This window comes from Rhodococcus sp. MT28 (assembly GCF_058792695.1).
In genome coordinates this window covers 1-55142 of record NZ_JBXAFD010000016.1, presented here as the reverse complement: position 1 = coordinate 55142, position 55142 = coordinate 1, and the positions used below count along the sequence as shown (strand labels likewise).

The following is a 55142-nucleotide window of genomic DNA, read 5'->3' as shown; positions in this document are numbered from 1 at the left end:
CGTGAAGGCCACCCACGCCAACACCAAACCGCGGCGCGATTCGTCAACCTGATTCCATCTGCGAGGGAATCTGAATCGCTCGGCAGATTTCTCTTCGTCATGGTCTCGAGAAAGCATCCTTCATGTTTACCCGATGCCGCTCAGATCGATAATTTGGGGTAGAGAGACCGAAAACCAGTTGGAGCACAAAAGCGGTACCCAATCTCCGAAGAGATCGGGTACCGCCTTCTCAACTACTCGCGCAGTATTGATCAATACCAGACTTTTCGTCCGCCCACTGCGCGCCCGGTAGCACCGAGGATGGACAAAACTGCACCTACGACGACCAAGATGATGCCGACGGTGGTCAGAATGCTCAACCCCGTGAAAAAGCCGATCAACGCCAGAATAATGCCGAGAACAATCATGTGAGAACCTCATCCGGTATGCGTATCAAAATGATCTACTCAACTGACGCTACTACAGAAACTTCACAATCGATAAATCCGATAAATACATTCATAAATGCGAAACTCGTATTACTACCCAATAGCGCCTCCGTTAAAACATCAGCCTTTCTCTTATCTCTACCTCACAGTTCCACGTCCTCGATCTTCGCCTCGACCGCCGGCGTGATGTGGCTCAACACGCAGCGCCAACGACCGTCTCGCCGCGCGAACACGTCGGTGGTCCACTCGTCGGCGTCGTATTGCCTGCCGCCGTAGTGCGCGGTATTGACGATCAGCGTGGTGAACAGTGCGACGTCACCGAAGAAACGCACGCGAGCGCTCCCGACGCGGTCCATCGCCGAATGAGTCAGGTCGCCCGAGGCCACGAAGCCCAGGAACTCCGCTTTGGTCGACACTCCGGATTCCGAGACGATCACCCAGTCGTCTGCCATGAAATCGCCGATCCGTTCGGCGTCGTTCGAGCACATCGCGACGTTCCACTCGTCTGCGACAGCGACCAATGCCGCACTCTCCTGATCCGACATGTCTTCTCCCTCTACCGTCGTCACCCTCGGCGGGTGATGCCCCGACGGCAGGGTTCCCGCAGGGTGGACTTCGAACCGACGTGCACGACGAGAGGGCAGAGATGACAGACACCAGTCGCACCGAGCTTGCAGCTCAGGCGTATATCTACGGATTTCCCCTCGTTTTCAATCTCGACCAGGTCCATCGGTATGTTCACAACGGTGTCGGAGCGAACCCCGCCGCACCTTTCAACACCTTCAGCCACGCCCGCACACTGGCCGGGCCGGCAGACACTTTCGTCACGATCAACAACGACACCGTGTATTCCATGGCGCAGATCGATCTCTCTGTCGGCCCCGTTGCGCTGCACGTCCCCGATACCGATGGCCGTTACTACGTCCTCCAGTTCGTGGACGCCTGGACAAACAATTTCGCTTACGTCGGGCATCGGGCCACCGGCACGAAGAGCGGAGACTTCCTTCTCGTCCCACCCACCTGGACGGGAACCCCGGCGGACCAGACCACGGTGATCAGATTTCCCACGAACATTGCGTCGATCGTGGGCCGGTGGGCATGCGGTGGCGACGACGACCTCCCTGCGGTGCACGCCTTGCAGGACGCCACCACGCTGACCGTCGTCGACTCCACCGGAAACTCCGCGGGTCTCCCAGTGCCCGAACCCGGGGTAAGCCAGGACCTCCTGTTCCTCGAGAAACTCCGCATCTGGTCACAGGCGTTTCCGCCGGCCCCACGCGATCGAGAACTCCAGGATTCCTTCTCCCCGATCGGAATCGACGAGCCCGGGGCCTCTCCCTATAGCTCACACTCTGCCGCTTCACTCTCTGCCGACGAGGCAGCCGCGTTGGCTGACGGATTGACGATCGGTGAGAAGAACCTGCTCGAGGCCCTCACGAAAGGCTCCAGCCCCGAAGTCAACGGATGGAAGCTCACATTCCACGCCTTCGACTACAACCTCGACTACTTCGAGGTCGGCACAATCGACGATCCACAATTCAAGATCGCCGATCCCAAGTTGCGCATCGTCGAACGCGCCGCGGCTGCCAAGGGCGGGCTGTGGGGCAACCACCCTTACGAAGCGGCGTACATCATGACCTACGTCGACGATCAGGGCGAGCAGTTGAACGGAACCCACACCTACACAATAAGACTCGACCCCACTCCGCCGGTGAGCGCCTTCTGGTCGCTGACGATGTACTCGGTGCCGGACTTCTTCCTCGTGGCGAATCCCGTCGACCGATACTCGATCGGCGACCGCACTCCAGGAATCGTCCACGACGCCGACGGTGCGTTGACGATCACGATCAGCCACGAGGAGCCGAAAGATCCCACGGCGAAGGCAAACTGGCTGCCCGCACCGCGCGGGGATTTCCGACCGGTACTGAGAATGTACGAACCTTGGCCCGCCGTGCTCGATCACTCCTACGTCGTCCCCGCCATCACTCGCTCGCGAGAATGACGGCGTCCGTCTGACGGCCTGCCTGTGCGGGCCGTCAGACGGACGCAGAATCAGGCGTGCGTGCCGCCGTCGATCCGGATCTCCGTGCCCGTGATGAAGGCACCATCGTCGGATGCCAACATCGCGATAACTCCCGCAACACTTTCCGGCCCGGCCATGGGGGCACCACCGGACTCCAGATCAGTGCTCAGAATCGGTGACAACTTGCCGAAGAGCGACCAGTCGGTGTCTTCCGGCAAGTACGACGCCGTAGTATCGGTGATTCCGCTCTTCACACTGCCCGGAGCCACCGCGACGGCACGCAGACCCTGCTTGCCGTATTCGAGAGCCAGTGCGTGAGTGAAGGACTGGATTCCTCCCTTACTTGCGGCATACGCGGCCATGTACGGGTGCGCGAAGGCAGCGGAGGTGGAACTGAAATTCACCACGACTGCGTTGCCGGTGGCAAGGAGAGCCGGCAGTGCCTGGCGCGTGACGAGGAAAGTGCCCGTCAAATTCACGGAGAGCACCTGATTCCACAGGTCCAGCGAGGTCTCGTGGGTGTGCCCACCACGCAGTATCCCGGCGGCGTTGACCAGTACGTCCAATCCCCCGAGAGACGAAATCGCCTGACCCACAACCTTGATGACGGAACCCTCGTCACCGATATCGACGACGACGGTGTCGAGGCGATCCTCCGTCGAAGCATGTTCTGCCGATTTCCGGGTGTTCGCCAAACCCTGCTCGGAGATGTCGGCAGCGACCACGCGGCCACCTTCGGCGAGCAACCGCAGCGCGGTGGCCTGCCCGATTCCAGATCCTGCGCCGGTGACGAGAATACGACGACCTTCGAAACGATTCATTGCTGTGTACCTTTCACGAAAACGAGTTGGTTGGCATTCCAGGCTCGGTGGCGCCGACACTCACAACTCACCCGCGAGAAACCTCAGGTACGGGAAATGCGCAGCACTGCAACAGGTGTGGCACTGCGAAATCTCGGCGAGGCAATGCTCGCCGAAGTAGCGAATGTCAGACGGATCCGGCCGGTGCGGCCAAGGCTCTTTCGATCCAGACAAGACCGGACGGGCGGCGGTCGATCGCCTTACGCCCACGTCGGAAAGTCGCTACGCCGAATCGGGCCGTGCGCAGTGCACGGCCGGAAGCGAGAGAACAGCGGCGTATGGACATCACAGGCACGGTAGCAGCGCCGGCACCACTCACTCAACCGCGTCGTTTCGAGACCCGAATCATTCAGGTAATCAAATGTCACTTCTGGACAACTCGCTCGACTTAGGCAGCACTAACCTGGTGGCATCCCGAAAACCCGATCCAGGAGCACAGTCGATGACACATGCAGACGCCTCGCGCACAACAACTCCCCCGACGACCGTCCTACGGACCGCTGACCACAATCGCGGACTCAACGACGTTCTCGCGATCGTCGAAGCAATGGAGCGACCGAGCGATCACCTGCTGCGGATCACGGCTCGTTTGACGGAGTCGACCGACGATCCGACCTGGTCACGCCCGAATGTGACCGTACGCATGAATCTCGGGCCGGCCTTCGACGACGCTTCGCGCGTGTACACGGTGCGTTCCTACGATTCAGCGAGCGGATCGATCGTCGTCGATGTGGTCCGCCACGGACAGACCAGTCCGATGATGAGGTGGGCAGCAGCGTTGGCCGTCGGTGACACCTTCGGCCTCACCGGTCCGCGGCCACACTTCTTGATCCCTGATGTTCCTGGTCGACGTATCGCACTTTTTCTGGACGGCACCGCAATACCCGCATTGCACTCGATCATCGAGCAGTTACCTACCGACGTCGTCGGAATCGGCTGGGTCACAACAGATGACGAGGTCGCCTTCGCCGAACTGCCCACCCTCCCCGGCCTGGAGCTTCACCGCGTGAGCGCAGATCCGGCCGAGCCCGACGGCCCACTGGCGGTACGAGCACGCGAGCTCGCCAATCCCGCGAGCTACGTCGTGTGGGGCGCCGGTGAACGCAACGAGATGCGCGCAATCCGGAAGCACTTTCGATCGACCGTCGGACTCGACAAAAACGACGTCGCGATATTCGGATATTGGAAGGAGGGCGTCAGCAACACCGAAATCGACCTCCGTCGACGCGAGAACTACGAGCGCATCCTCGCCGACGGCGGAACCCTCACCGACATCGACGACCTGGCCATCGAGATCTGATTGCCTCACACCAGCCGACCTGACCGGCGGTGCACTGCGGTGATAAGTTCCTCTGTGCCAGCGGACCTCCACACAGGGGGTCAGGGAATCCGGTGTGAATCCGGAACTGACGCGCAGCGGTGAGGGTGACCGCCCGGGCTTACGCCACTGGATGAGAATCTGGGAAGGCGCTCGGGTGGGGCGATCTCGAGTCCGAATACCGGCTGGCAGCAGGGGTCAACAGGCGCCTGTTCACACGGTAACGGGCTCCGCGAACGAGCCCCTGCGAGAACGAGATTCCATGCGTCTGTCCAGACTTCGCCTACCCGCCGCCGCCGTCGCTGCCCTGTTGAGCGCGTCGTTGGTTGCCTGCTCCTCCGACGACAGTGCTGCCCGACAATCCAACTCTTCCGAACAATCGCGCGTGACAGTCCAGAACTGTGGCCGAGACGTCACGGTGGAGCGACCGATCGAACGGGCAATCGCGGTAAATCAACCTGCAGCAGAGATGCTGTTCGCGCTGGGAGTGCAGGACCGGATGGCCGGGTACGCCATGAGCGATGACGATGTCCTCCCCGAACTGCGCGAGGCGCGTGGTCAGGTCCAGGCGTTCGACACCGAGTTCCCGTCATTCGAAAGTGTCCTCGAACGCGAACCGGACATGGTCTTAACGACGTTCAACTACACGTTCACCTCGGAGGGCATCGCCGACCGGATCAAGTTCACCGACCTCGGTGTCGCGACATATCAGTCACCCAGCGAGTGCACCGGTCAGGATGCCGAGCAGAGCAAGGCCCTCACGCTCGACGACTTGTACGACGAAATCGACGAAGTGGCAACACTGTTCGATGTCAAGAACAAAGGTGTCGAGCTCACCGAGAGTTTGAAGGATCGCGCGGCCACCGCCACGGCGGCACTGGGAGCTGAGAACGTGACGCTGGCGTGGTGGTACGCAGCCACGAAGACTCCGTACTTCGCCGGGTGCTGCGGTGCACCGGGAATCATGACCGACGCGGTGGGTGCGAAGAACGCCTTCGACGACAACAAGCAGTACTGGCCCGAAATCGGTTGGGAGAGTGTCCTCGATCGAGACCCGACCGTGCTGGTGCTCGCAGATCTCGACCGCGGTGGAGACGGCGACAGTGCCGCAGACAAGATCGCGTTCCTCGAATCGGACCCGGTCGCCAGCAAGCTCACCGCAGTGAAGAACAAGCGTTACATCATCCTCGAAGGAACGACGATGGATCCCTCGATCCGCAATGTCGGTGGCATCGAACAGCTCTCCGACGGGCTGCGCCAGTTGGGTGTGGTCTAGATGTCCGCGCAGATCAGTGAACTGGTGCGTCGGTGGGACGACCAGCAGGCGGCATACATCGCCGACCGTGAGAAGCGCTTCGACGTGATTCTCGACGTCCTCGAATTGCAGCACGCGCACGCCCCGTTCACGGTTGTCGACCTGGCCTGCGGGCCGGGTTCACTGAGCGCCCGGATTCTCGAAAAGTTCGAGCATGCGAGCGTTGTGGGGATCGATTACGACCCGATGCTGCTGGAGCTCGCCCGCCAGTCGTCGACGCGTTTCGGTGACCGACTGCAGCTGATCGACGCAGATCTGGCGGGAGCCGATTGGCCGAATTCGGTGGCTGCGCCGGTTCAGGCGATAGTGTCGACAACCGCGCTGCACTGGTTGCAACCGCAGCAGCTCGTCGAGGTGTACCGGCAGTGCCGCGAACTGCTGAGTCCGGACGGAGTCCTGCTCAACGGTGATCACTTTCGTTTCGACAGCCGCTTCCCTGTCATCGGGCGATGGGCGAAGGCTCACGACGAGCAGACGCAACGCTCCGCCTTTGCTGCCGGTGCTCCCGAGTGGGAGAGCTGGTGGGAGGAGTTGCGGGCAACTCCCGGCATCGGACCAATGACCGACGAGCGAGAGCGCAGATTCGCCGGACGTGACGCCACTGCGCCCACGGCCGTCGACTTCCAGTTGGCGGCGCTCGCGCAAGCAGGTTTTCGGGAGTCGGGGACGGTCTGGCAACTGTTCGACGACTACGTGGTCTACGGCGTGAGATGACGACAAGAGTTCGGCTGCGTGACAACCCGACGACCGTCACCCTGCTGTGGATGATCGGTGTTGTCACGCTGGCCGGATCGGCTGCCGTGGCAATCACGTTGGGGCCGGCCGGTCTGTCGGTCGGTGAGGTGGCTTCGATCGTCGTCGGCCATCTCGGCGGTACCGCGGCGGACGTCACCCCTATCCGTGACGGCATCGTCTGGGACCTCCGTCTGCCGCGTACCCTGCTCGCCGCGCTCTGCGGTGCCGGTCTCGGGTTGTGCGGTGCGATCATGCAGTCGCTGCTTCGCAATCCGCTGGCCGATCCGTTTGTCCTCGGTATCTCGTCCGGCGCCTCGACCGGTGCCGTACTGATCGTGATCCTCGGAGTCGGGTCGGGAGTAGTCGGCCTGTCGAGCGGCGCCTTCATCGGCGCGGTGATCTCCTTCGCCCTTGTGTTGCTGCTCGCCCATGCGGCCGGCGGCACGCCGGATCGGGTGATCCTGGCCGGTGTCGCCGCGACCCAACTGTTCTCCGCGCTCACCTCGTTCATCGTCATCACCTCGGCCGATCCCGAGCAGACCCGCGGCGTGATGTTCTGGCTCCTGGGTTCACTCGGCGGCGCCGACTGGCTCGACGTCGCACTCTGCGCTGCGGTGGTCGCAGTCGGCCTCGTGGTCTGTCTGACTCACTCCCGCGCACTCGACGCCTTTGCCTTCGGCGAGGACGCGGCGTCGTCGCTGGGGGTGAACGTGTGGCGGGTGCGTGTGACCCTGTTGTTGGCAACAGCCTTGATGACCGCGGTGATCGTGAGCGTCGCAGGCGCCATCGGCTTCGTGGGCCTGGTCCTCCCGCACGCGGCGCGGGCTCTCGTCGGTTCGAACCACCGCCGACTCCTGCCCGCGTCCGCACTGATCGGCTCCATCTTCCTTGTCTGGGTCGACGCTGTGGCACGCACAGCCATTGCGCCGCAGGAACTCCCGGCCGGTGTGGTGACCGCGCTGGTCGGTGTGCCTGCGTTTGCCGTCATCCTCTGGAGACGGAAGGCCAGGCCATGACACTCGAAGCTACCGGCGTCAGTTGGCGGGTCGGCGGGGCGCTCATAGTCGACGACCTCGACGTCTCGCCTACAACCGGAAGTACGGTGGGGCTTCTCGGCCCCAACGGTTCGGGGAAATCGACGCTGCTGAAACTGCTTGCCGGGCACAATCGTCCGACGTCCGGTGTCGTGACCCTGGACCGAACCCCGTTGTCCGACTGGAAACGCCGCGACGTCGCGCGTCGGATCGCGACCGTTGATCAGCACAGCAACACCGAGATCGATCTGACGGTCGCGGAGGTAGTCGAACTCGGACGCACACCGCACCGCGGACTGTGGGGTGGGCAGTCGGATTCCGATCGCGACGCCGTTCGGGCAGCGATCGAACACACCGACCTCGCCGGCATGCTGGACCGGTCGTGGCACACCCTGTCCGGCGGGGAGCGCCAACGCGTCCAGATCGCGCGCGCCCTCGCTCAGGAACCTCACGAGTTGCTACTCGACGAGCCGACCAATCACCTGGACATCAACCATCAACTCGAATTGCTCGCGCTCGTGCGACGCCTCCCCACCACCACGATCATGGCATTGCACGATCTGAATCTGGCCGCCATGTTCTGCGATTCGATAGTGATGCTGAACCGGGGATCCATCGTTGCCCACGGAAGCCCGACCGAGGTCCTCACCGCTGACCTGATAGCCGAGGTCTACCAGGTCGACGCCGAGGTTCGCCTGGACGGTCCCGGCGGAGTACCTACCGTGCGATACCTTCCGCCCGGCTCGCACTAGACGCACTCGGAACTGTCATTCACGCGAGAGCATCGCCACTGCTTCGCGTTCGAGGTCGACGTACGGTTCACCACTGACGTCGATGGCCACCCGGTTGAGCGTTCCACCCGTGAACGCCCACGGTGACGTACCCGGGTAGTCGTCGGTTACGGGCTCCCCGCTGTCACGGCCTGCGTTGAGCCCTTCGCCGCCACCGATGCTGAACTTGCCTGGCTGAGTGCGGATTCTGCCCTCACCGACTTTCCGATCGCCGTAGTAGAGGCCGAGCACCCCGTGCGCAGTGCCCGGCGGATCCTCGCCTTCCTTCTCGAAAGTTGCTGCCAAGATTATATTTTCGCCGATCGGAAGGTCTTCGGTGGCATCGATCTTCTGCTGTTCACTGCCGAGGAAGTTGTACACGTAATGCAGGCGGTTGTCCTTGACGTACAGCGAATGACCACCGAACCTGCCGCCATGCGAGAAAAGCACACCGGTCGCACCTGGCTCGGCCAAATCGACAACTGCCCCGATCGAGAATGAACGATTACGAAGGTTGACAGCGACGGCTTCCGGTACCTCGGCTCCGCCCGGGCGGTAGACATACCGGTTTCGCGGCGGGGCCAACTGAGGGCGAGGCGTGGTGAGAAGTTCGACACCGGACCGATCGTCCAGTGGCAGAGCTTGATTGGCACCGGCCTCGTGGAACCACAACCCCACCAGCTCTGCCAGCCTGCCGGGTTCTTCATCCGCAAGGTTCCGGAGCTCGGCTCGGTCCAACTCTGTGTGGTAGAGCTCCCAGGTGTCTTCCGAGAAATGGCCCCACCCGCTCAGAGTCGGGTGCGTGGTGACGGCCTTCCAGCCGTCATGCCAAATTCCTCGTCCTCCGAGCATCGAATAGAACTGGGTGTGCTTGGCGGTGGGGATGTTGCCGGCATCGAAGCTGTACCGCATGCTCACGCCTTGAATCGGGTGCTGGGTGTACCCCTTCACCGTGTCAGGCAAGTCGACGCCGACGCAGTCGAGCAGAGTCGGGACGACGTCGATGGCGTGATGGTACTGATCTCGAATCTCGCCACGGGCATCGATGCCCTCCGGCCACGAGATGATGCATGGGTCGCAGGTTCCACCGTTGAACGAGTACCGCTTCCACATCTTGAAGGGCGTGTTGAACGCCATCGCCCACCCGTTGGGATAGTGGTTGTACGTCTCGGTGCTGCCCAACTCGTCCAGCTTCGCCAGGTTCTCGGCTAGGTCGTCGGGTACGCCGTTCGCAATCTTGTTCTCGTTGACAGACCCGTCGGGTCCGCCCTCACCGCTGGCACCGTTGTCGGAGACCACCACGATGATCGTGTTGTCGAGCTGCTCGATTTCTTCGAGGTATCCGAGCAGGCGTCCGATCTGATCGTCACAGTGCGAGAGGAAGCCCGCGTACACCTCCGCCATCCGTGAGAACAGTCGCTGCTCGTCAGCGGAGAGAGTGTCCCAGGGGCGGGTGAAATCCAGCGGCGGGAACGGTTCGCCGTCGGGCCCGGTGCGGGTCTCAGGAGTGCCTATCGGGTTGAGTGAGGGCAGGGTCGTGTCTTTCGGGACAAGTCCCATTTCCTTCTGCCTGGCCAGAATCTCGTCCCGCATGGCTTCGTACCCTGCGTCGAACCTGCCTGCGTAGCGATCGGCCCATTCGCGGGGCGCGTGATGCGGAGCGTGCGCGCACCCGGGTGCGTAGTAGAGAAACACAGGCCGGTCCGGAGCTATCGACTTCACGTCACCGATGTATTCGAGCGCTCTGTCGGTGATATCGACGCTGAAGTGATACCCCTCTTCGGGCGTCGACGGCTGTTCGACGGGGTGGTTGTCGTGGACGAGATCGGGATACCACTGATTGGTCTCGGCGCCGAGAAAGCCGTAGAACCGCTCGAATCCGCGGCCGACCGGCCAATTCCGTTTCGTGGAAGCAAGATTCATCTCGTCTTCTGCGCACAGGTGCCATTTGCCGACCATCGCGGTGCTGAATCCCTGCTCGACCAGAACCTCGGCGAGCGTGGCACATTCGGGAGGGATGTGACCGTTTCCGCCGGGAAAACCGACCGCGCACTCGCTGATGCAGGCCATGCCGTTGGTCGTGTGGTTTCTCCCGGTGAGCAGACACGATCGCGTCGGGGAGCACAGCGCTGTGGTGTGCCACTGCCCGTACCGCAATCCGTTGCCCGCGATGCGGTCGATGTTCGGCGTCTCGATCGGTCCCCCGTAACAACCCATGGCGCCGTATCCAACGTCGTCGAGAACGATGTAAAGAATATTCGGTGTGCCGGCGGCGGCCTTCGGCTGCTCGTACGGGCTCCAGTCGGGAATCGAATCGCGAATATCGAGGTTGACGACGCCTTTGAATGCGTTGGCCATGATCTGGCTCCTTGTAGGTCCTCTGATTTCCAGCCTCTACGGCCGCATGGTGAATCGCATACCCCGATTGTGGTCACCGAACCGCTGTCGCCCGAAATGGGCGATGCCATTTTCGGCAGGAGATCCGAGTATGAGAGTGCCGGATTTGTCATCGACTCACTGGAAGCCAGGGACCACATGAGCAGTCAATTCGTTGAAGCCTCTACCTCCGACACCTGCGACCCGCTACCGAGCTGGCAAGACGGCCCGCCGAAGCAGGCCGTCCGGCGATTCGTCGAACGCGCGACGACTGAGGGAAGTCCGGACGAAATCGCACCGGAAGACAGGATCGCAGTCTTCGACAACGACGGAACCCTGTGGTGTGAGAAGCCGATGCCGATCCAACTCGACTTCATCTTGCGCCGCCTCGTCGAGATGACCGCCCAGGATCCGTCTCTGCGCAACCGTCAACCGTGGCAGGCTGCGTTCGAAAAGGACTACGCCTGGTTGAACGAAGTGATCTCGAAGCACTATCGCGGCGACGACAGCGCACTGAAGGTGCTCGCGGCCGGTGTCCTGGCGGCATTCGCCGAAGTCACAGTCGACGAATTCGAAACCCACGCCGATACCTACCTGCGCACTGCTTCGCACCCCACTCTCGGTCGCGAGTATCTGCACTGCAGCTATGCACCCATGGTGGAGTTGCTCGATTACCTTGCAGCCAAGGGATTCTCGAACTACATAGTCTCTGGAGGCGGACGTGACTTCATGCGTCCGATCAGCCAGGAGGTCTACGGCATCCCCCGAGATCGCGTCATCGGCAGCGGCGTGGCCTTGACGTGGAAGGACGACGGGCACAGCGGCACAATTCTCCGTCAGCCCCAAACCGATGTCGTCGACGACGGGCCGGCCAAGCCCGTACAGATCTGGAACCGAATCGGCCGACGACCTGTCATCGCGGCCGGAAACAGCAACGGTGACCTACCTATGTTGAAGTTCGCCGAACACCCGAACGTTCCGGCACTTCGCCTTCTGGTGCTCCATGACGATCCGGAACGCGAGTTCGACTACGTGGACGGGGCCGAGCACGCACTCGACGTCTCGCGCGCAAACGGGTGGACGGTGGTGAGCATCAAGAACGACTGGAAGACAGTCTTCGAACGATTCGCCGAATGACAGTATTGATACGTGACCCTCGATGATGTCGCCGACGAACTCTACGGCCTCGACCCCGGCGAGTTCGTAGAGGCGCGTACAAAGCATGTGAAGGCTGCCCGGGACGACAACGACCGCACACTGGCCGCAGAGATCGGAAAACTTCGGAAGCCGACCACCGTGGGGTGGTTGGTCAATCTCATCTCGCGCGATGCACCAGAGGATCTGGATGCACTTCTCGCGCTTGGCGAATCGCTACGCGACGCTCAACGCCATCTCTCGGGCCCGGACTTGCGACGGCTGACGACACAGAGGCAGCAGGTGGTGCGGAGTCTCGCCCACAAATCCGGTGAGATCGCCGCTTCACGGGGAAAAAGCGTCGGCGAGGATTCGTTGCGCGATGTCGCGCAGACTCTCAATGCCGCCCTGGCCGATGAGGAGACTGCCGCGCAGGTTCGACTCGGACGGGTCGTGACCGCTGCGAGTTACAGCGGTTTCGGGCCGGCGGGACTTGCTGCAGTGGAGGAGGATTCTGCACAAGACGCCCCTGCGATCCACACCGAAGAACACGCTCTGGCCAAGTCCACTGCTCCGGATCGCAAGGCCGAACAAGCCAAGGCGAAAGCAGAATTGAAGGAAGCCAGGGCAGGCGTCGAGAAGATCCGACGACGGGTCAAGGCCGAGACCGCCCAGTTCGAGGATGCCAGGTCAAAGCTGTCCGACCTCGACCGTCGCATCGCAGAACTCCGCGCCGATCTCGAACACGCAGAACAAGAACGACAGTTCGCCAAGAACACCGAGAAGGCTGCCCGCGTCGCGGTTCGAGAGTCCGAGGAGGAACTTCGCGAGGCCGAGTGGCGGGTCGACGAAGCAGAAGAGGCCCTCGACGAGACGGAATGAGTTGTACGTTCGGAGTTCTTGACCTCTACAGCAGTTCAGGTTCTAGCGTGATTTCATGACATTCACCCGAATCGAACTCGACTACCTGGCCACACAGACTCTCGGTCGCCTCGCGACGGTTCAACGGAACGGAACGCTGCAGGTCAGTCCTGTCGGGTTCCACTACAACCCCGATACAGCCACGATCGACATCAGCGGTTACAACATGACGGGCAGCCGTAAGTTTCACAATGTCGCAGACAACGGTCGGGTCGCGTTCGTCGTGGACGACATCGCATCCGTAGATCCATGGCAGGTCAGGTGCGTCGAAATCCGTGGACGGGCAGAGGCTTTGGATGCTACAGGTGCTGCTGCGCATGGTCTCGACGCGCCGATCATCCGTATCCACCCCGAACGCATCATCAGCTTCGGCCTCGACGACAAGGAGCTGGACGTCCACCAGTTGGTCGTGAACGGACGTGACGTCGGAAGGCGCGAGTCGAATTGATCAGCCTGCGGCGGCTTCGAGCTCACTCAAGGATTCCTCGAGATGGCCGAGGAGCCGCTGCAAGTGCGGAACATTGCGGCGGCAGCCGACGAGCCCGAACTGCATGGTGTCCGCGTAGCCGATGACGGTGATGTTCATCGCCTGCCCGTCCAACGGAATCGATGCCGGGTAACAGCTCTCGAGCTTGGCGCCATTCCAATAGCGCGTCGTTGTCGGGCCGGGGACGTTGGAAATCACCAGATTGAAGACTGGACGCCCAGTGATCAGTCGGGATGAACCAGGGATCAGCGGCAGCCCGAGACCCGCGACGTTCAATGCACTGAGCGCCGTGATCTGCAGGGGCGTCAGGCCCGACATCAGGGACTTGGCGCTACTCATCGAGTCGTGAACTCTCTGAAGTCGGGCCGCCGGATCTGCCAATTCGGTTGCCAGATCACACAACACCGCACCCACGGCATTGCCGGAAGCCTCACCCTCTTCGCCTTTGCGAAGGGATACCGGCACCATCGCGATCAACGGTTTGTCCGGCAACTCGTCCAGTTCGATCAGGTATCGCCGTAGCGCACCCGCGCACATTGCCAACACCGCATCGTTGAGCGTCACGTCTGCAACGCAGCTGACCTTGCGCAGGCGCTCGATCGGCCACGACTGCGCGGCGACACGCCTCGCTCCGGTGATCGGGACGTTGAAGATCGATTTCGGAGCAGCAAACGGCAACGGTGCGACGTGGTCCTTCACTGCCGAGGCAGCGGCGTTCACTATCGCAGGGCCGACCCCGACCACATCTTGCACGGTCTCGATCACGGAGCCCACCCGCCTCTGCAGGTCCAGCCCGCGACCGGCACGAACCCGCCCCGAAGAAGGTCGTTGCGCCCATGGAGGCATCGAATGTCGATCGTGCGGATCCGACGAGAGGCTGCGGTACCACGCCTGAACAGCAGACACACCATCCATGAGCGCGTGGTGCGTCTTCATGTACACGGCAACTCGGCCGTCGGCGAGACCTTCGATCACGTACGCCTCCCACAGCGGCCGATGCCGATCGAGCAGCGTGCCGTGGAGCATGGAGGTCAGCTCGAGCAACTCGCGGACTCGACCCGGCTTGGGCAGCGCGAGCAACCGGACGTGATACTCGAGATCGACGTCTGCGTCCTCCGTCCAACGCACCGGCGCGAAGTTCGACAAGAACTGCACCGGCTTGCGACGGAAGAGGGGCCGAATCGAGTCGACGTCGGTGAGCGAACGGTAGAGCGATCTGGCGAATTCGCCGTCGTCCCCTTCCGGCGGAACGAAAAGCGACAGGCCACCGACGTGCATGGGATGCTCCCGTGACTCCATCAGAAGGAACATCGAGTCGAGCGGCAGCATCAGCGTCATGGCGATCCGTTCTCTCGGGCAGCTGCCCGGAGTACCGATCAGCCGCTGTTCGACAAAGTTACTCGCCCTGACTTCCCTCATTGGCGACTCCGACAAAACATTGCCCCCTCGATTTCGACAGGAGTCCGATATTCCCGTCGACGAACGCCTTTTCGGGTCTAAGCACCTCACAGCGATTCGTGGGTGAATGACGAGACACAGAGCACTGCAACAAATTTCAATCCTCACAGCCACAAGTAGTAGCGGAGGCGATCGCAGTAATACTTTTGTCGGAATTGTTTCAAATTGTCTGTACATCCAAGTCACACGTGACTACCGTCACTCATCATCACAATCCCGACTGGTCGGTTGTACCCAAAGGAGAAATACATGTCCCGACGTTCGACGTCGCGTGGGCTTTTCGGCGCACTCGCCACCGCAACTGTGTTCGCCACCGCCGCTGCGGTGGGAAGCTTGTCAGCAAGCATTGCCGGAGCCGCCCCGGCAGCGGAGATCCCCTTCGGCGGTTGGGATTCATGTCCGATCGACAATCCCGAGACCAGCACCTGTATGGACGTCACGGTCACCGGCGGAAACATGAAGATCGGCAAGCTTTCCGTCAACATTCCCGCCGGGGCGATGCGCATCGCAGGCGGAGTTGCATACCGGGAGAATCCAGAGGCTGAATTCGGATTCGACCAAGTATTCATCCCACCCAACGACAACAGTCGGGGGATCTACGCCAAACCCATCGACATCCCCGGGGGCGCACTCGGAATCGACCTGCCATTTAACAATCTCTTCGGACTGAACAAGGCTTCGGCCACCGTAGAGTCGACGTCTGCACTCCCCACCGTGGACGCATTTCAGCTTGGTGTGAAGCTACCCGTCAAATTGAAGATCGCGAACCCTCTCCTCGGCGGCAAATGCTACCTGGGCTCGGACAACAACCCCGTCCAACTCAACTTGGATGTGACCGAATACGGTGTCCTCGAAGAGGTTCCAGGTTTCCCGGATACTGCCGTCGTTCGAAACACCGGCCACACCGGACAGCCCTTCGCGGTCCCGACAGCTTCCGGATGTGGCCCGTTCGGCGTTCTGAATCCAATCGTCAACTGGCGCGCCGGGCTTCCCTCGTCCACCACGTCCAACTCCCTCGCCACGACGAGTGACGTCTACAACATCGGTGCCGACAGCCTCAGGCCCCAACCGGCCGGCTCACCCGAACCCGCTGCCGTCGTTGCCGAACGTAGTGCCAAATAAGTAGTTCGGACTTCATTCATCTCCTGCTTCGGTGGCGTCGAGTAACGCGTCAAGGGCGCGGTGGAGCTCGGCGAGTTCCCGCCCTCCGGTTTTCGTCAGCACTTCCGTATTCTTTGCATCCAATTGGCGGACAATGTCTTTAGCGAGCTCTATGACTCGTTTGCCCTCGTCACTGAGATCGAGGCGAACGGCTCGCGCATCGCGTCTATCGCGTTCACTGACAACAAACCCGCTCTTCTCCAACGCTCGCACGAGCTTGGATATGTAGATTCGCTGCAATCCTGTGTGCGCTGAGAGTTCTCGCTGACTCGGCCTCTCCCCCGCACTCACCAGACCATGCAGAGACGCGAGCACTGAATACTGGGCGTGAGTCAACCCCAGGTGCGCGATCGCTCGGTCAACCCCCGCCCGCCAGCGCAAGCCAAGGTGCCACACCAGCGACCCTGTCGTCCATGTTTCTCGATCTTGCATACAAATAGAATACATGGCTACTATCTCAATTAGAGTATATGGAAACTATTTGAGGAGTCGCAATGCCCACAATTCCCGTGCTCGACTCGACCATGGCCTACCGCTCGCGCGGTGAAGGAACACCCTTCGTACTCATCCACGGAAACCCCACATCCTCGCACTTGTGGCGAAACATCCTGCCGCAGATAGGAAATCTAGGCCGCGCACTTGCCCCTGACCTCATCGGAATGGGGCGGTCAGGCAAACCGCCAATCAACTACGGCTTCCTCGACACCGCCCGCTACCTCGACGCCTGGTTCGACCAGATGGAACTCGACGACGTCGTACTCGTCGGACACGACTGGGGCGGGGCACTTGCACTGGACTGGGCTGCCCGCCACCCCGATCGCGTCCGAGGTGTGGCCTTCTTCGAAACGATCCTTCGTCCGATGACCTGGGACGAACACTTCCCGGGAGAGGCACGGGCACGGGTGGAAGCTCTGAGGGACTCCGACACAGGAGAGACGAAGGTACTCGACGAGAACTTCTTTCTCGAAATAGCGCTTCACAGAACGGTTCTCGGTGAAATGACCGAAACCGATGCCGAGGCCTATCGCTCCCCTTATCCGTCACGAGAGAGTCGCCGACCCCTTCTCGAGTGGCCACGATCCTTCCCCATCGAAGGAACTCCCGGTGACGTGAATGCACGTGTGGCGGCGTACAGCGATTGGCTCACAGAAAGCACTGACGTACCCAAACTTCTTCTCACCTTCAGCGGCCCCGCAGAACTTCTCATGATCGGACCTGACGAAGTCACGTGGAGCCGATCGAATATCGCAAATCTCGAGGTGGAACAGTGCGGTCCCGCAGGACATCTCGCCCCCGAGGATCAGCCTGCGGCCATCGCGGCGGCGATCACCGAATGGACACAGCGGCAACACTGTTTCAACCGCGAGTGACGTGGGACCGTCGCCAAGTACTCTGAGCGCCGGTTTCCCCGACCCATGCGGTAGCGATCCAGACGATGCTCCGAAATATGGGACCGACACCACCTCCGCCGGATTTGTCCGATATAACTAACTGGCGAGTACGCCGGTTGGGACGAGGTCGAGAACGAGGGGGCGTGTGTGGTGAACGAGGACGGGTTGGGGCGAACGTCAGGATCGGGGGCTCCACACCGGGTGGGCGGCTTTCTCTATCACCGCAACGGCGACCGGTGGGAGTGGTCGGACGAAGTTGCACGGATTCACGGATACGAACCCGACCAAGTAGCTCCGACGACAGAATTGATGCTCTCGCACAAGCATCCCGACGACCGAAGACACGTTGCCCAGACACTGCACGCCATCCGCACTTCAGGCGGACCGTTCAGCAGCCGCCACCGCATCATCGACACTGCAGGGGATACTCACTCGGTAATCGTCGTCGGCGACAGCGTCGTGGACGAGTCGGGTGCCGTGGTCGGCAGCTCAGGCTTCTACATCGACGTCACCGAAACCCTCGACAGCACGGTGAAAGCGTCTGTCGACGTGCTGGTCAACGAAATCACCGCTTCTCGCGGAGTAATCGAGCAAGCCAAAGGCATGCTCATGGTGATCTACGGCATTTCGGCCGATCGCGCCTTCGACATACTCGTGTGGCGTTCTCAAGAGACCAACGTGAAACTCCGGGATGTTGCCGAGCAGTTGATAGTTCGAACGCTTGACGACTTCCGGGTCCCGACACTACTGCGGACCCGATTCGATCACGTGCTGTTACAGGGTTGAATGACAACAGGGTTGAGGGATCTGCTCAAGGCGGTTCCCGTGGCTGGCTGCTCAACCTCGAGGAACCTCGCCCGCATTGATTCCGGGACGGTCCGATGCGGCCTATCCCCGTTGTTACCCAACGCGGAGTAAAAGGAAACTACTCGTCGTCAGACTTCTCGCCGGAGGTCTCCTCGACCAGTTCAGGCGCCTGTTCTCGCGTTGCCATCCCCCCGTCGCCGCCCTTGTCCACGGGTCCTGGGTGCCCACCCTTGGGCGACTGGTCGTTGTCGTCTTTGTCGGTCATGCGATCGTCCTCATCATCTCGTCATCATCTCGTCGTCTCAGTCCTGGAGCCGGTGCAAAGAGACCGGGACCCAGCTCCATCTCAATCTAACGCGCTCAGGACTTCTCGCAACCCTCACCGATTTTGTTTGCATTTCAGTGCTTTCGGGCAGGTGACTGCGAACAGCATTTCCACGATGAGAGGTCGATCCCAGTGCGCGCAGTGACTTGGCAAGGCAAACGGAAAGTAAGCGTCGATACGGTTCCGGACCCGAAGATCGTCGAACCCACCGACGCGATCATCAAGGTCACCACGACGAATATCTGCGGATCCGATCTGCACCTGTACGAGACTCTGGGTGCGTTCATGAATGCCGGCGACATTCTCGGCCATGAACCGATGGGCATCGTCGAAGAAGTCGGTTCGGAAGTCACGAATCTCGAGATAGGTGACCGCGTCGTGATTCCGTTCCAGATCTCGTGTGGCAACTGTTTCATGTGCGATTCGAGCCTCTACACACAGTGCGAGACGACGCAGGTCCGCGATCAGGGAACGGGCGCAGCATTGTTCGGCTTCTCCGAGCTCTACGGCTCGGTGCCCGGCGGGCAGGCTGAGTACCTCCGAGTACCGCAAGCACATTTCACACATATCAAAGTTCCCGAAGGTCCCGCGGATTCGCGATTCGTCTACCTCTCCGACGTGCTCCCCACCGCTTGGCAGTCGGTCGAATACGCCGACATTCCGCCGGGTGGGTCCGTGACAATCCTCGGCCTCGGACCGATCGGTGACATGGCGGCTCGTATCGCCCACCACAAGGGGTTTCGAGTAATCGGTGTGGACCGTGTACCCGAACGCCTTGCGCGCCTTGCCGAACGCGGTATCGAGACTCTCAACCTGGACGACTACGGCAGCAAGATCGGCGATGCCATCAGAGACGCGACAAACGGCCGCGGAACCGATTCGGTGATCGACGCTGTCGGTATGGAAGCGCACGGGTCTCCGATCGGAAAGCTCGCGCAGCAGTTCGTCGGACTCCTTCCCGATGCTCTTGCCGCGCCTGCGATGCGTAACGCAGGAATCGATCGCCTTGGCGCTGTCTATTCGGCCATCGACATCGTTCGGCGCGGCGGATCCATTTCTTTGATCGGTGTCTACGGCGGAATGGTTGATCCGCTGCCGCTGATGACCATGTTCGACAAGCAGATTCAGCTCAGGATGGGCCAGGCGAACGTCAAGAAGTGGGTAGAGGACATCATGCCCCTGCTCACTGACGACGACCCACTCGGCGTCGACACCTTTTCCACCCATCAGCTGCCGCTCGATCAGGCGCCACACGCCTACGAGATCTTCCAGAAGAAGCAGGAAGGCGCGGTCAAGATCCAACTGAAACCGCACCTGTAGTTCAACGCCGATCAGTTCGACGGTTCATCCGCCACGTCCGCATCTTGTTCGCGAAACCACCGATCGTCATACTCACACCTCACACACGCTCGACAGAAAGAACCTGAAACCGAAATGGCTCGCGAACTTACCGTCTCCGACAGCATCGTCGTCAGCTCCGACGCGCTTTCCCTCTACGAGCTCATCAGCGATCCCACTCGTATGGGTGCCTGGAGTCCCGAGAACTTAGGCGCAACCTTGCGGGGAGACCGCGAAAGCGCTTTCCTGGGCATGGAGTTCGACGGGCACAACAAGCGTGGGCGCGCGCAGTGGACCACGCGATGCACAGTCACCGCCGCCGAGGCCGGGAAGCTCTTCGAATTCCGTGTTCACAAGATCGGCCTCGGTACTCCCCGGATCCCCGCCTCTATCGCAACCTGGCAGTACCGATTCTCGCCGGTGCCCGACGGAACCCGAGTTACCGAAACGTGGACCGACGACAGGCGCGGCTGGCCGGACTTCGCCGCCGACATGTTCGACAAAATTGCCACCGGAGGAAAAACCTTCGCCGACTTTCAGCGCGGCAACATCCGCAAGACGCTCCTGAACCTCAAGAACGCAGTTGAGCAGGAGGTTTCCGGAATCGAAGGTAACGTCGGCTGACCGGCCGACACCATTTGTGGCAGTTTCTGCCACTTTTGGTACAGTGCGGATATGGCAACAGCCCGCCGCACTGCACTACTTCTCCGCGTCTCGCAGAGTTGTGCTGCCGCTTTCGTCGAACGCGGCGACACTTCGACGACCATCGCGGAGCTCGCCGATCGGGCAGAAATCTCCGAGCGAACGTTCTACCGTTGCTTCGCCACCAAAGAGGAGAGCATCTGGCCGATGCTCGACGAGGGAAACCGCAGTCTGGCCACGGCACTCAGCGCGCAAGCCCGCGAATTCGGGCTCGCAGCGGCTGTGAAGAATGCCTTTATCGCATCGGTCGGCGAGTCCTTCGAGCCGATGACCCGGTCACTGATGCCCATCATCTTCGGTGATGCGGCACTCCGGAGAGTTTGGGAATCAGCAACTTTCGAGACGATGGAACTGATTCGCCCAGAAGTCGCACGCCTGATCGATCGTCCGGAAACCTCGCTCGACACCACAGCGGCTTCGGGCCAGGCAACACTTGCGGTAGTCGCCGCACTGCGTGAGATGGCAGACCTCCGGACGCCCGCACCCGAGGCCATCACCCGCGCGCTCGGGGCGTTCTCGAAGCCATATCTCGCAACACCAACAGGTAAGGAACAATCATGACTCAGGATCTCTCCGGAAAAGTCGTTCTCGTCACCGGCGGCGCACGCGGCCTGGGCGAGGCGTTTGCCCGCGGCATCGTCGCGGGCAACGGCCGCGTCGTCATCGGCGACCTACTCGACGACGACGGTCGAGCAGTGGCCGAATCTCTCGGCGACGCAGCGCGTTACGTTCCCCTCGACGTCACCGATCCAGCGTCTTGGAAGTCCGCCGCCGAGTACGCGGTATCCGAGTTCGGCGCGATCAACGGTTTGGTCAACAACGCCGGAATCTCGGCGTCCGGCCAGACAGTCGCCGAGGAACCACTCGAGACGTTCCAGCGCATCATCCAGATCAACCTGGTGTCCGTGCACACCGGTATCCACACGGTGGTGCCGTTCATGAAGGCAGCCGGCGGCGGATCCATCGTGAACATCTCCTCGGCCGCCGGCCTGATGGGCATGGCTCTGACCAGCGGTTACGGCGCAGCCAAGTGGGGCGTGCGTGGGCTGAGCAAGATCGCCGCCGTCGAACTCGGTCGCGACAAGATCCGGGTCAACTCGGTTCACCCCGGCATGGTCCTGACGCCCATGACTGCACCGACGGGTATCAGCCTCGAGGAGGGCGCATTCCCCAACAATCCGTATCGCCGTGTCGGTCGCCCGGAGGAGTTGGTCGGCGCGGTCACCTACCTGCTTTCCGACGATGCCTCGTACACAACGGGTTCCGAGATCGCCGTCGACGGCGGTTGGACTGCCGGCCCGTCGATCGAATACATCGCCGGCCAGTAACAGCCTTGCAGACTCACGTATGCAGAATTTGCGCGATGCCAAGTTGGAGGTCGCGCAAATTCACGGCCGGACCGAGGGTGTGGTGAGGAGGAGGGCCGGTAACAGCAATCAATGTTTCCTTCGCCGCACGCACGGCTGATGTCGGCTGGCGAACAATCTCCTCTACCAAATCCCGAACAGTCGACGCGAGGAGCTCGCCGTACACACACCGATTCGCCAAACCTGTTGTTACCGCGTCCGGTCCCTTCACCAGCCGTCCGGTGTAGTGCAGTTCAGCGGCCACAGCCGGTCCCACAACACGGACAAGGCGCGCCGCGAATGCCGGACTGGGTCGAATTCCGAGACGCGCAATAGGCATTCCGATTCTGGCGGAAGTCGCCACGACTCGAATATCGCACGCGAGTGCCAACTGACACCCTGCTCCAGCTGCTACGCCGGAAATCTGTGCGATGACAGGAACGGGACAAATTTCGATAGCGCGGAAGGCTGCCTCCATTTGCGCGAACGACTCCTCCACGTCCTCGGCACAGGCACCAACCCACTCGGTGACATCGGACCCGGCGCAGAAGGTATCGCCGACGCCGCGAAGGACGACAACACCGAGCGATGCGTGGGTCGAGACGCCAATGATCTGATGCGCGAGATCTTTCCAAGCATCACCGTTCAAAGCGTTTCGACGACGGCCTGTGCCGATCGTCACCGTCGCGATTGGGCCGTCGAACGTCACATCGACCATGCCGGAGTCGCGCCGGCTCGGCCTCATAGCAGAAACCATCGATGTCTGTCTCATCGGCGTGCTTCGCTGAGCCAACCGGTGATAACAGCGTTGTCTGCACCGAGAAGCGGTGGAGCCGAGTGACAGTTCTTCGTGACCTCCATGCCGTCCACAGAGAAGAACCGGAGTGGGGGCCCAGGAAGCGTTATCCGACCTAGGCTTTCGTGTTCGACTTCGACCATCAACCCCTGCGAACGAGTCTGTTCCCAGCGGTACACCTCGTCGATTCCACGAACACGTCCCGCCGGAATACCCGTACGGTCCAGCTCGAGCAGCAGCTCGTCCGTGCCATACTTCGAAAAAATGCTTTCGATAAGCTGGCGGACCGCCTTACTGTTTCGAACTCGTTCGGAGTTGTCTTCCATCCCGGGGGCATCTGGGGCCAACCCGAAGCCCGAGCAGAACCGCTTCCAAAGTCCTTCACTACCAACCGCAATCTGAACTACGCCGTCAGCTGTCGGAAAGAGCCCGTAGGGGCAGATCGACGGATGGTGATTCCCTTGTGCCTTACCAGTTTCACCAGCGACGGTAAATCGAGTTCCTTGGAAGGCGTGGATACCTACTATGCCGGCCAGCAAAGAGGTTCGTACCGTCTGCCCAACGCCGGTTCGCGCTCGCTCCTGCAGTGCCGCGAGTACACCGAATGCGCCGTACATCCCTGCCAGTAGGTCAGCTATCGGAGTTCCGACCTTTTGGAAGTCGTTGGGACCCGAACCTGTCAGCGACATCAGACCCGCCTCCCCTTGTGCGATTTGGTCGTACCCCGCACGTCCGCCTTCCGGTCCGTCGTGACCGAATCCACTGATGGACAGCACGACGAGTCGCGGATTCAGCTCCGAAAGTCGTTCGGCGGTAAGCCCCAAACGATCGAGGACGCCGGTCCGAAAATTCTCCATCAGAACGTCGGCGCGTGAGACAAGGGATTCCAGTAGTGCAAGACCCTCTTCAGATTTCAGATCGAGTACGACTGACTTCTTGTTTCGATTCGTGGACAAGAAGTATGTCGATTCTCGCTGTGCACCTGCAGGTTCCATGAAAGGTGGCCCCCAGCCGCGCGTATCGTCGCCGGTACCGGGTGTCTCGATCTTGATGACCGTCGCCCCCAGGTCGCCGAACATCATTGAAGCGTGAGGTCCCGCGAGTGCGCGCGTGAGGTCTGCAACGACTATGCCTGCCAAGGGCCCTCTTCGAACATCGGATCCGGATTGTTCCGAAGATGATTCGACCGAATCGATGTCGTCGGTCACTGAGTTGAACATGTAACTTCCTGTCGATAGTCGATGTGGCGGTCGCGCTGTCAGGCAAGCGTCCGAGCAGGTTCCGGCACACGCAACCTGTTTAGAAAACCTGCTGCCAGCTCGGTTGCCTGGTGCGTTCCAGCAACGCCGTAGACGTGAAAATCCGGTCTGACCAGAACGACATCTGCGTCCTGATCGTCGAGCCAGCGCGTGTAGGTGAGGTCGACGTCGTCGACAACGGTCACGCCCGCCGATTCGGCACCTCCGAGCGCTACGAGGTCGATCCCCAACGTCGCCAAAGCTGTTCGCGTCGCCTCCGGAACTTCTCGCAGCGCGGCCGATGTGCGTGAAATCAAAGCCCCTGGCCCATCGAACGCATCGTCGAACTTGGCAACTTCGCCATCTCCGACTCGAACCTGACCTTGTAAAGCCAGACTGCCACCGGCAGTCCCGACATGTATCCCTGGGCCGAGCCCTGGTCGTGGCGGAGCAGGGGGCTTCATTCCCGCAGTCCAGTTCGCCACCATGCGGGCATCACGTTCAGCAGCTTGCTGCGGGTCGGACATGCAGATGACTTGACCTAGTTCGGTCGAGAACTGCACAAAAGCTTGTGCGTGCCTTAGTCGTTCTGTTCCATATGTATCGAGCAGGTGGTCGTCCGCTGCCGAACGCAACACCGCATCGAGCTTCCACGACAAATTCATCACGTCACGGACACCAGCACCCAGGCCTTGTCCGGCGAACGGCGGCATAAGATGCGCGGAATCGCCGGCGAGCAACACGCGTCCTTGTCGCCATCGCGTCGCCCAGCAAGCCTGAAACGTGTACACGGAATGCCGTTCAAGGATTGCATTGTCAGGGGTCAGCCCATACGGCTCGAGCAGTTCCCATGCCGTGTCTTCGCGCTGAAGGGATTCTCGACTCTCTTCCGGCAGTCGCATGAACTCCCAGCGACGGCGGCCCGGACCACCGGGAACCATCGTGGAAGGGCGTCGGTAGTCGCAATTCTGCGCGGCAACGTTCGGAAAACTGGTTCCGCCCGAAGGTTTGACGTCCACAACCAACCAATCGTAGAAGTACCCCTCGTCGTGCCAGTCGATTTCGGCCCATTGACGAACGCGACTGTTCGCCCCGTCTGCACCGACAATCCACTGCGCATCGACGGCGACACACCTACCGCTGTCCACGGATTGGACGACTACTGTTGCCAGTGCCGAATTCTGCGTCAATGCCACCGCTTCCCACCCCCTCATCACCCGAATATTGGACAACCCGGCGACAATGGCGTCCAAGGCCTCTTCCAATGCGGGCTGGCTGAAGAAATAGGTGTTGTACCAACCGGATTCACCTTTACCACTCCAGTCGACCTCCACCAGTGTCCGCCCGTCACCGTTTCGCCACACATACATGTCGTCATAAGGTTCGGTTATCTCGGGAATGGTGTCCGGCGCCAGCCCGACCGACTGCAGGATTCGCGCGAAATCGGCGCAATGGGTTACTGCACGCGGCAGAGGGTATCCGACTTCATTTCGATCCACGACGACGACATCGTGGCCCTTCCGAGCGAGTTTGACGGCGAGAAGCTTCCCCACCGGCCCGAAACCGACGATCATCACGTCAGCAGCTATCCTCGTTGCTTCGGCGTTGACACTCTGCACAGCGAATTCCGTTCTGGTGAAATAGCTTTGATGTTGAGAACAAGGATCGGTTCGTTAATTCCTTTTGTCACGGATCAGGTCCCGGAAATCGGGACGAGCCGAAATTCTCGGTGCCGCCTGAAACGGCTGCACGACCCTGGCGGGCACCGAGACAACTGCCGTCACCACGGTGCTCGCGGCGGAGATACGTCCCGGTTTTCGGCTACGTAGAGCGACGGCAGGAAACGAGACAAAAATGTGAACTCGTCGTACGCGTGCTGCAGGAGTCCTTGACCGAACTCCACAGTTGCTTGTGCCGCAATCTGTTCCGCGGTTTGCCCGAGTGTCTCGAGATCGTGTCCGATGAAGAAGTGACTTCGCAGGGCCATCCCCCACTCGGTATCGCGAGCGATGTGCAGCAGCCTGCCGCCGAGCACGCGCCCGTCCGGGAGACGAGGTGGATTGTGGGTGACCCCCAATCGTCCGACAACCACTCCGGACACAGCGCCGGATTCTCTTGCTCTGGAATAGGCGTCTTCGTCGAAGAACTCGGACGGATCCCGAAATTGGATGACCAGATCATCGGCCGGCTGCCCCGAGAAGTATTCGGTGACGACGTGCTCGCTGCCGATATGAGTGTCGTCCGAGAGATTACCCTGCCAACTGCTGTACGTGTGGTCGATGGGATGCCACCAGATGTATTTCTGTGTGTCGCAACGCCAGCGGACCCACCATTCGAGCATCTCGCCGGTGCAACCGTGCATATCCGTACGGACTGCGACGTGCAGCCCTCCAGATGGCAGTCGCTCGTATCCCATCTCCAATTGCAGAGGCTTCGGATCTAGTAGAGCGGTGACTTCTGACAGGTCCATTGATTCAGCTCCTCGGATCGAGTTTTTCCAACGAGCTGAAGGTATGAGCCAGATGTGCTGCGCGTCACCCCATTTGTCCCGGTTTCCGGGACTAAACGGTTACGCCCGAGAAGTCGACATCGGACGATGGCACGCATCACATCGACCGCCCGAATCGGGCTCACTGTCTGGAGAGACAACACATGCATCTCAATGCACCCGCGCGAACCGATGAACGTGGGGAGACTCGATCCCACCCCGCAGTCATCGGGTTGTGCATGGTTATCACCGTGATCGAGGGATTCAACCTGATCGTCTACGGATCTGTTATTCCGTTGCTGTTGGAAGACTCGTACCTGCGCATAACCGATCAACAAGCAGGGCTGGTCGGCGGGCTCGTCTATATCGGAGCCATCGCCGGATCAGTACTGGCCCCTCTCGCTGCCGAGCGCTCCGGTCGAAAGTGGGTTCTCATTGTTGCCATCGCACTGTTCGCTTTCGGAGCCGTGATCACCGGAGCGTCGATCAGCATCGTCATGCTCGCAGTGGGTCGATTTGTCACTGGATTCGGCGTGGGCGGCGCGCTCACCACCGCGATGACAGTCGCTCGCAACAGTGCGGCATCGTCACGGGCGTCGTTGGTCGTCACGATCACAATGGCAGGTATCCCACTCGGCGGCGTCGTCGCGTCACTGCTCGCGATTCCAGTGCTTCCTGCGCTCGGATGGCGCCCGATGTTCTTCATCGGTGCATGTACGGCTCTGGTGATCCTCGCCGCCGTCGTGATAATCGACATCCCGACCGACACTCCCCAGGAGGTGGCGGGGCGTTTATGGTCTGGTCGGCAAAAGATTGCCGCACTGTTCACCGGCCGCGGGTCCACAATCGCACTGGTTGTCGCGGTATGCGCAATCTCCAACATGGTTGCGTGGCAGGGACTCAACGTGTGGGCAGCGCAGTCGATTATTGACTTGGGGTACACGCTGAACACTGCTCTTGTGATCACCTTTACTCTGACCGGTGCCGCAGTAATCGGTTCCTTTGCCAGTGCGTGGGCGGCCGACCGCCGCGGGGCCTCAGTTGTAGCGGTAGCCACCAGCGCGTGCACGCTCGTCGGACTTCTCGGAATGGTCTATCTGCCGACATCGTTGACGGGGACCATGATTTGTGTGGCACTGATGGGCATCGGCGGCCATTCCACGATGAATCTGGTGCACACGACCACAGCCGATGTCTACCCGTTGCCTGCACGAGCAACTGCCCTTGGTTGGTCGAACGGGACATCATTCGTCGGGGCGTTCTTAGGCCCGGTAATCGGCGGTACCTCCATTGCGTCGGGTGGAGCCGTCGGATTGTTCAGTACGTTCGCGGGTGCCGCGGCAGTGTGCTTGGTCGCGGTCTGTGCACTCTGTTTTGCAGATAGGCGCATCAGACGGTAGGGATACCACTGATCACGAATCAGTTCCCGACCTCCCAGTAGGAGCCGGGAACTGATTCGCGCGATCTGCAGAAGTCACGGGAGCACACAGAAGAAGCTCTCAGGCAGTCGCATTCAGAATTGCGCTCGCGACAAACCCAGATCCACCTGACTGTTCACCACTTTGAGACCTTCGACCGCGAGTTCCTTCTTCGCTTTGAACCGCCCGGACGGAATGACGATGGCGATCGCTTGAAGCGCGCCAGTCGGTCCGATCATTGCAGTAGCCACGGCGCAGATCCCTACGTCGTGCTCCTCGATGTCGACGGAGACGTGGGAGCGACGCACCTCCGCCAGTTCCGCCAGCAGCGCCGCCCGTTCGGTGATCGTCTTATCCGTAAATCGCGGTAAAACCGGTGACAACAACGCAACTGCCTGCTCCTCCGGCAACTGAGCAAGCATGGCCTTCCCGATACAACTCGCATGCAGCGAAAAGCTCTTGCCGACCTTGGTGACGCCTCTGAGCCTTTCCGGTGAGGCAATCTGATCGACGACGACAACCTCGCGACCACTGAAGATCGCCAACTCCACGTTCTCGTTGACGGTACGAGCCAACGTCGCCAGCTGAGATCGATTGGCCGAGAGTAGCCGTAGGTGAGCATTCATCCCGAACTTGAGTAAGCCGGGGCCCAAGATGTATCCGGATCTGTCCGGAACTCGGACCACGTACAACTCACGTTCGAGAGCTTGAATAACTCGGTGCACCGTCGAACGTGGAAGTCCGGTGCGGGTTGCGAGGTCTGTCAGCGTCATCGGCCAGCGACTCTCGGCGATCGAATCCAGAATCACCGTGGCCCTGCCTATGTTCGCCACGACTAACTCCTCGTCCAGGTCCTGGTTACCGCAAGTTCGATGATGCTGCAGTCTCGTTCGTCGACAACCATCGTGTATTCACCGAGGGTGTGCACCGAGGGATCGGGTTCGAACACCCACCGAGTGTAGTGCGCGTGAGCTTTCCACACTCGGGGGCCAGACCCGGCGAGCACCACGAGGTTGCTGACGTCATGGCGATGTGCGACAGGTGATTTCCACAATTCTGCGAAGAACTTCTCCGCATCGTCCGGATGATCGAAACCCGTCCCGGGGAAGCTAACCCGGGCAGAAGCCAGGAGCCCCACAGCACCGTCGACGTCTTTGCGGTCCGCAAAGTCGACGTACGTGTGAAGTAGGTTCGAAATCCAGTGTCTGGCCGAGACGACTCCCTGGAGTTGACTGCAGGTCACGATTCCGTCTGCTCTTGCCACTGTCGAACGTAGGAACGTCCGTAATCGTTGCCATGCGGAGTGCGCATCACCGTGTGAATATGGAAGGGCTGAGGAGTGTCGTAGTCGAGGAAGACACCGCAGTGGTGATCCAGTTCAGCTATCAAGACCGGGGATTGGATGCGGTAGTAGAAGACGTCTCCAGGGCGGTGCCCGCCGATCCAGCAGAACCATGTCCGGTCCAGGTGCTCTTCGATCTCGCGCAGACGAGCAGTCCGAGGTCCCGCGGGCAACAATGCCACGAACTGTTCGGCGATCGCGAGCACTAGTTGTCTGGCACGCGTGTCCATCTGATCGACGGGAATGCCTTCGAAGGGAATCACTCGGTTGTCCTGAAACGCTCCGGCGAGGTGCCGCTCATCCCCGGGGTGCACTCGCCCGGGAGGCATGGCCGGATCGTTCATCAGCCCGTATACAGTGGCCTCACGCCGCTGGTCGTCAGTGAGTGCGGCCATCAGTTCTATACCGAGTTCGATTCGACCAGTGAATGATTCGATGCCGGCGTGGGGACCATCGTCTATCTCGTTGGGTTCCGCGCCGAGAAAGACCGGACTCACAACCATCCGCCCGCCGATGATCAGACAGTTGACCGCGCAGTGGTGACCGTACAATTGCCATCCCCACGGCGAGTGGACACTCGGTTCACCGTACAGAGCGACGTTGTAACTGAATTCGTTGAGTATCGTCTCCAATCCGACAACCTCGCCGAGAAAACCATTGATCAACATCATGTTTCGGACGATTCGAAAACCTTCGGGGCTCAGCGAGGCCTCGACCAATCGCAAAGCCAACTGTCGAACACGTTGCGATTGGAACTCGAGTCGTACTCCGGTGTCGAACTGCATGAACTCGGGGTTCGCCCACGTCTGCCACTCGACAGCATCGATCGGATAACTGATCCTGGAGCGATCGACGTCACTCAACTCCGCAAGTAGATCTCTCGCAGCATCCACCATTTCATCCACCGGAGCCTCTTCACCGTGCGTGACGGCTGTCAAAGGGTAAAGCCCGTCCGTGATCGTGCCGTTTTCGGTGACTCCTCGAAATTCGTTGAGATATAGCGGCTTCCATCCCTCAACGAGATCACCGGTAAAGGTCCCAGGCCGCCTTGACACATCGCGATAGGCGTAGGGATCCAAACCTCGAACACTCGATAGTCGGCGATGGTCGTGAGGAAACAGATGTGAGCGGAACTCACCGGACATGAATCGTCCTTTCAGACTGGAGTGTTGTGCCGTACGACGGCCGCACGTACTGCAGCCACATCGCCGGCGGAGATTGCGTCGACAAGTTCGACGTGGATGTGAAACCTCTCGGTGCGGTAGCCCGCTGCGTCACGCTCGTTGTCGAACTCGGTGGCCGTGCCGTGCAGCGGGCCCAGAGTGCCGATATAGACCGATCGCGCAAGGTCATTGGGAACGATCGTCGCGATTCGCTCGTGCAAGGCCCAGTTCGCTCGGAGGAAGGTGTCCCAGTCGGGGGCGGATTCCATCCGCTTCAGGTGTGCCCCCAAGTCGGCGATGTCGGCCCGGCTTCGATGCCGAGCCGCAGCAGTGTCGATCAAGATTTCGAGGTGATCACGCAACTCGATGGCATCCGCGACGACCGAGGCCCCCTCGGTGACACTCAGCAACGTATGGCGCAAGCGAACCGCCGGGCTTTTCTCTGCGACAAATAAGCCGCCACCTCGCCCCTGGCGGATCTCCAGCACTCCCCGATCACGAAGCAGTCGAACCGCTTCGCTGACAGTCGAATATGCAAATCCGGTCTCGCCGCGAAGCGATTCCAGCGTGCCGATTGGCACACCGGGCTCCAGGTTCTGCTCCCGAATCCGGCTGTCGATCGCCGCCGCCAACTGCTCGGCTCGGGTCCCCCTCCCCACCGCTTTGGACAGCACAGAAATCGGGTCACTCGGCGCAACAGAAATCCGGGGCATGCGTCCGCCTTGTCCATCTGGGGTGTCGTGAGGCATAGTCCTATGAAACCATAAACCTCTGAAGGTTTATAGGTTTAATTCGAACCTGAAAGGCAACTGATGAAAATCGTTGGGATTCAGCAACCCGATCGTGGAGTTCAGGTGGCTCAACTGTCCGAGGACGGCTCCCACGTGAGTGTCGTGTGCACTCTCGAAGAGTTCTGGTCGGATCCCGCCGGCAAGCTCGCGACGACTCCGACCGGGCCACACCTGCCGGTAGCCGACATCGAGTTCGTTCCACCGGTCCTGCCGGGCGCGAGGGTGGTCTGCATCGGACTGAACTATCTTGCCCACGTCGCAGAGGGGAGCTACCGCGCAGATCCTCTACCCGCCTATCCGACTCTGTTCGCCCGGTGGCCCAACTCCCTCACTGTCGGCGACACCGATGTCCCCGTTCCAGCCAACGAGCAGGGTCTCGACTGGGAAGGAGAGGTGGTCGCCTGGGTTGGGCAAAAGCTTGCCGACGCCACTCCCGACCAGGCCCTTGCAGCTGTCGTCGGATACTCGACGTTCAACGATCTCACCTGCAGGCGAGCACAGAAACTCACCTCGCAGTGGATACTCGGAAAGAACGGTGACCGATCCGGCCCACTAGGACCGATGGTTCCTGCGAGCGAAGTCGGCGACCTGCGCGACGGCCTGCGAATACAAACCCGCGTCAACGGCGAAATCGTTCAGGACGCCCGCACCGACGAAATGGTCTATACAGTCGGCGACACCCTCTCTCACATCTCTCAGACCTTCACACTGCACCCCGGCGATCTCCTCGCTACGGGCACACCGTCGGGAGTCGGCTACGCACGCTCACCCCAATGGCTACTACAACCAGGCGATCAGGTCGAGGTCGAAGTCGAAAAGCTTGGTATTCTTCGAAATACATTGGTATCCAGGGATACTCGATTCGAAGGCTGAGCAAGAACGAGGCACCATGTCACGAGAGCCATCAGTCCGAGATGGGCGATCCCCCAGATCGCCCTCGACAGACGCCAGAGTGCCAACCTTCGCCGACCTCACGGGTGACTGTCAATACTCTTCTGATTGCATTCGGAGAAGACAACTTTCGCAGTCGCCGCAGCGCCCGATGCAGGTCGAGCGACACCTCGTCTGTCGTACGGGCAAGCGACGTTGCGGTCGCCTTTGTATCGAGCCCGACGATCAGCCGCAACACCAGGACATCGCGTTCGACAATCGGGAGCGTTGTCGGAGGCGGGAGCGATCCACCGCTGAACCCGTCGGATGCCGCCCGAGCAATCGCGATGCTTGTACTCGCGTACAGCACGCGTAGAAAAGGCGGATATGTCTCCGATCCGTCGCACACTGCCGTGAGAACGGCGACGCACGCGGCATCCGCGGCGGAATCGGAAACGGCCTGATCAAGCTCGGCGCGGCACCGCAGCACAACCATCGGACGAAACGCCGCATACAAACTGGCCATGGACTCACGGCTACCGCTCCGCGCCGCGGCGGCCAATACATTCAGCGAGCCTTCCTGCAACATGGGCTCACATCTCTCTTTCTCGACGGGACATTCGTTGTGCGGTCCGAGAGATCAACTGGAACCGAACGGTCCCACGAAGTGGTTCCGGCGGATGGTCATGCCACGATCAATCCCCTGCCCGAAGGATTCTCGAGGCTCTCTCTCAGCCCTGAGGCACACCCCAGTGAAGTCCTGCATCCTTGCCGCTCACTGGCACTGACCTGGCAAATTCCTGGCAGGATGCTGATTCAAACCGAACGCCTTGCACTGCAGAATTTTTCGATCCGGTCAGCGTGTATTTGCTGCTCCAAGTCCGACCGTTCCGTTCCAGGCGACGAGGGGTCACACGGGCGTAGGGTCGAGAGAGTTCGGCTCAGTCGTCAAGAGCGGAAGGACACCCAGACAATGCGGAGCGATGGAGATACGTGGGACATCGTCAGTAGCGTCGGACTTACCGCGCTGGCAGTGGCAACGTTCCGAGCACTGGAGAGCACCCGTCCGGACGCGATCATCGAAGACAAGTTCGCATCGTGGTTCGTAGAAGCTGCAGCCGAGCCGCATTTCACAGCTCTTCTGAAAGATCCCACGCTCCTCGAGGACACCCCCTTCGGCGGTTTCATGGGGTTGCGAACCAGGTTCTTCGACGAATTCTTCTCGTCGTCAACCGAATCCGGAGTAAGGCAGGCGGTAATCGTTGCAGCAGGGTTGGATTCGCGTGCGTACCGGCTGGATTGGAGCTCAGGATCGACGGTATTCGAAGTGGATCAGCCAAAGGTGCTGGAGTTCAAAGCCGAAGTGCTCGCTGCGCACGACGCCCAGCCGAAGACCGATAGACGCACTGTGCCTACTGATCTGCGAAACGACTGGCCGGCCGCACTCGAGGAGGCTGGTTTCGACCCGAACGAACCCACAGCCTGGTCGGCGGAAGGCCTCCTCGCCTATCTCCCCGGCCCGGCCCACGACGCCCTGTTCGAGCGGATCGACGAACTCTCGGCCACCGGTAGTCGCTTGGCGGTGAACGACTTTCCGGCCGGAACCGACCCGAGCAAGCTTGCGGCCATCAGATCCAAGTACTTCGCCAAGGACCCGTTCGGAGACCTGGACATTTCGCAACTGTTCTACAGCGACAAGCGATCCGATCCGGGCCAGTGGTTGGCTGAACACAATTGGACTGTCCGACGCTTCAGCTCGGTCGAGTTGGCAGAACTGTACGATCGTCGGATCCCCGAACTCCCCGAAGAAATCGCAGCGCTGTCAACGCAACCGTCCTTTTTGGCCGCGACCAAGAACTAGATCTCGCAGTCATCACGAAAGTTCTTCGAGTGCAGCCTTTCTCCCATTTGTCCAGCGGCAAGGCGCGTGTCACCACTACAAGTGGTTGACGGTACTCCAGGATGAAGCGATTCAGTACCTCAGGCTGAGTATGTCTACACCTCAGACGGACGCGCGCCGAAGAAGATGCTGATGAAATAAGTCCATGAATCTCGAACACACACGCAGGAAAGGCCGCCCGCTCGCGCTGGTAGCACTTGCCTCCGCAGCGGTATTCGCCCTCGCCGCATGTACTTCCGGGACTGATTCCGCACAAACCTCTGAAAACAGCACAAAGACCTCCCCCACCGCGGCACCCGCTACGGTCACGATCCCTGACAGCTCCGTCGGCAAGCAGATCACCTGGCTTCTCAGTGCGTTCAACACGAGCACGCCGTTGACCCAGGAAGAAATCGCCGAACACTTCGGGCCCACTGCACCCGTAGTCCTGACACCTCCGGACTTCGACTCCATCCGAGCCGGACAGCCTTGGACAACAGTGAATTACAAGGGAGGCGACTCCGACGGCACAGTTTCCATCACCAGCACCACCGGCGGTGCGTTCGACGTCAACGTCGTCGTCGACGGCAACGGGCTGATCCTCGGAATGGCGATCACACCGACCAAGGACGTTCATGTGCCGGCCGCATCTTGGCAAGAACTCGAGGCAGCTGTCAAAGCGCTTCCCGCGCCGACCAATCTGACCGTCACCGAGGTCACCGAAGGAAAGAACGCCGAAGTCTTCAATGTCGGCGACACCTCACCACAGCCCACAGGGTCAACGATCAAGCTGTACGTTCTCGGCGCGGTCGCGACGGCCGTCCAGAACGGGACACTCTCCTGGGATCAGAAGCTCACCATCACCGACGACCTCAAATCGATGCCCGGCGGGACCATGCAGGACCTGCCATCGGGAACTGGAGTCACGGTCCGAGATACCGCCGGCAAGATGATCTCGATCAGCGACAACACCGCCACCGACATGCTGATCGCTGCTGTCGGGCGCGAGCAGGTAGAAGCCGAATTCGCCCCGATGGGCATGGCAAATCCTTCGCTCAACATCCCGCTCAAGCCGACCCGCGCACTGTTCCAACTCGGCTGGGGTGACCAAGGCGCACAACGTATCGCTTGGCGCGACGGAACTCCGGACGAGCGTCGAGCGATACTCGCGGCACTACCTGACGGCCTGGTGGACATCCCGGCGTCTGCATTCACCACCCCCGCATGGCCTTTCGACATCGATTGGTTCGCCTCGCCCGCCGACCTGCGTGCCGCGTTGGTCACGTTGCAAGAGAAGGCGAAGACCGAGAGCGGCGCACCGGTTCGAGACATTCTCGCCGAGGATCCGGCGCTCAGCGACGAGTCCGCGAAATGGTTCACTTACGGCGGATTCAAGGGCGGCAGTTCCATCGGGGTCCTCGCGGGTGCCTATTACGTGGAACACGACGATCGTGCCTGGGTTGTCACCATGCAAACTCATGGTGACGACGCTGCACTGGTTGCCGTCCCGGCTCTGTACTTCGATCCGGTCGACGACGCGATGCTCTTGATCCAGACGGATGCAACCAGTTAGTGCCCAGTGGCGGGCCGAAACCACGCACGCCGATTCATTGCCTTCGCCGATGAAGGCGCCGGATACAGAGAAGCCGCTGCACATCCAGTGTCATCCGGATGCACAGCGGCTTCGCTAAGTCTTAGCCCGTGGGGGTCTCGGTCTCGTCCGACGAGAATCCGTCGAAGAATGCGATGACCTTCTGAAGAAGTGCCGCGATGTCGAAATCTTCCAAGCTACCCATTGCGTTCGTCCTTTCGTTTAACACTGAGGATGAAACGTGCATCTTGCAATTTCCAATGTAAAGCATGAAAAGCATTATTTCTCGACCGCGCGACACTTCGGTTGCGAATACGTCACTCAGCAAGATATGGGCAAATCACCGGAAATAACAGCTCCCACCCGCAATATTTCGGTCTTCCGCAACCCGCTTATTTCCCCAATTCGCAAGTGGGTAAATCTTGAGAAAAATTTCCCGGCGCGTCGATCACGAAAGATATTCCTGGTGAAACTCTCAATCCAAGAACACAAAGACAGAGGAAGCTCCGACACAGCTGACACGCAGTTTTGCCCGCCTTCAAGAGTCGTCATCCACGCACATAGTGGACATTCGTCTGCGATAACGAACCGGTAGCAACACAATCCCAGGCACTTTCTCCCATCTTCTGACTTTTACCCATGACCACTGAAGATTTGCGCTGGTGAAACGCAATACCAGTTCGAAAGTTCCACAACTTCTCCGGATGCTGTGCACGCGATTAACTGATCAAATATCTGTTGACTCACCGAACCCACACACTCCGCCAGAACGCCACATCCGAATGCTGGACGTTAGTTTAGATGGGTTCGCATTCTCGGAATCTGCTCGATAACGGCGGCCCCACGGATAAAGCCGAGACTGCACCACCGCAGGCCGCCAGGTCATGATCCGCGACTCGGCGAAGGGTGTGCGGACAAGTCCACACGAGGGTGAAATAGGGGGTGAGACATGCCTTGGGGTCTCGTTTTACCGAGTCCGACACAGTACGTTTTCCCAGGCACGCCAGTCCCCAGATTCATACGGTGTGCAAGGACTCGTTGACGCTTCCGAGATGTTGGCAAGGCCGACCACAGGCCCCGTTCTCCCGACGAGAACGGGGCTTCCTCGGGTCGGTTTCCGCCTTCGACCGACCGGGTAGACGCGAGCATGGGCGCCACCTGCTCGACCGAATCCACCGCTGGCCGCCACGAATCGACGACCCCGACCGTCGGCGTCGAAGAAGAATTCATCCTCGTCGACCCGACCTCCTGGTTGCCGTCCACCGACAATGCTGCGGTTGCGGAAACCGCGTCGACACTGGGATTGGATCTTCAGCTCGAGTTGTCCCGCTGCCAAGTCGAGACCAACTCTCCCGTGTGCCATGGCATCGACGAACTCCGAACCCACTTGACCGACATGCGTCGGCTCGCGGCAAAAGCTGCCGAGTTGAACGGCTGCAGGCTGTTGGCCGTCGGCGCACCGCTTTCGGGGCCTTCGCGTTTCGAGATCAGCGACTCGCCTCGTTACCGCCGGATGGGCGAACGCTTCGGCGCCCTCGCTGCCGAACAAAGCATCTGCGGTTGCCACATACATGTGGGCGTCGCTGATCAAGTACAGGCCGTGCAGGTCTGCAATCACGTGCGCATCTGGTTGCCCGCCTTGTTGGCACTGAGCGCCAATTCCCGTGTCCACCAAGGAGTCGACACCGACTTCGCGAGTTGGCGGGCGATCCAATGGTCCAGGTGGCCAGTCGCCGGGCCGCCGCCGTACTTCGAGACCACCGGGGACTTCGACACCGCGGTTGCGAAGATGGTGGATTGCGGCGTGATGCTCGACAAGCGGATGGCCTACTGGGATATCCGACCTTCCTGCCACCTACCGACCGTCGAGATCCGAGTCTGCGACGTTCAGCCGACAGCAGAGGATGCAGCGCTACTTGCAACCCTTGGACGGGCTCTGGTGGCAACTGCGTTACGCGCGATAGACCGGGGCATCGAGGCTCCGAACATTTCCCTCGAGAGCCTCCGCCTCGCAACCTGGGTGTCCGCGAAGGAAGGCGTCCTGGGAGCGTCGATCGATCCGATTACCTCACAAAGAATTTCAGCCACGGAACTGTTGCACCGGCTCCTGATCCATGTCCGTGACTCCCTCGACGAGGGAGGCGAGTACTCGAGCGTGGAGTCGGCGCTGCAGCTCAAGTCAGTCACAGGCAACGGCAGCGACTGGCAACAGCGAACGCTGCGCCAGGTCTGCCTTCGGGAACTGATTGCGCGTGCCGTTCAGCGCACCGTACCGACCGCGCCGACTGGCACGGATACGCACGACGAGCCGACAACGGATCAGTAGTAATGCCGCCGACCACCGATGGCGTGCCCGGCCGCGCCCAGCGCGTACAGGATGATTCCGATCACCAGCAAGACGACACCAATCGTCCACAGGATCGGAATGTTCACCACGAAACCGATTATCAGCAGGATCACGCCGAGGATGATCATCACAAGCTCCTTCAGTGCGTTCACTCGGGCGGATACGCCCGCCTCGAGCCGCATACACCGCGGATACCCGTCGGCAGAGCGTTTCATACCCACTCTGACCGGGTATTTCGCTGGGCACCATAATATTTGAAGAATCGAGCCCGCCATGATGAGAATTGTGACTCTGATCGTTCTGATCTGGCTGATAGTCGGGGCCGTCGCGGCCGGCCAACGCGGCTACTACAGCAGTTCGCCGACCAACTGCGCCGGCGTCGGGACCATCGCGCTCACGGTCATCGCGGGTCCGCTGAACTACTTCGGCGTCAACCCCAAAGTCACCGATTGCACGCTCCCCCAGCCCACCGAGTGAGCTGCCGGAAATCCACGCTAAACCGACTAGTCGTTACCCTGGAGGTGAGTCGACACACATCGAAGTGAGGGGCCACCATGACCACTGCACCAGATCGCACCCGAATCGAGTTCCCGGACATCAGCTCGCGTGCGTGGGAACACCCAGCCGATCGGGCTGCATTGGTGACGCTCCGGACGCTTCGGGGGTTCGACACTGTCCTGCGGACGCTGTCCGGACTGCTCCAAGAACGTCAGCACCGCCTCATGTACCTCGCCACGTCGGTGCGAGTCGACGAACGCCAGTTCAGCGAGCTGAACGACCTGCGCCGTGACTGCGTCGACATCCTGCAGGCCGACGAGACACCCGAGCTGTTCGTACTCCAGACCCCGATGGTCAACGCCTTCACCATCGGCATGGACAAGCCGTTCATGGTGGTCACTACCGGCCTATTGGACGTGATGAACTACGAGGAACAGCGGTTCATCATCGGCCACGAACTTGGCCACGCGCTGTCCGGTCATGCTGTGTATCGGACCATCCTGATGCATTTGATGCGACTGGCCGGAACCATCGGATGGCTGCCCGTCGGCGGGTGGGCATTGCGCGCGATCATCGCCGCCCTCATGGAATGGCAGCGCAAGTCAGAACTGTCCGGTGATCGTGCCGGACTGTTGTGCGGGCAGGACGTACACACCGCGATTCGCGTCCAGATGAAATTGGCGGGCGGATCCCGAGTCAGTGAAATCGACATCGACGCGTTTCTTGCCCAGGCCGCCGAGTACGACGCCAGCGGCGACCTCCGCGACGGTGTACTCAAGCTCCTCAACATCGAACTGCTCTCTCACCCGTTCTCGGTGCTTCGCGCCGCCGAGCTCAAGAAGTGGGTGGACAGCGGAGACTACGCCGCGATTCTGCGCGGAAACTACCCCCGTCGCGGCGATGACGACGGAGCGAAGATCAGCGACGAGTTCAAGAATGCAGCCAAGACCTACAAGCAGAACTTCGACGAGTCGGAGGACCCTTTGATCCGCATGGTGCGCGACATCGGTAGCGGATTGGGCGGTGCGGTGGGCGCCGTGGGGAATGGCGTCGGCGATGTAGCGTCGGACATCAAGGAACGATTCACCCACTGGCGCAAGAGTTCCGACAGGTCGAAGGGCACTGACGACGCCGAGTAAGCAGAATCGGGACCTGCCGCCGAAGGCAGTCGGCGGCAGGTCCCGGGCTCTTGGCGTGAAGGTGATGCAGGCTTCCCTCTGCACCACCCTCACGTTCACAGACAGTACCAGCAGTCGAACAAACGTGCGAACTGAAAGCGGTCGTGTCGAATCACCGGTTGTCGGGTACGCGGCATAGGACCACTACAGAAGGGAGCCGACATGCATGCTGGGCGACTGAAGAAGGTCGGTTCGAGTGACGGCCCGTTTGCCTCCGTGTACTTCGAAGACGTCCGTAACCGGGAAGATGCGCGCGAGCGCTTCGAACTCGAATGGCGCTCGATGCGCAATCAACTCACGAAACAGGGAGCATCGGAATCGCTGATCGCACGACTGGACGAGGTGAAGGACAACCATCACGGCATCTCAGGTCGCGCCGGACGCGCGATCGTCGCCACTTCCGAGGCAGTGCTGATCGACGATATTCTGCTCGAACCTGCCGGCTCCACTATCGCGACCTTGGGCGAACTGCCCTACCTGATTCCACTGATCGCACACGGATACGACACCGAACCGTTCCTCATCGCCAAGGTCGACCACACTGGCGCGGACCTGTGCGTGCGCGATGCTCGCGGGCGTGACGTGTACGGCGAAACGGTAGACGGAGACGGCTTCCCGGTCCACAAGGCACACGTGGGCGGTCAGGAGCGATACACCGACAGCCAAAGCCTCGTGGAGGAGAATATCCGGAAGAACCTGACTCAGGCTGTGGAGCGCGCGGCGGCGCTCGCCCGTGAACACAAGGTCGCGCTGGTAGTTGTCATCGGAGAAGTACAATCCCGCAAAGCTTTTGCACAGCTTTTGCCGTCGACGCTACGGGTGGTGGACGTCGAAAAGGGTTCGCGTTCAGTCGGTTCGACACCCGCCGAGGTGTCCAAGTCGATTCGTGAACTGATCGACACGCAGCGACTGCGCAGAATGGATGTGGAAACCGAACGCTACGTCGCGGAGCAGGGCCGGGACTCCGGCCTCTCCATCGACGGGACCGCACGCGTCCTCGACGCCCTCGAACAGGGCAAGGTCGAGACGCTGCTGCTCACCGATCCTGACGACAAGGAAGTCACCAGTGGAGAGTTGATCGGGCCCGCCGATCGCGTACTCCCCTACATCGCAATCGGGACCGGCACCGAGTTGGTACAGATCGACGAACGCCTCGTTCTCGCCGACGGATACGGCGCGATACTTCGGCACCCTTGAACGCCAGAGCCTGCTGATCAGATTCGGTGGCGAGCACGTTCTATCGAGAAGCGTGCTTGCCCACCGAGTCCGGGAAACCATCGGCAATTGCTGCGACGAGTTCCAGATATGCCCGTGCCGTGCGCTTGTTCAACAACTTCAAGTCGATCGGACCGCCTTCGCCCAGGTGATCGTCGTAGGGCAACGTCTTGACCGCTCGCACTCCACGCTGAGCGAAAACGTCCTCGAGTTGATCGAGGTCGAGCGAAGACGAACCCGGCCGCGTCGAATTGATCGCCACGACCGACCTGCTCACCAGATCTGCGTATCCGTGCTTGGTCAGCCAACTGAGCGTTGCTGCAGCACTACGGGCACCATCCTGAGCTGTCGGGCTGACGACAACCAAAGCATCTGCTTCGTCGAGAATTCCGTACATGGCCGAGTGCATGATTCCGGTGCCACAGTCGGTGATGACGATGTTGTAGTGCACCTCGAGAATTCGGAGAGTATCGAGGTAGTCCTGCTCGTTGAACGACTCCGAAGTTTCCGGATCTGCCTCACTCGCAAGGATTTCGAGTCGGCTGTCGCCTTGCGAGGTGTAGTAACGAACATCGCTGTACGTACGAATGTCACCGTCGGCCAACAGATCACGAACGGTCAGGTGATGTTCACGTCGTTCGCGATCAGCCAGAGTCCCCAGGTCGGGATTGGCGTCGATGGCTACGATTCGATCCCCACGGATCGATGCGAACGTCGAACCGACAGTTTTGGCCGCCGTGGTTTTCCCCACTCCACCCTTGAGTGAGATGAAAGCAATCTTGTACACGCCGCGCACCGTTCGGTTGGCGCGGCGCACGAGAGCCTGGTGTTCGAGTTCGGCAGCCGACTGCCCAGTGTTGATCCGGCCCCCGGTGAGTTTGAACAACACACTGCCCAAACCGCGTTCGGGTGGACGCTTCGCCCGCTTGATGATGTCCAGGTCGTCGACGGAGGTCATAGGCCTGGGCGTCGAGGTCCGGAAATCGGTCGGCTCTTCACGACGTTGCTGGCGCATCCGCTGACTGGGCAACGGTTTTGCTGCAGGCTCGTCGAATTGTGGTGTGAAGGTGACGGTTCGAATCGACGTTGCATAGCCGTCGTCGGACGCGTCGAAATGGCCGTCGCCCTGAGTCGTTCCGGAGTTGTTCCCCAGGACTCCGTTATTCGAACCGTTGTTATCGCTGCGCACCGTTTTCCTAGGTCGAGTTCGGAATCATTTCGGACATAGCCTCTCGGACGCTATCACTCTGGCGGGCTTGCCGTTCTCTGCTCAATACCGTCGTGGCACAACAGACCGTTACACCCGCACTTCGATGACTTTGGTCCCCAAGCTTGTGCCGATCTCAGCAAATACGAACGTCGTAACGATATGCGGCACAGATATCTTCATCTGCCGCTAGAAACAGCCTTCCGCAATGTCAGGGCAAATCCCTTGGTAACAAACGAGAAAAGGGAGGGCGATCGCCTCGGCGATCGCCCTCCCTTCATGGACAAGTGTTCAGCTGCTGCAGAATTCCGAACTGCCGAGACTTCCGAAAATCGTCGACAGATCCACACTTCCGAACGAACTGCCCGTATCGCAGCCGTCGGCAGTGAGCGCGAAGTCGACACCGGTGACGTCATTCGTGCTCAGATTCACCGGAATTACTGCTGGATCGGCACCGCATCCGCTGCCGGGAACCACTTCTACGGAATAGCCGTCCTTGGCCGGCTTGTACTGAAAGAAGTAGTCACCGGAATCATCCGTCGTTGTCGTCGCGATTTGCGTGCCGGCATCGAGGAGATTCAACGTCACGTCAGACGCGCCGACCCCGTCAGCACCCGGACACCCAGTGACAGTTCCGACGATGCTGAACACCTTCACCAACTCGAAGTCGATCCCGGTCGCGTCGGACGTCGTCAGATCTACCGCCGTCCTGTCGGGTACGGATCCGCATCCAGCCGGCGAGTATGGACTGACCGTGTAATTGCCCGGAGGAACGTTCGTGATCGTGTATCCGCCACCCACCCCGACAGTGGCCGAGGATATCTGCGTCGAGCCATCCCATACGACCATCCATATCCCGACCGGATCGCCAGTATCGCTACACGAGTTGACAAGGGTGCCCGACACGGAGCGTGTGACCGGGTCCGCCGAGGCCACCGAAGACAGGAAGAGACCGAACGCACCCATCAGGGCGAATATCGCAAAGAATCGACGCCTCATGAAACTCTCCTATGTGTTTGCCCTGCCGTCGACCCGTTGCCGGCGACCAGAGCCAAGTCTGGCACCGGAAAATGACCGTCACGTTTGTTTCACCCGGTCCTCGGCAAAGTTTGGCGAATCGGACAAATCCCCCACCTAACGCGTTCGTCGGTCGGCCACCGAAACGATCCCGACCGATCACCTACTAAGCCCGGTAGTAGGCGCCTGTATCCTTTCGCGTATGACGCCGGGTCCGAAAGATGTCGCGCAGCTGCGCGGTGCTTTCGTGGGCGGCACCTCCGGCGCGGTTTCCGTCGCAGCCCACGCGCTCGGTAATGGCGGCATGGCCCCGTCCGAAAGCGCTGTCGTGTTGCTGATCTTCGCCTGCGCGAGCGTCGGCGCGGTGGTCACGTCCATCGACACCCGTCGCTCCCCCGCGCTCTTGCTCGCCCTCATGCTCGCTGCGGGCCAGGCCATCGGTCACGCGACGTTGACCATCGCTTCGGATCATCAACACGGCCTGCTCCTGTCCCTTCCGATGCTCGCGGCACACATCGCTGCCGTGGGAGTGTGCGCAGTGCTGATCCGCGGCGCAGAACGCGGATACGTCGTGGCCGCATCGACGGTAGCGGCAATCGTCGCCGTTCTATTGCGCCCGTGGGCAGCTGAACCGTCACCGTTCGCTGCACGTACTCGATACCGCGCCAAAGTTGTTCTACGTCAACTTCTCACCTCAGGCCTGGGCACTCGCGGCCCACCGGCATTCGTGTAACTCACCTCCCCTTTCCTTTCACGCACGTGATTACGTGCGCCACTTTGCTGTGCGCCTTTATTAACCGCCCGCGGTTAACAAAGGCGCACAGCGGGATCGAGTACACGCATGTCCGCACCCGAATTGGAGCGCGCACAGACGCGCGCGTCCAACGACAGTTCTCCCCCGAAGAAGCAGGTTGGCGGCGCCAGACCACTGATCCTGCGTCTGCACTTCTACGCCGGCGTCCTGATCGGACCGTTCATCCTCATCGCCGCTTTGAGCGGTGGCCTCTACGCGATGGCACCCACCATCGAGAAGTTCGTTTACAGCGACTACCTCCAGACCGACACCACCGGACAGATCGCGTCACTGAACGACCAGATCCGTTCCGCTCAGCAGTACCGCCCCGACTTGACGGTCGCGGCAGTACGTCCGTCCCCTGCTGCCGGCGAAACCACCCGAGTCCTGTTCACCGATCCGTCGCTGGGCGAATCGGAGAGGCTCGCCGTCTTCGTCGATCCGGTACTCGCACAGCCGGTCGGCGAGTTGGCGGTCTACGGAAGCAGTGGTTCGCTGCCGCTGCGAACCTGGATCTCCCAACTGCATCGCCACCTTCATCTGGGCGAACCCGGCCGCCTCTACAGCGAATTGGCCGCGTCGTGGATGTGGGTGGTCGCACTCGGCGGTGTCTACCTCTGGTTCCGTCGTTACCGCACCGCCCGGAACGCTCGACTGCTCACGATCGACCGAGCATCCACCGGACGAAGCCGGACCCTGAACTGGCACGGTGTCGTCGGCATCTGGATAGCAGTTGCATTGGTCTTCCTCTCGGCGACCGGCCTCACGTGGTCGACCTACGCCGGAGAGAACGTCAGCAATCTGAGAACCGCGTTGAGTTGGACGACGCCCTCAGTTGTGAAAACTCTCGGCGACGCTCCCCCTCCGGCGACAGGCGGGCACGAGGGTCACGACATGGCCCCCGCCGCCACCGGCACGCTGACGGACACCAACGTCGGACGCGTCGACACCGTCCTCGGTATCGCCAGGTACAACGGGATCACCGGTCCCGTCGAAGTATCGATACCCGCGAACGCCGAGACGGCGTTCACCGTCGCCCAGACACGTCAGCCCTGGGTGTACAGCAACAACACCATCGCAATCGACGGAGCGACGCAAAAGGTCACCGACGAGTTGTGGTTCTCGGATTGGCCACTCGCAGCCAAACTTTCGGCCTGGGGAATCCAACTCCACATGGGCCTGCTGTTCGGTCTTGCCAACCAGATCGCACTCGCCGCACTGGCACTCGCACTGGTCAGCGTGGTCATTCGGGGCTACATCATGTGGTGGCGCCGACGCCCCACTCGTGGCTCCGACTGGGCAGTCGGCCGGGTTCCTGCCCGCGGCGGAATCCGCAACCTCTCCCCGGTCGGCCTCGTTGCTCTCGTCGCGATCACGGCGTTGGTCGGCTGGTTCGTTCCGCTACTCGGCATCAGCCTTCTCGCATTCCTGCTGATCGACCTGTGCATTGCGGCGTTCAAACGCCGTGCCACCACCTGACACTTCACGAATTACGGAGACACACATGACTGTTCGCACAAAGATATTCGCAGCTGTTGCACTGTCCGCAGCTCTCGCCCTGACCGGCTGTTCTTCCAACTCCGACAAGGAAACCGAAGCTGCACAATCCATCACAGTTCAGGATCAATGGGTCAAGGCCGCGCCGGAAGGAATGAGCGCGGCGTTCGCCGAACTCGTCAACTCCGGTGACAAGGACGTACGCGTGGTCTCGGCCACCAGCCCCGCGTCGTCTCGACTCGAACTGCACGAAGTCGTGACCGGCGACGGCGGAACGATGACGATGCGTCCCAAGGACGGCGGTTTCCTGGTCCCTGCCAACGGGTCCGCCTCCCTCACCCCGGGCGGTGACCACCTCATGTTCATGGACCTGTCCGCGCCACTGCTCCCGGGCGCAGAAACCGACCTCACCTTGATCTACGACGACGGTTCCAGCACCACGTTCACAGCCCAGATTCGCGACTTCTCCGGTAATCAGGAGAACTACGACCCGAATCACGGTGGCTGAGAACACGAACCCGCCCAGCCGAGCACTCAGCCGGCGGCGCCTTCTCGGAGGAGGCGCCGCCGCGCTCGGCGTCGCGGGAATAACTTGGGGCGCAACCACAGTGGTGGAGCGCAGCGAACACGAGCAGCAAGCAGGCAAGCTGGTGGAACCGTTCTACGGCGTCCACCAAGCTGGGATCGCCACCACTCCGCAAGCGCACGGCACGTTCATCGGGTTCGACCTATTGCCTGGAGCCGATCGAGCTGTGGTCGTCGGGATCATGAAGATGTGGTCCGAGGATGCGTCACGGCTGACCGCCGGTAACCCGGCGTTGGCGGACACCGAACGGGAACTGGCCGTGGATCCGGCCCGCTTGACGGTGACCGTCGGCTACGGTCCTGGCCTGTTCACCAAGCTGGGATTGCAAGCACGTCAACCGGACTGGTTCGAGCCGTTGCCGAGCTACGAGATCGACCGACTTGACGACCGATGGGGCGGGTCGGACCTGTTGCTGCAGATTTGTGGCGACGATCCGGTGACCATTGCTCATGCTGTGCGAGTTCTGACCAAGAACGTCCGATCACTGACGACCATCCGGTGGACGCAAAAGGGATTCCGCAACGCTCGCGGCACCACGCCTGAGGGAACCACGATGCGCAATCTCATGGGCCAAGTGGACGGGACCGTCAATCCTGCTCCGGGAACAGTGGATTTCGATTCACTGATCTGGCACGACGGCGCGGGTCAGTCGTGGCTGGCGGGCGGAACCTCGTTGGTACTGCGACGCATTCGCATGGAAATGGATACCTGGGACGAACTCGACCGTTCGGGGCGCGAACTCACGATGGGGCGCACGTTGTCCAATGGCGCTCCGCTCAACGGAACCAACGAATTCGACGAAGCGGATTTCACACTCACGGACAAGTTCGGCATTCCGGTGATCCCGCCAGGATCACACATCGCGCGAGCCCACCAGACGCATGAGAAGGAGCAGTTCTTCCGTCGGGCATACAACTACGACGACGCACCCGAGAGCGAGCAGACCTCGAATTCGGGATTGATCTTCGCAGCATTCCAACGGGACATCGCCGAGCAATATCTACCGGTCCAACAGCGATTGAGTGACTTCGACGCACTCAACGAGTGGACGACGCCGATCGGTTCTGCGGTGTATCTCATTCCGCCGGGATGCACCGAGAACGACTATCTGGGAAGCGGATTGCTCGGCTGACAACCCCGGGCAACGATATTGTGGGGGCTGGATCCGAACGGATCCCGCCCCCACAATGCCTTCTACCTGAAGTTGTTGCGTTACTTGGACTTACGAGGTCCCGGCATGACCGCACCTGGACGGGCGGTAGTCAACCTCGTGACCCAACCACTGACGGGCCACTTCTTCAGTCCGACGTTGTGTGGGGTGACCTCGGTTCCGACGTACTTGGCAGCAAGCTCGTCGTCGACGGTTCCGTTGAACCGCCACAGTTGGCTTCCGTCGGCATTGCGGGTGGACACCTCCCATGACTGAGCACGGAAGGCACCACGAATGATGCTGTCGGCAAACACCAGAACGGGGATTCCGATCTCGGCACGAACGGCCGCACCGGCAGACCACTCGGCGCGCGCGAGTTCGTAGATCTCTTCCGGCGTTGCTCCCGGACGGGCGGAGGCCGGTACGTGGAGGACGATGCTCGGCGTCGGGAGTTCCGGCGCGGGATCAGCCGAGTAGCGCAATGCGAGTTCCTCGACGCGGGTCGCTCGGGCGTCCTTGTCCGAGGTATCGCCTGCGAGATTGGTCAGACCCTCTCCCGCGTCGGTGATCCGCAAGGCTTCCACGATGCCGCGGACGACCTCGTCGGTAGTGGCGGCCGAATCCGTGGCGGCAGAGACCGAGCGGAGGAGTACGAAGTGCTCCACCGCCGAACCTGCGTCGTAGATCTCGCGGATCCGAGCGATCTTGGCTGCCGTCACAGCAGCATTCGACTCGGCCGGAGCGTCCGCTCCTTCGAGGTTCGCGAGTTCACCGAGCGCTTCGAATACCGGCGCGAATACTTGATTTCCCGTGCCGTGCCCGACATGGAACACCTGGTCGTTACGCGGGTCACGCAAAGCAAAGACATACTGCCCCAGCCTCTTCCCGACCTTCTCGGAGAACGGCTGCGGAGCGGGCTTCCTGACGACGACCTCGGTGGACAGAGTGCGCATCACGGCCAGACGTAGTGCGTCTGGCACGCTGGTGGAACCGGCAGCACCGGAAAAGATTGCCGCCGAAGCAGCGCTGATCGAGGTGAACGTGCGGCCGACTTGCTTCTCGAGAGAGGCAGAGACCGTACCGACCGCAGTCAGTTTTGCATCGAGGGTGCCGTCACCCTCGACAAGGAACTCCTTGATCAACGGAGCAACGAGCAAAGTGGAGCCGATAGCGCGAGGAACTGTCCAGACAATAGCCATGCCACGAGCCTAGGCGATCACCTCGAGACGCGAGGCGAACGCGACTCAGCCCGCCGCTGCCGGCCCGGCCAGTCCCTGCACAAGAAGGTTCCACGCCGAGTGTGCGACTTCTTTTCGCGAGCTCTCGGCAGTCCGTTCCATGATCGCGGCGAACATGGCGATCGCCAGGATCACGTCCTCAGCAGTCACGGACTCACGGATCTTCCCAGCTCGACGCGCCTCCTCGAGGCGTCCTTCGAGGAGATCGGTCAAACGTGTGCCGGCCGAATTCAGTCGAGAGTCGCCGAAGGAGACGGGCTTGATGACCTCCACGAACACGATGGAGGTGGTGATCTGGTCTACCAACAAACGAAAAAGATCGTCGAGAGTCGAATCCGGATCGGCAGCCATATCTTGCAGCTCGACGATGTTCTCGTCGAACACCGCGAGTGCGAGGCTTTCGCGAGTGGGAAAGTGCCGGTAGAGGCTGCCCTGACCGACGCCGGCCGTGCGGGCGATCAGGCTGAGCGGAGCAGCAAAACCCTGAGTGGCGAACACCTCACGAGCTGCTGAGACGAGTGCCGCACGATTGCGCGCCGCATCTCTCGGCCCTCTGTTGAGAGATCCGCTATTGACGCGGCCAGACGATGTCACGCACACTACGATACCAACCGGACAGCATTGTCCGGTTGGTTGCGGCCCGACACCGGTTCACACCCCGACCCGATCGTCGTGAGCGCTCGAACACGCGCCTGCCCTCCGTGCTGCCTGTCCGTGAGATACGTCTGCCCGTGAGATACGAAAGGCAATCCCGCACCGGGAGTTGGACTCGATGAAATCGTTCACGACCATCAGAACCAGATCTGCCATCGCACTCGTCGCCTTGATCACCGTCCTTCCCGTGTGCGTCGCGTCGGCTGAGCCCGCCACTGCCCCGGGCTCGATCCACGAGAATCCGGGTGTCGCTTCCACCGCCGCAAGCCGCGCCGAATGCGGCCCGGGATCGATGCCCGAGACCGGGTTGCAGGGTGATGTTCCGGCCGAGGACCGAAACAGCGGACGCAGCCGAGACGGCTACAGCTGCAACATGTCTCAGATCGGCGGCTACTCGGGTCGCGGCGGCGGGATCACGTCCACCAACTTCGAACACTGCTCGTACGTCGGCAGTTTCTTCCCCGGGAACCTCCTGGGCCCCGCACAGGGCGTCCAAGTTCTCGACGTATCGGATCCTGCCAATCCCGCTCTCACCGCCACGCTGACCGAACCCGCGATGCTGGCCGGAACGTGGGAGAGCCTCAAGGTCAACACCGCGCGAAAGCTGCTGGTGGGCACGGGCGTTCCGCTCTTGACCGGCGTCGGCCTGATGTCGGTCTACGACATCTCCGATTGCGCGCACCCGAAACTACTCAACCCCGGACCAGGAACCGATCTGGGGATGCTGCTGCCCATCACCAATCACGAGGGAGGATTTTCACCGGACGGGAACACCTACTGGTCTTCCGGCACCGCTCCCGGCGTGGTGAGCGCCGTCGATCTCACCGATCCCGCCAACCCACGCGTCGTCTGGCAGGACCTCATCGGGTTGTCGACGCACGGCTTCGGAATCAGTCCCGACGGAAATCGCATGTACTTGTCGAACAATCTCGGCGGAATACATGTCCTCGACATCAGTGAGGTTCAGCGCCGGGTCCCGAATCCTCGGGTGCGCCAACTGTCCCAGCTCTCGTGGACCGACGGTTGGGCCACCCAACACAGCATTCCGGTCACCTACGACGGTTCGCCGTACCTGTTCACCGTCGACGAAGGTGGTTCCGGCGGAGTCAAATTGATCGACGTCTCCGATGACGACGAACCGTCGGTCGTCAATTCGGTGAAGCTCGAAATCAATCTGCCGGAGAATCAAGACGCTGCGCTGGCGTCTGCTGCCGGCGGATCGCTGTTCGCGTACGAATCTCACTACTGTTCGGCAGATCGCCCGGTCGACCCGACGGCGCTGGCATGTGGATGGATCTCGAGCGGGATTCGGGTCTTCGATGTTCGAGATCCCTTCGACGTCCACGAAATTGCGTACTTCAACCCACCTGCTCGGACCGGCGACAATCTCGAACTCGCCAACTCGCCACACGCTCTCGCGTCGCTCATCGGCGTACCCGTTCTCAGCACCCCGGCAATCGCGCAGTCGATCGCGCAGGGCCAGTTCGACCCCGGCCAAGCACTGAGTTCGCGGTCGGGCATGGTCGCTCTCGGCGACATCTCGACCGATTGGTGTTTCTCCCCACCCGAATGGCGAGGGGCCACGTTGTGGGCGACGTGCGCCGACAACGGCTTTGTTGCCATGCAACTCGAAAACGGTGTCTACACACCACCCGCTGACCAGAAGACGACCGTGGGATCATGACGGCGCCGCGATCGGTCAAAGCCGTCGCACTCGTGGCCGCGGCACTGATGCTGCTCGTACTCGGCGCAGCACTACGTCCGCTGTTCGCACCCGAGAACCACACGCAGAGAGCTGTTCTGAGCGAAACCGAAATCGGATTCGTGCACGACATGGCGGCCCACCATCAACAGGCCCTCTTCATTCTCGCGCGTCTGAGTCCCGATGTGGACCCGGCGGTGACGAGACTGGCCCAGCAGATCGACGATGTTCAACGAACGGAAATCGGTGTCATGCTCGGCTGGCTGAGGTTGGCCGGTGTCCCGCCGAACAGTAGAACGCCGATGGCGTGGATGGAGGCGCCGCCGAGCGGCGCCGGCGACTCTCGTCATCACCCGGCAACGCTGGACACCGAGACCGACTCCATGCCGGGTATGGCTACGACCGAAGAACTCGAGAAACTGAGCAGCGCTCGCGGGCTCGACGCCGAGGTCCATTTCCTTCAACTGATGGAACGCCACCACCGTGGCGGGATCGCCATGGCGCAGGCCGCCGACGCCCTACTCGAGAGCGGGCCGGTGAAACAGTCCGCCCGCGACATGATCAACACCCAGAGTCAGGAATCCGGGCTGATGACGCTGATGCTCGAACAACGTGGGGCACAACCACTGCACTGACCCGCATGTGCAGTGACTACCATAGGTGTCGACCTGCGAACTACAGAAGGAATCGACACTTCATCATGACCCTGCTCGTTCGCGGAATCGATTGGTCGAACCCGACAGCACCGCGGATCCGATGCGTCGACGACACCACTTCCGCTACGACCTTCTTCACTCACGACTCGGTGCTGCGATTCTCCGTCGACGAGACGAAGGGCCGCCGCTGCCTCGGCTGGCGAGATCTCACCGCCGAAGGTCCAGGACACTCGCCGTGCGACCGCGGGGCGACGGTCACCGCAGGACGCCAATGCGACCGATGCCGAAATCGTGAGGGGTTCACCACGGTTCATCAGGCACACGTCAGCGGCGCGCACATTCATCCGAATGTGCGTACCTACCTCGCACAACCACAATGGCTCTACGTCGACGTATTCGCCGGCGGCCAGATGAAGGTGGGGACGGCGTCCGAGTTCCGCAAGCATCCGCGAGTCGCCGAACAAGGGGCAATCTGCGCATTGTTCGTAGCGCGGTCGACGGACGGTTACAGCATTCGCGCCCTCGAAGCCCGAGTTTCGGAGCACTTCCACTTGAGCCAGGCAATACGTACGTCTCGGAAGATCGAAGCGTTGACAGGCCCCTTGGATCGAGAGAAACTACGAAAGTCGTTGCACCACTTCGTATCGTCGATCAAAGACGAGCTGAATGACATCGGATCGGACATCGACGGAATCGAGATCCTGGAGGCTCCCGAAGAATGGACGGCGCCGGCGTGCGCTGACGTGGTCTTCGATGCGGCACCGTTGATCGCGTATCCGCACACTTTCGAGTCCGGGGAACATTCCTTGTATCTGGAGGGCCTTGCCGGTTCGATCGCCTCGCTGCGGATCGACCCCGATCCTGAATCGCCACGCTTCGTCGCGGATCTGTCCGGACTGGTCGGTCGAACCATCACCGTCGGCGAGTTCGAGTCCCCTGGCGTGGCGATTCAGGAATCGTTGTTCTGAAAGTAGGTCAGCAACTTCCCGCGGTCGCTGCGGCGAATCCGCGAGTGACCTCGGCCTGCTCGTCGGCAGACAGGCTCGACCATTCGGGATAAGCCTGGATGGAGGTCAGCATGTCGTTTGCCAATGATTCACGCGTCATGCCCATTTCCTCTCCGGACTCGTCGATGGCCGGCTGGTATGCGTCGAGGTACCGGAGAACGTCGGAGCACGCCTGCGCGTAGGTCCGTGGCAGCGCCGAACTCACATTCGGGTCGGACGGGACCTCAGCCGGAGCACTCGAGTCGACCGAAGGGGTCTCGGTAGGTATTTCCGACGACGTCGCCGGAGCCTCGGATGACGTCGTCGACGTCGCTGTGGTGGTCGCCGAAGCAGAGGAAGTGAGTGTTCCGACCTCGGTCGGCTTGTCTCCGTCTGAACCGCAGGCAACCAGCGCCACCAGCGAGCAGGCACCGATGAACCCGGTGATCGTTTTCTTCATCCCTCAAGGATGCCAGAGGGCCACTGGCGTTCGAACGGACCGGCATCGCCCGTCAGCGCCAATTGCCCGAGCATCCGGCCGAATCCGAGCGCCTCGCCCTCCCGACTGCGGGATTGGACTGTATGCCCCGTTCGCGAACCCATGCTACGGTGACTTAACTGCAAAATAACTACGGGTGGGATTGTCCGGTCTGCCGCGTTCATCCGGAACGCTCCGATCGGAAATAGTTCGTCTATAAGGGGCTGGAACGAGTGGGACTTTTTCGTCGACGAGGGTCCCGCGAGGAAGACGACGATCGCGGGCAAAACCTCGATCGCAGCGACCCCGGGTACGCCGCCTGGTTCGCGAACGTCGCCGACGCGGGTGGTCAGCCGATTCCGTACAAGCGACCGCTGACCGCACCGGTGTATCCGCAACTCCAGCCGCCGGCCCCGGACTACGAGACGGATACGAGACGGCCACTCAACGCACCCGCCGGAGACGGCTGGCTACCCGCAGACCGCATCGACGAATTCGAGTCGTCGAATGGCCGCCCATCTGCACCGAACGGAACGAGCCCACAAATCTCCCAAACTGAAAAGTTGCCGCCCGACCCACTCCCGACGCCGCAACCAACGATTCCACCTCGAAATGTACCGATGACTTCACCACCGAAGCATCACCTGGAGTCGCCCCGCGCGACTCGGCCCTACCAAGGAGAAGCAATGAGCAACATCGACAAGATCCTCGGCGAATTGATGCGCATCGACGGTGCCAGCGGTGCAGCCGTCGTCGACGCCGACAGCGGAATGGTTCTCGGCATGAGCGGCAACCCGTCATTCAGCCTCGAGTACGCCGGCGCCGGCAACTCCGAGGTTGTGCGAGCAAAGCTCCGCACGATGAGTAACTTGGGGATTACCGACACCCTGGAAGACATCCTGATCACCCTGAGCAACCAGTACCACCTCATTCGCGTCCTCGAGACGCCCGGACTGTCGACGCTGTTCGTGTACCTCGTTTTGGACCGTGCGCGTGCGAACCTGGCGCTGGCCCGCCACAAGCTGGGCGAACAGACCCCCAAGATCGAGATCTGACGCTTCCACTCCCTTCCCGACAATGCCCGGTCCTCGCCAACGGCGAGGGCCGGGCATTGTTCGTTCCGAACACTCGATTGGTGAACCTCGCGCCGGCGCCGATACTGGGACCGTGACTATCGCGGATGCTCCTTGCGTGTGGTTGACCACCCTCCGAAGCGACGGCTCGCCGCACACGACTCCGGTCTGGTTCTTACTGCATCAGAACACATTCTGGATACCGAGCGCTGAGCAGAATCGTAAGGTTCGGAACCTGCTGGACGATCCTCGGGTCTCGTTGGCAGTCGACGGATCCGCTGGCGACCCGTGGGTCGCACAGGGCCTCGCGACAATTCATCACGATGTCGGCGAATTCGTCGACCTCCTGAGACTTTTCGGCGAGAAGTACGACGGCTGGGATGCCGCAGACGAAACTCGTGAAGGTCCGCGGGTCCTCGTCTCGGTCCCGGTGACTCGATGGTTCCTTCGACCGGACTGACAGACAGTGCCGGTTAGGCCCGAATTGTCGTGAATGACATACTTGTAGTTCATCTCTCGCAGAAATGGACTCTCACACATGGCACGCACGGCACATCACAGGCGCGGCATCACCGGCGTCACCATCGGCATTGCTGCCGTGATCGTGCTGGGAGGTTGCGCCAATTCCAACGCCGACGCGCCCGAAACATCTTCTCTCGGTTCGGGAATCGGATCCGGTGTCACCACGACGGTCGTGACCGAAGCCTCGGCTCCTTCGTCCGCCGCAATTGAACTGCTGGCACAGATCCCCGTCAAGGGACGCGCACCCAAGACCGGATACGACCGCGCGCTGTTCGGTACCGCCTGGACCGACGACGTCACCGTCGAATTCGGCCACAACGGCTGCGATACACGCATTATCTGCACGCAGTTTTGACATATCTCAAAACCTCGCTGGTAGGGGCTCCATCGTTCGATGTCGACGGTGTGAGTTATGTGAGTGACGATGGTCAGGTCGTGTGACGGTCGACCGATTCGACCGCACGGATAGGGACGATGGCATGTTCAATCACGCATGTGGCCGGTTGATTGGGTTCGGTGGATGTGTAGCACGACTGGTCTGATGTCGGGTTTTCCCGACATCATCCTCATGAGTTTTGTTGATAAGAGTGTAGATCCTCTGCACTGCATATGATTTAGGAGTTTCACGTTGCATAGTCGCTTGGTGCGTTCCCGTTCCCTCCTGGTTGCCGTCACTGCCTTGGTCGGGTTGTCGATTTCCGGTTGCAGTACGACGTTGGCGGATGTGATCCCAGCAGGATCGTTGTCTGTGGAGAGCTCTGTCGGTCAGCACGATGTTGATGTGGCTTCTTCCGTTGCGCTGTTGGAGACGCTTCCGGTGAAGGGGCGTGCTCCGAAAAC

At 60.9% G+C, this 55142-nt stretch carries 58 protein-coding genes, 1 pseudogene and 1 riboswitch (1 of these 60 running past the window's edge); of the genes and pseudogenes, 35 read left to right on the top strand and 24 right to left on the bottom strand.

What is annotated here, in order from left to right; genetic code table 11:
* The 3 genes from AC1Q6C_RS30330 to AC1Q6C_RS30320 all read right to left on the bottom strand — a co-directional run.
* Positions 1 to 117, bottom strand: partial view of a hypothetical protein gene (locus AC1Q6C_RS30330; protein WP_003945539.1) — the beginning only. It extends 360 nt beyond the left edge of the window; 117 of the gene's 477 nt are visible here — the first part of the coding sequence; its start codon is at positions 115 to 117; the stop codon falls past the left edge of the window.
* 134 nt (positions 118 to 251) lie between these two features.
* On the bottom strand, positions 252 to 407 hold the full coding sequence (locus AC1Q6C_RS30325; protein WP_003945564.1) for a DUF6131 family protein: 156 nt from the start codon (positions 405 to 407) through the stop codon (positions 252 to 254).
* Between the two features lie 164 nt (positions 408 to 571).
* Positions 572 to 973 carry a nuclear transport factor 2 family protein gene (locus AC1Q6C_RS30320; protein ID WP_054187940.1) on the bottom strand — a complete coding sequence of 134 codons (402 nt, stop codon included), beginning with the start codon at positions 971 to 973 and terminating at the stop codon, positions 572 to 574.
* Positions 974 to 1074: 101 nt separating this feature from the next.
* Here AC1Q6C_RS30320 and AC1Q6C_RS30315 point away from each other — a divergent pair, with 101 nt between their 5' ends.
* Positions 1075 to 2430 (top strand): DUF1254 domain-containing protein, encoded by a 1356-nt coding sequence (locus AC1Q6C_RS30315; RefSeq protein ID WP_492667003.1) that lies wholly within the window; start codon positions 1075 to 1077, stop codon positions 2428 to 2430.
* A 50-nt stretch (positions 2431 to 2480) separates the two neighbouring features.
* On the opposite strand, the gene AC1Q6C_RS30310 is transcribed toward AC1Q6C_RS30315, so the two are convergent.
* Both AC1Q6C_RS30310 and AC1Q6C_RS30305 read right to left on the bottom strand, forming a co-directional pair.
* On the bottom strand, positions 2481 to 3272 hold the full coding sequence (locus AC1Q6C_RS30310; RefSeq protein WP_063314916.1) for an SDR family NAD(P)-dependent oxidoreductase: 792 nt from the start codon (positions 3270 to 3272) through the stop codon (positions 2481 to 2483).
* A gap of 166 nt (positions 3273 to 3438) precedes the next feature.
* Positions 3439 to 3597 carry a hypothetical protein gene (locus tag AC1Q6C_RS30305; protein WP_155419158.1) on the bottom strand — a complete coding sequence of 53 codons (159 nt, stop codon included), beginning with the start codon at positions 3595 to 3597 and terminating at the stop codon, positions 3439 to 3441.
* Between the two features lie 156 nt (positions 3598 to 3753).
* Here AC1Q6C_RS30305 and AC1Q6C_RS30300 point away from each other — a divergent pair, with 156 nt between their 5' ends.
* The 5 genes from AC1Q6C_RS30300 (at position 3754) to AC1Q6C_RS30280 (ending at position 8465) form a co-directional block, all read left to right on the top strand.
* A complete protein-coding gene (locus AC1Q6C_RS30300) occupies positions 3754 to 4611 on the top strand; it encodes a siderophore-interacting protein (RefSeq protein WP_230359559.1) in 858 nt (285 codons plus the stop codon).
* Positions 4612 to 4652: 41 nt separating this feature from the next.
* A riboswitch (cobalamin riboswitch) is annotated at positions 4653 to 4833 on the top strand.
* Between the two features lie 58 nt (positions 4834 to 4891).
* Positions 4892 to 5905 carry an ABC transporter substrate-binding protein gene (locus tag AC1Q6C_RS30295; protein ID WP_492667002.1) on the top strand — a complete coding sequence of 338 codons (1014 nt, stop codon included), beginning with the start codon at positions 4892 to 4894 and terminating at the stop codon, positions 5903 to 5905.
* On the top strand, positions 5906 to 6658 hold the full coding sequence (locus tag AC1Q6C_RS30290) for a class I SAM-dependent methyltransferase (protein ID WP_047269297.1): 753 nt from the start codon (positions 5906 to 5908) through the stop codon (positions 6656 to 6658).
* Positions 6655 to 7695 (top strand): FecCD family ABC transporter permease, encoded by a 1041-nt coding sequence (locus AC1Q6C_RS30285; protein ID WP_047269296.1) that lies wholly within the window; start codon positions 6655 to 6657, stop codon positions 7693 to 7695. The genes AC1Q6C_RS30290 and AC1Q6C_RS30285 overlap by 4 nt, the downstream gene beginning before the upstream one ends.
* Positions 7692 to 8465: an ABC transporter ATP-binding protein gene (locus AC1Q6C_RS30280; RefSeq protein ID WP_047269295.1), complete on the top strand. Its 774-nt coding sequence runs from the start codon at positions 7692 to 7694 to the stop codon at positions 8463 to 8465. The genes AC1Q6C_RS30285 and AC1Q6C_RS30280 overlap by 4 nt, the downstream gene beginning before the upstream one ends.
* A gap of 15 nt (positions 8466 to 8480) precedes the next feature.
* On the opposite strand, the gene AC1Q6C_RS30275 is transcribed toward AC1Q6C_RS30280, so the two are convergent.
* Entirely contained in the window at positions 8481 to 10841 is a 2361-nt protein-coding gene (locus AC1Q6C_RS30275; RefSeq protein ID WP_118605155.1) for an arylsulfatase, read from the bottom strand.
* Between the two features lie 177 nt (positions 10842 to 11018).
* Between AC1Q6C_RS30275 and AC1Q6C_RS30270 the strand changes: the two genes are divergently transcribed.
* Genes AC1Q6C_RS30270 through AC1Q6C_RS30260 form a run of 3 tightly spaced genes read left to right on the top strand, consistent with a single transcriptional unit; the run spans position 11019 to position 13362 of the window.
* Positions 11019 to 11996, top strand: a complete 978-nt coding sequence (locus AC1Q6C_RS30270; RefSeq protein WP_230359558.1) for an HAD family hydrolase — start codon at positions 11019 to 11021, stop codon at positions 11994 to 11996.
* 12 nt (positions 11997 to 12008) lie between these two features.
* Entirely contained in the window at positions 12009 to 12875 is an 867-nt protein-coding gene (locus AC1Q6C_RS30265) for a hypothetical protein (protein WP_230359557.1), read from the top strand.
* A 55-nt stretch (positions 12876 to 12930) separates the two neighbouring features.
* Positions 12931 to 13362 (top strand): PPOX class F420-dependent oxidoreductase, encoded by a 432-nt coding sequence (locus AC1Q6C_RS30260; RefSeq protein ID WP_065456058.1) that lies wholly within the window; start codon positions 12931 to 12933, stop codon positions 13360 to 13362.
* Here the strand turns inward: AC1Q6C_RS30260 and AC1Q6C_RS30255 are convergent, their stop codons facing one another.
* Positions 13363 to 14739 (bottom strand): WS/DGAT/MGAT family O-acyltransferase, encoded by a 1377-nt coding sequence (locus tag AC1Q6C_RS30255; protein WP_003945789.1) that lies wholly within the window; start codon positions 14737 to 14739, stop codon positions 13363 to 13365. It lies immediately after the preceding gene.
* Positions 14740 to 15108: 369 nt separating this feature from the next.
* On the opposite strand from AC1Q6C_RS30255, the gene AC1Q6C_RS30250 reads away from it, so the two are divergent.
* The gene (locus AC1Q6C_RS30250; RefSeq protein WP_136471558.1) at positions 15109 to 15981 is read left to right on the top strand and encodes a hypothetical protein; all 873 of its coding nucleotides are present in this window, start codon (positions 15109 to 15111) and stop codon (positions 15979 to 15981) included.
* 12 nt (positions 15982 to 15993) lie between these two features.
* On the opposite strand, the gene AC1Q6C_RS30245 is transcribed toward AC1Q6C_RS30250, so the two are convergent.
* Positions 15994 to 16452, bottom strand: coding sequence for a MarR family winged helix-turn-helix transcriptional regulator (locus tag AC1Q6C_RS30245; RefSeq protein WP_168798838.1), 459 nt, complete (start codon positions 16450 to 16452; stop codon positions 15994 to 15996).
* Between the two features lie 62 nt (positions 16453 to 16514).
* On the opposite strand from AC1Q6C_RS30245, the gene AC1Q6C_RS30240 reads away from it, so the two are divergent.
* Positions 16515 to 17390 (top strand): haloalkane dehalogenase, encoded by an 876-nt coding sequence (locus AC1Q6C_RS30240; protein WP_136471556.1) that lies wholly within the window; start codon positions 16515 to 16517, stop codon positions 17388 to 17390.
* A gap of 168 nt (positions 17391 to 17558) precedes the next feature.
* Positions 17559 to 18197 carry a PAS and ANTAR domain-containing protein gene (locus AC1Q6C_RS30235; protein WP_037132380.1) on the top strand — a complete coding sequence of 213 codons (639 nt, stop codon included), beginning with the start codon at positions 17559 to 17561 and terminating at the stop codon, positions 18195 to 18197.
* Between the two features lie 139 nt (positions 18198 to 18336).
* Here the strand turns inward: AC1Q6C_RS30235 and AC1Q6C_RS30230 are convergent, their stop codons facing one another.
* Positions 18337 to 18483: a hypothetical protein gene (locus AC1Q6C_RS30230; protein ID WP_164490549.1), complete on the bottom strand. Its 147-nt coding sequence runs from the start codon at positions 18481 to 18483 to the stop codon at positions 18337 to 18339.
* Between the two features lie 192 nt (positions 18484 to 18675).
* On the opposite strand from AC1Q6C_RS30230, the gene AC1Q6C_RS30225 reads away from it, so the two are divergent.
* The 4 genes from AC1Q6C_RS30225 to AC1Q6C_RS30210 all read left to right on the top strand — a co-directional run bounded on the left by AC1Q6C_RS30225 (position 18676) and on the right by AC1Q6C_RS30210 (position 21911).
* Complete coding sequence (locus AC1Q6C_RS30225) at positions 18676 to 19863, top strand: zinc-dependent alcohol dehydrogenase (protein WP_492667001.1); 1188 nt, start codon at positions 18676 to 18678, stop codon at positions 19861 to 19863.
* Between the two features lie 114 nt (positions 19864 to 19977).
* Entirely contained in the window at positions 19978 to 20505 is a 528-nt protein-coding gene (locus AC1Q6C_RS30220; protein ID WP_136471554.1) for an SRPBCC family protein, read from the top strand.
* Between the two features lie 51 nt (positions 20506 to 20556).
* On the top strand, positions 20557 to 21144 hold the full coding sequence (locus AC1Q6C_RS30215; RefSeq protein ID WP_064443202.1) for a TetR/AcrR family transcriptional regulator: 588 nt from the start codon (positions 20557 to 20559) through the stop codon (positions 21142 to 21144).
* Positions 21141 to 21911, top strand: coding sequence for a glucose 1-dehydrogenase (locus tag AC1Q6C_RS30210; RefSeq protein ID WP_064112950.1), 771 nt, complete (start codon positions 21141 to 21143; stop codon positions 21909 to 21911). The genes AC1Q6C_RS30215 and AC1Q6C_RS30210 overlap by 4 nt, the downstream gene beginning before the upstream one ends.
* A gap of 13 nt (positions 21912 to 21924) precedes the next feature.
* Here AC1Q6C_RS30210 and AC1Q6C_RS30205 read toward each other — a convergent pair whose 3' ends face one another.
* The 4 genes from AC1Q6C_RS30205 to AC1Q6C_RS30190 form a co-directional block, all read right to left on the bottom strand.
* Positions 21925 to 22674 (bottom strand): enoyl-CoA hydratase/isomerase family protein, encoded by a 750-nt coding sequence (locus AC1Q6C_RS30205; RefSeq protein WP_492667000.1) that lies wholly within the window; start codon positions 22672 to 22674, stop codon positions 21925 to 21927.
* A 23-nt stretch (positions 22675 to 22697) separates the two neighbouring features.
* Positions 22698 to 23945 (bottom strand): CaiB/BaiF CoA transferase family protein, encoded by a 1248-nt coding sequence (locus AC1Q6C_RS30200; RefSeq protein ID WP_007734649.1) that lies wholly within the window; start codon positions 23943 to 23945, stop codon positions 22698 to 22700.
* A gap of 38 nt (positions 23946 to 23983) precedes the next feature.
* Positions 23984 to 25582: a bifunctional 3-(3-hydroxy-phenyl)propionate/3-hydroxycinnamic acid hydroxylase MhpA gene (gene mhpA, locus AC1Q6C_RS30195; RefSeq protein ID WP_082920547.1), complete on the bottom strand. Its 1599-nt coding sequence runs from the start codon at positions 25580 to 25582 to the stop codon at positions 23984 to 23986.
* Between the two features lie 161 nt (positions 25583 to 25743).
* A complete protein-coding gene (locus tag AC1Q6C_RS30190; protein ID WP_054187957.1) occupies positions 25744 to 26433 on the bottom strand; it encodes a DAPG hydrolase family protein in 690 nt (229 codons plus the stop codon).
* Between the two features lie 182 nt (positions 26434 to 26615).
* Here AC1Q6C_RS30190 and AC1Q6C_RS30185 point away from each other — a divergent pair, with 182 nt between their 5' ends.
* Positions 26616 to 27851, top strand: a complete 1236-nt coding sequence (locus AC1Q6C_RS30185; protein ID WP_042452477.1) for an MFS transporter — start codon at positions 26616 to 26618, stop codon at positions 27849 to 27851.
* Between the two features lie 113 nt (positions 27852 to 27964).
* Here the strand turns inward: AC1Q6C_RS30185 and AC1Q6C_RS30180 are convergent, their stop codons facing one another.
* The 4 genes from AC1Q6C_RS30180 to AC1Q6C_RS30165 all read right to left on the bottom strand — a co-directional run bounded on the left by AC1Q6C_RS30180 (position 27965) and on the right by AC1Q6C_RS30165 (position 31087).
* The gene (locus AC1Q6C_RS30180; protein WP_042452480.1) at positions 27965 to 28702 is read right to left on the bottom strand and encodes an IclR family transcriptional regulator; all 738 of its coding nucleotides are present in this window, start codon (positions 28700 to 28702) and stop codon (positions 27965 to 27967) included.
* 2 nt (positions 28703 to 28704) lie between these two features.
* Positions 28705 to 29112, bottom strand: a complete 408-nt coding sequence (locus AC1Q6C_RS30175) for a hypothetical protein (protein ID WP_492666999.1) — start codon at positions 29110 to 29112, stop codon at positions 28705 to 28707.
* Positions 29109 to 30116 (bottom strand): DUF3500 domain-containing protein, encoded by a 1008-nt coding sequence (locus tag AC1Q6C_RS30170; protein WP_492666998.1) that lies wholly within the window; start codon positions 30114 to 30116, stop codon positions 29109 to 29111. Before AC1Q6C_RS30170 ends, AC1Q6C_RS30175 begins: the two co-directional genes overlap by 4 nt.
* A gap of 251 nt (positions 30117 to 30367) precedes the next feature.
* Positions 30368 to 31087, bottom strand: coding sequence for a FadR/GntR family transcriptional regulator (locus AC1Q6C_RS30165; RefSeq protein ID WP_231782999.1), 720 nt, complete (start codon positions 31085 to 31087; stop codon positions 30368 to 30370).
* Between the two features lie 99 nt (positions 31088 to 31186).
* Here AC1Q6C_RS30165 and AC1Q6C_RS30160 point away from each other — a divergent pair, with 99 nt between their 5' ends.
* On the top strand, positions 31187 to 32038 hold the full coding sequence (locus AC1Q6C_RS30160; protein ID WP_042452491.1) for a fumarylacetoacetate hydrolase family protein: 852 nt from the start codon (positions 31187 to 31189) through the stop codon (positions 32036 to 32038).
* Between the two features lie 31 nt (positions 32039 to 32069).
* Here AC1Q6C_RS30160 and AC1Q6C_RS30155 read toward each other — a convergent pair whose 3' ends face one another.
* The gene (locus AC1Q6C_RS30155; protein ID WP_230359552.1) at positions 32070 to 32624 is read right to left on the bottom strand and encodes an RNA polymerase subunit sigma; all 555 of its coding nucleotides are present in this window, start codon (positions 32622 to 32624) and stop codon (positions 32070 to 32072) included.
* 384 nt (positions 32625 to 33008) lie between these two features.
* Here AC1Q6C_RS30155 and AC1Q6C_RS30150 point away from each other — a divergent pair, with 384 nt between their 5' ends.
* The 3 genes from AC1Q6C_RS30150 (at position 33009) to AC1Q6C_RS30140 (ending at position 37831) form a co-directional block, all read left to right on the top strand.
* Positions 33009 to 33896: a class I SAM-dependent methyltransferase gene (locus tag AC1Q6C_RS30150; RefSeq protein ID WP_047269285.1), complete on the top strand. Its 888-nt coding sequence runs from the start codon at positions 33009 to 33011 to the stop codon at positions 33894 to 33896.
* Positions 33897 to 34080: 184 nt separating this feature from the next.
* A complete protein-coding gene (locus tag AC1Q6C_RS30145; RefSeq protein ID WP_492666997.1) occupies positions 34081 to 35487 on the top strand; it encodes a serine hydrolase in 1407 nt (468 codons plus the stop codon).
* Positions 35488 to 36652: 1165 nt separating this feature from the next.
* Positions 36653 to 37831, top strand: a complete 1179-nt coding sequence (locus AC1Q6C_RS30140; RefSeq protein ID WP_064074098.1) for a carboxylate-amine ligase — start codon at positions 36653 to 36655, stop codon at positions 37829 to 37831.
* Here AC1Q6C_RS30140 and AC1Q6C_RS30135 read toward each other — a convergent pair.
* The gene (locus AC1Q6C_RS30135) at positions 37825 to 37980 is read right to left on the bottom strand and encodes a DUF6131 family protein (RefSeq protein ID WP_003945912.1); all 156 of its coding nucleotides are present in this window, start codon (positions 37978 to 37980) and stop codon (positions 37825 to 37827) included. The two genes, AC1Q6C_RS30140 and AC1Q6C_RS30135, sit on opposite strands and share 7 nt — an antisense overlap.
* A gap of 145 nt (positions 37981 to 38125) precedes the next feature.
* Between AC1Q6C_RS30135 and AC1Q6C_RS30130 the strand changes: the two genes are divergently transcribed.
* From AC1Q6C_RS30130 to AC1Q6C_RS30120, 3 genes are all read left to right on the top strand, one after another.
* Positions 38126 to 38329 carry a hypothetical protein gene (locus AC1Q6C_RS30130; protein ID WP_003945456.1) on the top strand — a complete coding sequence of 68 codons (204 nt, stop codon included), beginning with the start codon at positions 38126 to 38128 and terminating at the stop codon, positions 38327 to 38329.
* 77 nt (positions 38330 to 38406) lie between these two features.
* Positions 38407 to 39489 (top strand): M48 family metallopeptidase, encoded by a 1083-nt coding sequence (locus tag AC1Q6C_RS30125; RefSeq protein ID WP_492666996.1) that lies wholly within the window; start codon positions 38407 to 38409, stop codon positions 39487 to 39489.
* 201 nt (positions 39490 to 39690) lie between these two features.
* The gene (locus AC1Q6C_RS30120; protein ID WP_007734628.1) at positions 39691 to 40725 is read left to right on the top strand and encodes a baeRF2 domain-containing protein; all 1035 of its coding nucleotides are present in this window, start codon (positions 39691 to 39693) and stop codon (positions 40723 to 40725) included.
* A gap of 40 nt (positions 40726 to 40765) precedes the next feature.
* Here the strand turns inward: AC1Q6C_RS30120 and AC1Q6C_RS30115 are convergent, their stop codons facing one another.
* On the bottom strand, positions 40766 to 41932 hold the full coding sequence (locus AC1Q6C_RS30115) for a MinD/ParA family ATP-binding protein (RefSeq protein WP_003945525.1): 1167 nt from the start codon (positions 41930 to 41932) through the stop codon (positions 40766 to 40768).
* A 309-nt stretch (positions 41933 to 42241) separates the two neighbouring features.
* Positions 42242 to 42949 (bottom strand): hypothetical protein, encoded by a 708-nt coding sequence (locus AC1Q6C_RS30110; protein ID WP_064112938.1) that lies wholly within the window; start codon positions 42947 to 42949, stop codon positions 42242 to 42244.
* Positions 42950 to 43169: 220 nt separating this feature from the next.
* Here AC1Q6C_RS30110 and AC1Q6C_RS30105 point away from each other — a divergent pair, with 220 nt between their 5' ends.
* The 4 genes from AC1Q6C_RS30105 (at position 43170) to AC1Q6C_RS30090 (ending at position 46975) form a co-directional block, all read left to right on the top strand.
* The gene (locus AC1Q6C_RS30105; protein WP_492666995.1) at positions 43170 to 43700 is read left to right on the top strand and encodes a hypothetical protein; all 531 of its coding nucleotides are present in this window, start codon (positions 43170 to 43172) and stop codon (positions 43698 to 43700) included.
* Between the two features lie 108 nt (positions 43701 to 43808).
* Positions 43809 to 45239, top strand: a complete 1431-nt coding sequence (locus AC1Q6C_RS30100) for a PepSY-associated TM helix domain-containing protein (RefSeq protein ID WP_492666994.1) — start codon at positions 43809 to 43811, stop codon at positions 45237 to 45239.
* A gap of 25 nt (positions 45240 to 45264) precedes the next feature.
* Positions 45265 to 45765, top strand: a complete 501-nt coding sequence (locus AC1Q6C_RS30095; RefSeq protein WP_228401951.1) for a copper chaperone PCu(A)C — start codon at positions 45265 to 45267, stop codon at positions 45763 to 45765.
* Positions 45758 to 46975, top strand: coding sequence for a Dyp-type peroxidase (locus AC1Q6C_RS30090; protein ID WP_270008421.1), 1218 nt, complete (start codon positions 45758 to 45760; stop codon positions 46973 to 46975). Before AC1Q6C_RS30095 ends, AC1Q6C_RS30090 begins: the two co-directional genes overlap by 8 nt.
* Positions 46976 to 47055: 80 nt before the next feature.
* Here AC1Q6C_RS30090 and AC1Q6C_RS30085 read toward each other — a convergent pair whose 3' ends face one another.
* A complete protein-coding gene (locus tag AC1Q6C_RS30085) occupies positions 47056 to 48192 on the bottom strand; it encodes a GIY-YIG nuclease family protein (RefSeq protein ID WP_047269279.1) in 1137 nt (378 codons plus the stop codon).
* 45 nt (positions 48193 to 48237) lie between these two features.
* Entirely contained in the window at positions 48238 to 48825 is a 588-nt protein-coding gene (locus AC1Q6C_RS30080) for a TetR family transcriptional regulator (RefSeq protein WP_223304676.1), read from the bottom strand.
* A 178-nt stretch (positions 48826 to 49003) separates the two neighbouring features.
* Here AC1Q6C_RS30080 and AC1Q6C_RS30075 point away from each other — a divergent pair, with 178 nt between their 5' ends.
* From AC1Q6C_RS30075 to AC1Q6C_RS30065, 3 genes are all read left to right on the top strand, one after another.
* Complete coding sequence (locus AC1Q6C_RS30075; RefSeq protein ID WP_270008419.1) at positions 49004 to 50569, top strand: LVIVD repeat-containing protein; 1566 nt, start codon at positions 49004 to 49006, stop codon at positions 50567 to 50569.
* On the top strand, positions 50566 to 51222 hold the full coding sequence (locus tag AC1Q6C_RS30070) for a DUF305 domain-containing protein (RefSeq protein ID WP_054187968.1): 657 nt from the start codon (positions 50566 to 50568) through the stop codon (positions 51220 to 51222). Before AC1Q6C_RS30075 ends, AC1Q6C_RS30070 begins: the two co-directional genes overlap by 4 nt.
* Positions 51223 to 51287: 65 nt before the next feature.
* Entirely contained in the window at positions 51288 to 52211 is a 924-nt protein-coding gene (locus AC1Q6C_RS30065) for a DUF2797 domain-containing protein (RefSeq protein ID WP_270008418.1), read from the top strand.
* 7 nt (positions 52212 to 52218) lie between these two features.
* On the opposite strand, the gene AC1Q6C_RS30060 is transcribed toward AC1Q6C_RS30065, so the two are convergent.
* Entirely contained in the window at positions 52219 to 52689 is a 471-nt protein-coding gene (locus AC1Q6C_RS30060) for a hypothetical protein (RefSeq protein ID WP_003945723.1), read from the bottom strand.
* A gap of 704 nt (positions 52690 to 53393) precedes the next feature.
* On the opposite strand from AC1Q6C_RS30060, the gene AC1Q6C_RS30055 reads away from it, so the two are divergent.
* From AC1Q6C_RS30055 to AC1Q6C_RS30040, 4 genes and pseudogenes are all read left to right on the top strand, one after another.
* A complete protein-coding gene (locus AC1Q6C_RS30055) occupies positions 53394 to 53762 on the top strand; it encodes a roadblock/LC7 domain-containing protein (RefSeq protein WP_020906454.1) in 369 nt (122 codons plus the stop codon).
* Positions 53763 to 53874: 112 nt separating this feature from the next.
* Positions 53875 to 54240, top strand: a complete 366-nt coding sequence (locus tag AC1Q6C_RS30050) for a pyridoxamine 5'-phosphate oxidase family protein (protein ID WP_232319051.1) — start codon at positions 53875 to 53877, stop codon at positions 54238 to 54240.
* Between the two features lie 78 nt (positions 54241 to 54318).
* Positions 54319 to 54657: a hypothetical protein gene (locus AC1Q6C_RS30045; RefSeq protein ID WP_230691590.1), complete on the top strand. Its 339-nt coding sequence runs from the start codon at positions 54319 to 54321 to the stop codon at positions 54655 to 54657.
* Between the two features lie 288 nt (positions 54658 to 54945).
* Positions 54946 to 55142: pseudogene (locus tag AC1Q6C_RS30040) on the top strand (hypothetical protein); the annotation flags it as partial.

Excerpts from the sequence above, each read along its gene's own strand:
- AC1Q6C_RS30325 (WP_003945564.1), bottom strand. The coding sequence starts at position 407 with ATGATTGTTCTCGGCATTATTCTGGCGTTGATCGGCTTTTTCACGGGG.
- AC1Q6C_RS30320 (WP_054187940.1), bottom strand. The coding sequence starts at position 973 with ATGTCGGATCAGGAGAGTGCGGCATTGGTCGCTGTCGCAGACGAGTGG.
- AC1Q6C_RS30315 (WP_492667003.1), top strand. The coding sequence starts at position 1,075 with ATGACAGACACCAGTCGCACCGAGCTTGCAGCTCAGGCGTATATCTAC.
- AC1Q6C_RS30310 (WP_063314916.1), bottom strand. The coding sequence starts at position 3,272 with ATGAATCGTTTCGAAGGTCGTCGTATTCTCGTCACCGGCGCAGGATCT.
- AC1Q6C_RS30305 (WP_155419158.1), bottom strand. The coding sequence starts at position 3,597 with ATGTCCATACGCCGCTGTTCTCTCGCTTCCGGCCGTGCACTGCGCACG.
- AC1Q6C_RS30300 (WP_230359559.1), top strand. The coding sequence starts at position 3,754 with ATGACACATGCAGACGCCTCGCGCACAACAACTCCCCCGACGACCGTC.
- AC1Q6C_RS30295 (WP_492667002.1), top strand. The coding sequence starts at position 4,892 with ATGCGTCTGTCCAGACTTCGCCTACCCGCCGCCGCCGTCGCTGCCCTG.
- AC1Q6C_RS30290 (WP_047269297.1), top strand. The coding sequence starts at position 5,906 with ATGTCCGCGCAGATCAGTGAACTGGTGCGTCGGTGGGACGACCAGCAG.
- AC1Q6C_RS30285 (WP_047269296.1), top strand. The coding sequence starts at position 6,655 with ATGACGACAAGAGTTCGGCTGCGTGACAACCCGACGACCGTCACCCTG.
- AC1Q6C_RS30280 (WP_047269295.1), top strand. The coding sequence starts at position 7,692 with ATGACACTCGAAGCTACCGGCGTCAGTTGGCGGGTCGGCGGGGCGCTC.
- AC1Q6C_RS30275 (WP_118605155.1), bottom strand. The coding sequence starts at position 10,841 with ATGGCCAACGCATTCAAAGGCGTCGTCAACCTCGATATTCGCGATTCG.
- AC1Q6C_RS30270 (WP_230359558.1), top strand. The coding sequence starts at position 11,019 with ATGAGCAGTCAATTCGTTGAAGCCTCTACCTCCGACACCTGCGACCCG.
- AC1Q6C_RS30260 (WP_065456058.1), top strand. The coding sequence starts at position 12,931 with ATGACATTCACCCGAATCGAACTCGACTACCTGGCCACACAGACTCTC.
- AC1Q6C_RS30255 (WP_003945789.1), bottom strand. The coding sequence starts at position 14,739 with ATGACGCTGATGCTGCCGCTCGACTCGATGTTCCTTCTGATGGAGTCA.
- AC1Q6C_RS30250 (WP_136471558.1), top strand. The coding sequence starts at position 15,109 with ATGTCCCGACGTTCGACGTCGCGTGGGCTTTTCGGCGCACTCGCCACC.
- AC1Q6C_RS30245 (WP_168798838.1), bottom strand. The coding sequence starts at position 16,452 with ATGCAAGATCGAGAAACATGGACGACAGGGTCGCTGGTGTGGCACCTT.
- AC1Q6C_RS30240 (WP_136471556.1), top strand. The coding sequence starts at position 16,515 with ATGCCCACAATTCCCGTGCTCGACTCGACCATGGCCTACCGCTCGCGC.
- AC1Q6C_RS30230 (WP_164490549.1), bottom strand. The coding sequence starts at position 18,483 with ATGACCGACAAAGACGACAACGACCAGTCGCCCAAGGGTGGGCACCCA.
- AC1Q6C_RS30220 (WP_136471554.1), top strand. The coding sequence starts at position 19,978 with ATGGCTCGCGAACTTACCGTCTCCGACAGCATCGTCGTCAGCTCCGAC.
- AC1Q6C_RS30215 (WP_064443202.1), top strand. The coding sequence starts at position 20,557 with ATGGCAACAGCCCGCCGCACTGCACTACTTCTCCGCGTCTCGCAGAGT.
- AC1Q6C_RS30210 (WP_064112950.1), top strand. The coding sequence starts at position 21,141 with ATGACTCAGGATCTCTCCGGAAAAGTCGTTCTCGTCACCGGCGGCGCA.
- AC1Q6C_RS30205 (WP_492667000.1), bottom strand. The coding sequence starts at position 22,674 with ATGAGGCCGAGCCGGCGCGACTCCGGCATGGTCGATGTGACGTTCGAC.
- AC1Q6C_RS30200 (WP_007734649.1), bottom strand. The coding sequence starts at position 23,945 with ATGTTCAACTCAGTGACCGACGACATCGATTCGGTCGAATCATCTTCG.
- AC1Q6C_RS30190 (WP_054187957.1), bottom strand. The coding sequence starts at position 26,433 with ATGGACCTGTCAGAAGTCACCGCTCTACTAGATCCGAAGCCTCTGCAA.
- AC1Q6C_RS30185 (WP_042452477.1), top strand. The coding sequence starts at position 26,616 with ATGCATCTCAATGCACCCGCGCGAACCGATGAACGTGGGGAGACTCGA.
- AC1Q6C_RS30165 (WP_231782999.1), bottom strand. The coding sequence starts at position 31,087 with ATGCCCCGGATTTCTGTTGCGCCGAGTGACCCGATTTCTGTGCTGTCC.
- AC1Q6C_RS30160 (WP_042452491.1), top strand. The coding sequence starts at position 31,187 with ATGAAAATCGTTGGGATTCAGCAACCCGATCGTGGAGTTCAGGTGGCT.
- AC1Q6C_RS30155 (WP_230359552.1), bottom strand. The coding sequence starts at position 32,624 with ATGTTGCAGGAAGGCTCGCTGAATGTATTGGCCGCCGCGGCGCGGAGC.
- AC1Q6C_RS30150 (WP_047269285.1), top strand. The coding sequence starts at position 33,009 with ATGCGGAGCGATGGAGATACGTGGGACATCGTCAGTAGCGTCGGACTT.
- AC1Q6C_RS30145 (WP_492666997.1), top strand. The coding sequence starts at position 34,081 with ATGAATCTCGAACACACACGCAGGAAAGGCCGCCCGCTCGCGCTGGTA.
- AC1Q6C_RS30140 (WP_064074098.1), top strand. The coding sequence starts at position 36,653 with ATGGGCGCCACCTGCTCGACCGAATCCACCGCTGGCCGCCACGAATCG.
- AC1Q6C_RS30135 (WP_003945912.1), bottom strand. The coding sequence starts at position 37,980 with ATGATCATCCTCGGCGTGATCCTGCTGATAATCGGTTTCGTGGTGAAC.
- AC1Q6C_RS30130 (WP_003945456.1), top strand. The coding sequence starts at position 38,126 with ATGATGAGAATTGTGACTCTGATCGTTCTGATCTGGCTGATAGTCGGG.
- AC1Q6C_RS30125 (WP_492666996.1), top strand. The coding sequence starts at position 38,407 with ATGACCACTGCACCAGATCGCACCCGAATCGAGTTCCCGGACATCAGC.
- AC1Q6C_RS30120 (WP_007734628.1), top strand. The coding sequence starts at position 39,691 with ATGCATGCTGGGCGACTGAAGAAGGTCGGTTCGAGTGACGGCCCGTTT.
- AC1Q6C_RS30110 (WP_064112938.1), bottom strand. The coding sequence starts at position 42,949 with ATGAGGCGTCGATTCTTTGCGATATTCGCCCTGATGGGTGCGTTCGGT.
- AC1Q6C_RS30105 (WP_492666995.1), top strand. The coding sequence starts at position 43,170 with ATGACGCCGGGTCCGAAAGATGTCGCGCAGCTGCGCGGTGCTTTCGTG.
- AC1Q6C_RS30100 (WP_492666994.1), top strand. The coding sequence starts at position 43,809 with ATGTCCGCACCCGAATTGGAGCGCGCACAGACGCGCGCGTCCAACGAC.
- AC1Q6C_RS30095 (WP_228401951.1), top strand. The coding sequence starts at position 45,265 with ATGACTGTTCGCACAAAGATATTCGCAGCTGTTGCACTGTCCGCAGCT.
- AC1Q6C_RS30085 (WP_047269279.1), bottom strand. The coding sequence starts at position 48,192 with ATGGCTATTGTCTGGACAGTTCCTCGCGCTATCGGCTCCACTTTGCTC.
- AC1Q6C_RS30075 (WP_270008419.1), top strand. The coding sequence starts at position 49,004 with ATGAAATCGTTCACGACCATCAGAACCAGATCTGCCATCGCACTCGTC.
- AC1Q6C_RS30070 (WP_054187968.1), top strand. The coding sequence starts at position 50,566 with ATGACGGCGCCGCGATCGGTCAAAGCCGTCGCACTCGTGGCCGCGGCA.
- AC1Q6C_RS30065 (WP_270008418.1), top strand. The coding sequence starts at position 51,288 with ATGACCCTGCTCGTTCGCGGAATCGATTGGTCGAACCCGACAGCACCG.
- AC1Q6C_RS30060 (WP_003945723.1), bottom strand. The coding sequence starts at position 52,689 with ATGAAGAAAACGATCACCGGGTTCATCGGTGCCTGCTCGCTGGTGGCG.
- AC1Q6C_RS30055 (WP_020906454.1), top strand. The coding sequence starts at position 53,394 with ATGAGCAACATCGACAAGATCCTCGGCGAATTGATGCGCATCGACGGT.
- AC1Q6C_RS30045 (WP_230691590.1), top strand. The coding sequence starts at position 54,319 with ATGGCACGCACGGCACATCACAGGCGCGGCATCACCGGCGTCACCATC.